The organism is Embleya sp. NPDC055664 (assembly GCF_053618075.1).
Genome location: NZ_JBSHGZ010000001.1, coordinates 705,954 through 763,624, shown reverse-complemented (window position 1 = coordinate 763,624; position 57,671 = coordinate 705,954). Strand labels below are relative to the sequence as shown.

Annotated in this window: 44 protein-coding genes and 1 tRNA gene (2 of these 45 cut by a window edge); 17 read left to right on the top strand and 28 right to left on the bottom strand. The window is 72.3% G+C overall.

What is annotated here, in order from left to right:
- Positions 1-1,510 carry the 5' portion of a GNAT family N-acetyltransferase gene (locus tag ACWGR4_RS03105; protein ID WP_379997194.1) on the bottom strand. It extends 62 nt beyond the left edge of the window, so 1,510 of the gene's 1,572 nt are visible here — the first part of the coding sequence; it begins with the start codon at positions 1,508-1,510; its stop codon lies beyond the left edge, outside the window.
- On the bottom strand, positions 1,510-3,231 hold the full coding sequence (locus ACWGR4_RS03100; RefSeq protein ID WP_452130331.1) for a GNAT family N-acetyltransferase: 1,722 nt from the start codon (positions 3,229-3,231) through the stop codon (positions 1,510-1,512). The genes ACWGR4_RS03105 and ACWGR4_RS03100 overlap by 1 nt, the downstream gene beginning before the upstream one ends.
- 343 nt (positions 3,232-3,574) lie before the next feature.
- Here ACWGR4_RS03100 and ACWGR4_RS03095 point away from each other — a divergent pair, with 343 nt between their 5' ends.
- Genes ACWGR4_RS03095 through ACWGR4_RS03085 form a run of 3 tightly spaced genes read left to right on the top strand, consistent with a single transcriptional unit; the run spans position 3,575 to position 6,804 of the window.
- A complete protein-coding gene (locus ACWGR4_RS03095) occupies positions 3,575-4,537 on the top strand; it encodes a polysaccharide deacetylase family protein (RefSeq protein WP_452130330.1) in 963 nt (320 codons plus the stop codon).
- A gap of 48 nt (positions 4,538-4,585) precedes the next feature.
- On the top strand, positions 4,586-5,662 hold the full coding sequence (locus tag ACWGR4_RS03090; protein ID WP_452130329.1) for a GNAT family N-acetyltransferase: 1,077 nt from the start codon (positions 4,586-4,588) through the stop codon (positions 5,660-5,662).
- Positions 5,659-6,804 (top strand): glycosyltransferase family 4 protein, encoded by a 1,146-nt coding sequence (locus ACWGR4_RS03085; RefSeq protein WP_452130328.1) that lies wholly within the window; start codon positions 5,659-5,661, stop codon positions 6,802-6,804. Before ACWGR4_RS03090 ends, ACWGR4_RS03085 begins: the two co-directional genes overlap by 4 nt.
- A gap of 59 nt (positions 6,805-6,863) precedes the next feature.
- Here ACWGR4_RS03085 and ACWGR4_RS03080 read toward each other — a convergent pair whose 3' ends face one another.
- The 6 genes from ACWGR4_RS03080 to ACWGR4_RS03055 form a co-directional block, all read right to left on the bottom strand.
- Positions 6,864-7,310 carry a group II truncated hemoglobin gene (locus ACWGR4_RS03080; RefSeq protein WP_452130327.1) on the bottom strand — a complete coding sequence of 149 codons (447 nt, stop codon included), beginning with the start codon at positions 7,308-7,310 and terminating at the stop codon, positions 6,864-6,866.
- Positions 7,311-7,375: 65 nt separating this feature from the next.
- Complete coding sequence (locus ACWGR4_RS03075) at positions 7,376-8,455, bottom strand: glycosyltransferase family 4 protein (RefSeq protein ID WP_452130326.1); 1,080 nt, start codon at positions 8,453-8,455, stop codon at positions 7,376-7,378.
- Positions 8,452-9,714 (bottom strand): glycosyltransferase family 4 protein, encoded by a 1,263-nt coding sequence (locus ACWGR4_RS03070; RefSeq protein ID WP_452130325.1) that lies wholly within the window; start codon positions 9,712-9,714, stop codon positions 8,452-8,454. Before ACWGR4_RS03070 ends, ACWGR4_RS03075 begins: the two co-directional genes overlap by 4 nt.
- Before the next feature lie 6 nt (positions 9,715-9,720).
- Complete coding sequence (locus ACWGR4_RS03065) at positions 9,721-10,944, bottom strand: ABC transporter ATP-binding protein (protein WP_452130324.1); 1,224 nt, start codon at positions 10,942-10,944, stop codon at positions 9,721-9,723.
- Positions 10,934-12,055 carry an ABC transporter permease gene (locus ACWGR4_RS03060; RefSeq protein ID WP_379997177.1) on the bottom strand — a complete coding sequence of 374 codons (1,122 nt, stop codon included), beginning with the start codon at positions 12,053-12,055 and terminating at the stop codon, positions 10,934-10,936. Before ACWGR4_RS03060 ends, ACWGR4_RS03065 begins: the two co-directional genes overlap by 11 nt.
- A 153-nt stretch (positions 12,056-12,208) precedes the next feature.
- Positions 12,209-13,342, bottom strand: coding sequence for a glycosyltransferase family 4 protein (locus ACWGR4_RS03055; protein ID WP_452130322.1), 1,134 nt, complete (start codon positions 13,340-13,342; stop codon positions 12,209-12,211).
- 122 nt (positions 13,343-13,464) lie between these two features.
- On the opposite strand from ACWGR4_RS03055, the gene ACWGR4_RS03050 reads away from it, so the two are divergent.
- The 7 genes from ACWGR4_RS03050 to ACWGR4_RS03020 all read left to right on the top strand — a co-directional run bounded on the left by ACWGR4_RS03050 (position 13,465) and on the right by ACWGR4_RS03020 (position 25,142).
- Entirely contained in the window at positions 13,465-14,664 is a 1,200-nt protein-coding gene (locus ACWGR4_RS03050; protein ID WP_452130321.1) for a glycosyltransferase family 4 protein, read from the top strand.
- Between the two features lie 147 nt (positions 14,665-14,811).
- Positions 14,812-16,716, top strand: a complete 1,905-nt coding sequence (locus tag ACWGR4_RS03045) for an AAA family ATPase (protein WP_452130320.1) — start codon at positions 14,812-14,814, stop codon at positions 16,714-16,716.
- A complete protein-coding gene (locus tag ACWGR4_RS03040) occupies positions 16,716-17,819 on the top strand; it encodes a glycosyltransferase (RefSeq protein ID WP_452130319.1) in 1,104 nt (367 codons plus the stop codon). Before ACWGR4_RS03045 ends, ACWGR4_RS03040 begins: the two co-directional genes overlap by 1 nt.
- Complete coding sequence (locus ACWGR4_RS03035) at positions 17,816-18,904, top strand: GNAT family N-acetyltransferase (protein WP_452130318.1); 1,089 nt, start codon at positions 17,816-17,818, stop codon at positions 18,902-18,904. Before ACWGR4_RS03040 ends, ACWGR4_RS03035 begins: the two co-directional genes overlap by 4 nt.
- A 97-nt stretch (positions 18,905-19,001) precedes the next feature.
- The gene (locus ACWGR4_RS03030) at positions 19,002-20,495 is read left to right on the top strand and encodes a hypothetical protein (RefSeq protein WP_452130317.1); all 1,494 of its coding nucleotides are present in this window, start codon (positions 19,002-19,004) and stop codon (positions 20,493-20,495) included.
- Positions 20,486-21,664, top strand: a complete 1,179-nt coding sequence (locus tag ACWGR4_RS03025; protein WP_452130316.1) for a DegT/DnrJ/EryC1/StrS family aminotransferase — start codon at positions 20,486-20,488, stop codon at positions 21,662-21,664. The genes ACWGR4_RS03030 and ACWGR4_RS03025 overlap by 10 nt, the downstream gene beginning before the upstream one ends.
- A 1,285-nt stretch (positions 21,665-22,949) precedes the next feature.
- Positions 22,950-25,142, top strand: a complete 2,193-nt coding sequence (locus ACWGR4_RS03020; RefSeq protein WP_452133419.1) for a hypothetical protein — start codon at positions 22,950-22,952, stop codon at positions 25,140-25,142.
- Positions 25,143-25,191: 49 nt separating this feature from the next.
- Here the strand turns inward: ACWGR4_RS03020 and ACWGR4_RS03015 are convergent, their stop codons facing one another.
- The gene (locus ACWGR4_RS03015; protein ID WP_452133418.1) at positions 25,192-25,857 is read right to left on the bottom strand and encodes a hypothetical protein; all 666 of its coding nucleotides are present in this window, start codon (positions 25,855-25,857) and stop codon (positions 25,192-25,194) included.
- 34 nt (positions 25,858-25,891) lie between these two features.
- Positions 25,892-26,641: a PIG-L deacetylase family protein gene (locus ACWGR4_RS03010; RefSeq protein WP_452133417.1), complete on the bottom strand. Its 750-nt coding sequence runs from the start codon at positions 26,639-26,641 to the stop codon at positions 25,892-25,894.
- A 116-nt stretch (positions 26,642-26,757) separates the two neighbouring features.
- On the opposite strand from ACWGR4_RS03010, the gene ACWGR4_RS03005 reads away from it, so the two are divergent.
- The 3 genes from ACWGR4_RS03005 (at position 26,758) to ACWGR4_RS02995 (ending at position 30,086) form a co-directional block, all read left to right on the top strand.
- Positions 26,758-28,395 (top strand): ABC-F family ATP-binding cassette domain-containing protein, encoded by a 1,638-nt coding sequence (locus ACWGR4_RS03005; RefSeq protein WP_379997155.1) that lies wholly within the window; start codon positions 26,758-26,760, stop codon positions 28,393-28,395.
- 116 nt (positions 28,396-28,511) lie between these two features.
- Positions 28,512-29,399, top strand: coding sequence for a CAP domain-containing protein (locus ACWGR4_RS03000; RefSeq protein ID WP_379997153.1), 888 nt, complete (start codon positions 28,512-28,514; stop codon positions 29,397-29,399).
- 195 nt (positions 29,400-29,594) lie between these two features.
- A complete protein-coding gene (locus ACWGR4_RS02995; RefSeq protein ID WP_143657831.1) occupies positions 29,595-30,086 on the top strand; it encodes a hypothetical protein in 492 nt (163 codons plus the stop codon).
- 273 nt (positions 30,087-30,359) lie between these two features.
- On the opposite strand, the gene ACWGR4_RS02990 is transcribed toward ACWGR4_RS02995, so the two are convergent.
- The 5 genes from ACWGR4_RS02990 to hppD form a co-directional block, all read right to left on the bottom strand.
- Positions 30,360-30,824 (bottom strand): hypothetical protein, encoded by a 465-nt coding sequence (locus ACWGR4_RS02990; RefSeq protein ID WP_379997151.1) that lies wholly within the window; start codon positions 30,822-30,824, stop codon positions 30,360-30,362.
- A gap of 84 nt (positions 30,825-30,908) precedes the next feature.
- On the bottom strand, positions 30,909-32,138 hold the full coding sequence (fahA, locus tag ACWGR4_RS02985) for a fumarylacetoacetase (protein WP_452133416.1): 1,230 nt from the start codon (positions 32,136-32,138) through the stop codon (positions 30,909-30,911).
- 40 nt (positions 32,139-32,178) lie between these two features.
- On the bottom strand, positions 32,179-33,051 hold the full coding sequence (locus ACWGR4_RS02980) for a hypothetical protein (RefSeq protein ID WP_379997147.1): 873 nt from the start codon (positions 33,049-33,051) through the stop codon (positions 32,179-32,181).
- Positions 33,048-34,250, bottom strand: coding sequence for a homogentisate 1,2-dioxygenase (locus ACWGR4_RS02975; RefSeq protein ID WP_379997145.1), 1,203 nt, complete (start codon positions 34,248-34,250; stop codon positions 33,048-33,050). Before ACWGR4_RS02975 ends, ACWGR4_RS02980 begins: the two co-directional genes overlap by 4 nt.
- Before the next feature lie 107 nt (positions 34,251-34,357).
- Positions 34,358-35,437, bottom strand: coding sequence for a 4-hydroxyphenylpyruvate dioxygenase (gene hppD / locus ACWGR4_RS02970; protein ID WP_379997334.1), 1,080 nt, complete (start codon positions 35,435-35,437; stop codon positions 34,358-34,360).
- Positions 35,438-35,637: 200 nt separating this feature from the next.
- On the opposite strand from hppD, the gene ACWGR4_RS02965 reads away from it, so the two are divergent.
- Both ACWGR4_RS02965 and ACWGR4_RS02960 read left to right on the top strand, forming a co-directional pair.
- Positions 35,638-36,216 carry an Lrp/AsnC ligand binding domain-containing protein gene (locus ACWGR4_RS02965; protein ID WP_439677381.1) on the top strand — a complete coding sequence of 193 codons (579 nt, stop codon included), beginning with the start codon at positions 35,638-35,640 and terminating at the stop codon, positions 36,214-36,216.
- 400 nt (positions 36,217-36,616) lie between these two features.
- Positions 36,617-39,082 carry a Tex family protein gene (locus ACWGR4_RS02960; RefSeq protein WP_452134164.1) on the top strand — a complete coding sequence of 822 codons (2,466 nt, stop codon included), beginning with the start codon at positions 36,617-36,619 and terminating at the stop codon, positions 39,080-39,082.
- A gap of 124 nt (positions 39,083-39,206) precedes the next feature.
- On the opposite strand, the gene ACWGR4_RS02955 is transcribed toward ACWGR4_RS02960, so the two are convergent.
- Together ACWGR4_RS02955 and ACWGR4_RS02950 are read right to left on the bottom strand one after the other, a co-directional pair.
- Positions 39,207-39,782 carry a Clp protease N-terminal domain-containing protein gene (locus tag ACWGR4_RS02955; RefSeq protein ID WP_379997139.1) on the bottom strand — a complete coding sequence of 192 codons (576 nt, stop codon included), beginning with the start codon at positions 39,780-39,782 and terminating at the stop codon, positions 39,207-39,209.
- On the bottom strand, positions 39,782-39,991 hold the full coding sequence (locus tag ACWGR4_RS02950; RefSeq protein ID WP_026218136.1) for a helix-turn-helix domain-containing protein: 210 nt from the start codon (positions 39,989-39,991) through the stop codon (positions 39,782-39,784). Before ACWGR4_RS02950 ends, ACWGR4_RS02955 begins: the two co-directional genes overlap by 1 nt.
- A 97-nt stretch (positions 39,992-40,088) precedes the next feature.
- Here ACWGR4_RS02950 and ACWGR4_RS02945 point away from each other — a divergent pair, with 97 nt between their 5' ends.
- Positions 40,089-41,045, top strand: a complete 957-nt coding sequence (locus ACWGR4_RS02945) for an NAD-dependent epimerase/dehydratase family protein (protein ID WP_452133496.1) — start codon at positions 40,089-40,091, stop codon at positions 41,043-41,045.
- A 68-nt stretch (positions 41,046-41,113) separates the two neighbouring features.
- Here the strand turns inward: ACWGR4_RS02945 and ACWGR4_RS02940 are convergent, their stop codons facing one another.
- From ACWGR4_RS02940 to ACWGR4_RS02925, 4 genes are read right to left on the bottom strand one after another with little or no spacing between them, the layout of a single operon-like run.
- On the bottom strand, positions 41,114-42,373 hold the full coding sequence (locus tag ACWGR4_RS02940) for a TIGR02679 family protein (protein ID WP_452133497.1): 1,260 nt from the start codon (positions 42,371-42,373) through the stop codon (positions 41,114-41,116).
- Positions 42,370-46,500 carry a TIGR02680 family protein gene (locus ACWGR4_RS02935; protein WP_452133498.1) on the bottom strand — a complete coding sequence of 1,377 codons (4,131 nt, stop codon included), beginning with the start codon at positions 46,498-46,500 and terminating at the stop codon, positions 42,370-42,372. Before ACWGR4_RS02935 ends, ACWGR4_RS02940 begins: the two co-directional genes overlap by 4 nt.
- Positions 46,497-47,852 (bottom strand): TIGR02678 family protein, encoded by a 1,356-nt coding sequence (locus tag ACWGR4_RS02930; protein WP_452133504.1) that lies wholly within the window; start codon positions 47,850-47,852, stop codon positions 46,497-46,499. Before ACWGR4_RS02930 ends, ACWGR4_RS02935 begins: the two co-directional genes overlap by 4 nt.
- A gap of 21 nt (positions 47,853-47,873) precedes the next feature.
- A complete protein-coding gene (locus ACWGR4_RS02925) occupies positions 47,874-49,385 on the bottom strand; it encodes a TIGR02677 family protein (protein WP_452133499.1) in 1,512 nt (503 codons plus the stop codon).
- A 340-nt stretch (positions 49,386-49,725) separates the two neighbouring features.
- On the opposite strand from ACWGR4_RS02925, the gene ACWGR4_RS02920 reads away from it, so the two are divergent.
- A tRNA-Leu gene (locus ACWGR4_RS02920) sits at positions 49,726-49,812 on the top strand.
- Between the two features lie 349 nt (positions 49,813-50,161).
- On the opposite strand, the gene ACWGR4_RS02915 is transcribed toward ACWGR4_RS02920, so the two are convergent.
- The 7 genes from ACWGR4_RS02915 to ACWGR4_RS02885 form a co-directional block, all read right to left on the bottom strand.
- On the bottom strand, positions 50,162-50,608 hold the full coding sequence (locus ACWGR4_RS02915; RefSeq protein ID WP_452133500.1) for a hypothetical protein: 447 nt from the start codon (positions 50,606-50,608) through the stop codon (positions 50,162-50,164).
- 117 nt (positions 50,609-50,725) lie between these two features.
- A complete protein-coding gene (locus ACWGR4_RS02910) occupies positions 50,726-52,273 on the bottom strand; it encodes an MFS transporter (protein WP_452133501.1) in 1,548 nt (515 codons plus the stop codon).
- Positions 52,274-52,444: 171 nt separating this feature from the next.
- Complete coding sequence (locus ACWGR4_RS02905) at positions 52,445-53,776, bottom strand: serine hydrolase domain-containing protein (RefSeq protein ID WP_452133502.1); 1,332 nt, start codon at positions 53,774-53,776, stop codon at positions 52,445-52,447.
- Positions 53,777-53,889: 113 nt separating this feature from the next.
- A complete protein-coding gene (locus ACWGR4_RS02900) occupies positions 53,890-55,404 on the bottom strand; it encodes a histidine kinase (RefSeq protein WP_452133503.1) in 1,515 nt (504 codons plus the stop codon).
- 179 nt (positions 55,405-55,583) lie between these two features.
- Positions 55,584-56,327: a maleate cis-trans isomerase family protein gene (locus ACWGR4_RS02895; protein WP_452130244.1), complete on the bottom strand. Its 744-nt coding sequence runs from the start codon at positions 56,325-56,327 to the stop codon at positions 55,584-55,586.
- 137 nt (positions 56,328-56,464) lie between these two features.
- Positions 56,465-57,370 carry a fumarylacetoacetate hydrolase family protein gene (locus ACWGR4_RS02890; RefSeq protein ID WP_379997117.1) on the bottom strand — a complete coding sequence of 302 codons (906 nt, stop codon included), beginning with the start codon at positions 57,368-57,370 and terminating at the stop codon, positions 56,465-56,467.
- 76 nt (positions 57,371-57,446) lie between these two features.
- On the bottom strand, positions 57,447-57,671 hold the end of the coding sequence (locus tag ACWGR4_RS02885; RefSeq protein WP_452130245.1) for a cupin domain-containing protein. The gene runs 891 nt beyond the window's last position; 225 of the gene's 1,116 nt are visible here — the last part of the coding sequence; the start codon falls outside the window, past its right edge — the gene reads right to left on this strand; it ends in the stop codon at positions 57,447-57,449.

The window sequence follows — 57,671 nt, the reverse complement described above, 5'->3', positions numbered from 1 at the left end:
CCGGTTCCGGTTCTCGGCGCAGGGGGGTTCCGGGGGCGCCGGCGGGGTCGGGCAGGTACAGGCGCAGCGTCTCGCCGAGGGCGGTGGCCACGCTGCGTGCGGCCTCGTGCAGTTGCCGGTCGCGCGGCAGGGTGCGGTCGGCGCCGAGGGCGGCGACGGTGTGCACGGTCCGGTCCGGGGCCAGGTGTACGAGGGTGTGCGGTTCCTCGCCGACCAGCCACCAGGTCTCGCCGCGGGAGCGGCCGGCGTCGACCGCGTCGGTGCCCCGGTAGCCGCAGGCGAGCGCGATCGCGCGGTTGTCGGCGAGGCCGGCCTCGTGTACCGGGTCCGGTTTGTCGCCGCCCTCGTGCGGATTGATCGCGGGTGGGATCACCGTCTCGGCGACCAGGGTCGGCTCGACCGGGGCGATCTTGGCTCGGCGCACCCGCAGGTGTTGCTCGACCGACATCCGGGTGGCCCGGGCGAAGCCGCGGGCGGGCAGGGTGACGGCGAGCAGGCGTCGGTCGCGGACGGCCTCGACGTCCCACAGGGCGGGGCGTTCGGGGGCGAGGCGCAACTTCTGCGGGGTGCGGGTGGGCATCAGGTCGACCAGGCGCGGCTCGGTTCCGGCGGGCCAGGGTTCGGCCAGGACGAGTTCCTGGGCCTGCCACTGCACCACGGTGCCGATGCCCAGGGCGGCGAATCGTTCGTCGTAGGCGGTGGAGTGCCAGGTGGCCACGTCGCCGAGGCGGAACCACAGGTGCATCGCGGCGGGCACGCCGTCCACGCGCAGGATGTACAGCCGGGCCCAGTCGTGGCGCGCGGCGCGGGCGATCAGGTCGCGCCGCGCGTCGGCGGCGGCGGGCTGGAGCGGGCCCTTCCAGCTGCGGGCGAACAGGTCGGTGTAGACGGCGAAGCCGGCGTCGAAGTCGTCTTCGCGGGTGCCGGGGCCGCCGATCCGGTCGACGGTCAGGTCCCACTGTGCGCGGACGCGGGTGGCGAAGCGGTGCGCGTACCGGTCGAAGCTGCGGAAGCGGGCCCGGTGGCCGGCCCAGCCGCCCTCGACGCCGGCGAGCATGTCGCAGGCCTTCTCCCGGGCGTCGACCGTGTAGCCGCAGGCGCGCAGCCCGGCGATCAGGCGGTGCGTCTCGGGGTCCCGGCTGGGCATGCGGTGCAGGCGCAGTTCGCGTACGCCGGTGCGGGCGAGGGCGTCGGCGATCGAGTCGGCGCCGTGCGGCTCGTCGGGGTGTACCACCACGTGGCTGCGGGGGCGGCGGTGTGCGGAGAAGACGCCCCAGCGGTCGGGGCCGATCCGCTCCAGCGGGAGCAGCGCGCGCGGTTGGTCGGCGTCGTCGAGCACGGAGACCACGCGGATGTCGTCCAGCGGGTCGTGGTGGCCGTGCAGGGTGGAGGCGAACCAGGCGTGCGTGTCGAACGGGTCGGCGTGTACGCCCCGCGCGGCGACCAGGCGGTCCCAGGAGCCGGCGAAGGCGCCGTCGATCTCCAGGGGGTGCATCGGGCGGGCCCGCATCAGGCCCCCTCGGCCCGGCTGAGCGCGCCGTGCGCTCCGGGTGTTCCGGGGGCCTCGCGTGCTTCGTGCGCTCCGGATGTTCCATGCGCTCCGGGTGCCTCGGCGGCCCCGTGTTCGTCGTGTTCCCGGCCGCCGGCGTCGGCTTCGCTGAGCGGGGCGGCGGCCGCGTGGTCGGTGGCATCGGGGTCGGCGACGGCGTGCGCGAGCGCGGCGTGGTCGGCGGCACCGGGATCGGGCCCGGTCCAGGTGCGCGGCCAGCGCAGGCGGGGGTCGCGCACGGGTACCTCGTCCAGGTAGCGGACGGGCGACGCGAGCAGGTCGGCGAGCATCAGCGCGATCGCCTCCAGGGTGTATGCCGGGTCGTAGCGCACGACCTCGCGCAGGGTGGGCACCGGCTCACCGGTGTCGACCCGGGCCACCGCGAGGGGGCCCGCGCCGATCCGGTACCAGCGGTCGTCGGGTCCCCAGTCGGCCCGCATCTCCTGCGGGCCCCGGCGCGCGCAGGCCACGGTGAGCAGGCGCAAGGTGGGCTGGTCCAAAGTCAGTTCGGGGCTGGGTCGGGCCGGTACCTCGGTCGCCGGTCGCGCCTCCAGCCGGCGGGCGGTGCCGGCGTGGCCGGGCGGGACGGCATCGACCCGGGCGCGCAGCCGGCCCATTCGGGCGCGGGTGGCGATCGGTACGGCACGCTGCACCTCGCGGGCCCCGCGCAGCAGCGGCAACACCCGGCGCGGCACCCGGGCCGCGCACACGTCGAGCAGCGCGGGTCGTTCGCTGCTGATCCGGTCCTTCAGCGGGCTCGCCCCCGGCAGCAGGTCGATCAGTGTCAACCCGCCCTCGGCGAAAGCGAGTTCCTGGGCGCGCCAGTGCACCACGTTGCCCGGCGACAGCAGCGCGGCGGCCGGGTCGTAGGCGACGGTGTGCCAGTGCATCACCGGGCCGATCCGCACGCCGAGGCAGGACGCGATGGCGCGGTCCTCGGCGTAGAGCACGTACAGCCGGGCCAGGCCACGCTCGTCGAGCGCGCGGGTGAGCAACCGGCGGCGTTCCGGCGCGGCGCCGAGTCGCCCCTTCCAGCTCAGGTCGAACAGCTCTTCGTGGTCTGCCAGTCCGCCCGCGAGCGGTGGGCCGCCTGGGGCGCCGTACGCGACGACCCGCAACGCCCACAACCGGCCGGCGCGGCGCGTGGCCTGTCCCACGGCGCTGTCGAAGCCGCGATGGCGGGCCCGGTAGCCGGACCAGCCGTCGGGGGTGGACTCGATCATGTCGGTCATCCGCTCGCGCACGTCCACCGCGTAGCCGGCCTCGCGCAGCGCGCCGAGCAGCGCGTGCGTGGCCGGGTCGCGGCTGGGCATGCGGTGCAGCGTCAACTCGCGGATGCCGAGCCGGCGCAGTTCGCCCGCGAGCGCGCCCAGCACGTCGGGGCGAGGTTCGGGGGTGCCGATGACGACACGTGTGCGTTCGCGCTGGCCGCGACCGAGTTCGTGGGCGCGACCGGTCGAGTCGAGTTCGAGCGGCAGCAGGGCCAGCGGGCGATCTCCGACGAACACGCCGGGTATGCGCACGTGTTCGGCACGTTGCGGTCGGGTCGCCAACCACGACGACGCCCATGCGTGGGTGTCGAAGACGTCTGCCTGAACCCCCCTCCCGACCACCAATTCGTCCCACGCGCGAGCGAGATCGCCATCGATCTCCTCTGCGCGCAGGGTCGATGCACGATTCATCGCCCGGCCCCCACCTCGCGGTCCCGATGTGAGCAGCATCGGAACGTTTGTGCCCGACCGGCGCCGCCGCCCCCACACGGTCGGGGCTCGGGTCGCCCGCCGACCAGATTAGGCCGGATGGGTCACGCGTGAAGGGTGTTTCGCGATCCGTCCACGAGTCGGGGGTGATGTTCCGCGATATCCGACGTTGACGACCTTGCCATGACCTGGAGGGAGTTCGGGCGGATGTGCGGTGTCGGCCGGGCGGACGTTCGGTGTCCGGCTGACGGGAGGTGACCCCGCTGTTACGGTTCCGGCAGCGGGAGCCGAGAGGCTGGGGAACCGCGGGACCGGGGAGGCGCGGGTGGGCGGTTCGAGGGTGGGGACGTTGCGGTCGTCGGTGGGGTCGTCGGTGCGGTCCTCGCTGCGGGGCGGTGGTGACGCGCTGTTGCGGCGGTCGCCGGCGCAGGTGTGGTTCGCCCGCCGGTCCCGACTGCGGCTGGCCGTGCTCGGGTATCACGGGATCTCCGATCCGGCCGTGTTCGCCGGTCAGTTGGACCGGCTCAAGCGGATCGCTCGGCCGGTGTCGCTGGACGAGGTGGAGGCGGCGCTGCGCGATCGACGCCCGCTGCCCGCCCGAGCGGTGTTGTTGACCTTCGACGACGGCGAGCGCAGCATCCTGGAGCACGGCCTGCCGCTGCTGCGCGAGCGCGGCATCCCGGGAGTGGCCTACGTGGTGGCTTCGGCGATCGACTCGCGCACGCCGTTCTGGTGGCACGAGGCGCACCGGTTGGTCGCCGCCGGAGCGCGGGTCGCGGGCGAGCCGGAGCGGTCACCGAGCGGGTGGGTCGCGTATCTCAAGACCGTGCCGCAGGAGCGCCGACTGCGCCTGCTCGCCGCGCTGCGCGAGGGGCACGAGCCGGTGCCGGCCGAGCAGTTGACCGGCGCGGACCTGCGCACCCTGGAGTCGGGTGGGATCCGGGTGGAGAACCACTCGCTCACCCATCCGCTGCTCGACCGCTGCTCCGACGCGGATGTGCGGGCCGAAGTGGTGGACGCGCACGAGCGGTTGACCAAGCTCTTGGGCCGGGCGCCGAGTTCGTTCGCGTATCCGAACGGGAACTGGGACGTGCGCGCCGAGCGGTTGCTCGACGAACTGGGCTACCGTTCGGGCTTCCTGTTCGACCACCGGCTCGGGCCCCGGTTGCCCGACCACCCGTTGCGGATCTCCCGCCTGCGGGTCGGCTCGAACACCCGCCCGGATCGGTTCGCCACCATCGTCTCCGGGCTGCATCCGGCCGTGCACGCGTTGCGCGGCGGGCGGTGAGGGGTCGGGTCCGGTTCGGCGTCGGTTTCGAGGTCCGGGGGGATCGTCGTGCTTGCTCTGCCCACGTTGTTGCGCTCGCCCGGGGAGTTGGCGGCGCTGGTGCCGTCCTGGCGCGCGCTGGTCGCCGCGACGCCCGGGACGTCGTACTTCGCCACGCCCGACTGGGTGCTGGGCTGGACCGAGTCGCTGGGCCGGGAGCAGGCCGGGCGGGTGCTGGTCGCGGTGTGGCGCGGGGACGACGGCGCCGCCGAGGCGGTCGTACCGCTGCTGCGCACCCGTGAGCGGCTGCACCCCCGACTGCCCGGCGGGGTGCCGGTCTGGACCGTGCTCGGCAGTGGGATCGGCGCCGCGGACCACTGCGGGTTCGCCGTCGCGCCGCACCGGCACGAGGACGTACGGGCCTGGCTGGCCACACTCGCCCGGCGGCGCAGCATGCTCTTCCCGCACCTGGATCCGGGCACGGGCGATCCGTATCTACCGCCCGGCGCACGGGAGATCGAGCGCACGGCCTGCCCGGTGATGCCCGCCGACCCGGACGCCCTGGGCTCGGCTCGGCACCGCCAGGGGGTGCGGCGCAAGGCGCGTCGGCTCGCGGCCGACGGGGTCGTCTTCACCTGGGCGGGGCCCGGCGAGCTGACGCCGGAGGTGTTCGACGACCTGCTGCGGCTGCATCGGCTGCGCCGGGACACGATGGGCGCGTCCAGCGCGTTCGACGCCTCTCGGCGTCCGCTGCACGCGGCGCTGGCGGCGCGGGCCGAACCCGGGCGCGGGCCGTGCGCGTTGGTGGCGCGGGATCCGGCGGGCGCGGTGGTGGGCGTGCTGTACGGGTTCCTGTGGCTGGACACGTTCGCGTACTACCAGTTGGGTTGGGATCCGGCCTACGCGAAGGCGAGCCTGGGCACGGTGTTGTTCCACGAGACGTTGACCGCGTTGGCCGAGCGCAAGGTGGCCACGTTCGACTTCCTGCGCGGCGCCGAGGAGTTCAAGCATCGGTTCGGCGCGACCGATCGATACGACACGACATGGTTGGTGGCCCGCGGTCCGGCCGGCGCGCTCCTCGGCGCGAAGGCCGCGGCCCGCCGGGCCCGGGATCGCCGGTGGCGACCGGCGCGGGGGGAATCGTGAAGGAGCGGATCAGGCTCGTCCACGTGGTGTGGCGGTTGAGTGTCGGCGGCGGCATCCCGCAGGTGAGCCGCCAGGTGCTGGCCGGGCTCGACCCGGAGCGCTTCGACTGCCATGCGATCAGCGCCCGACCCGCCTGGGAGGAGGACGAACTCGGCGAGCTGGGGCCGAATGTGACGGTGCATTCGCTCGACCACACCGGGCCCGCCGGCCCCCGGGACGAGGTGCGGTTGGGGCTGCGGATCGCGGCGAAGGTCCGGGAGTTGCGCCCGGACGTGCTGCACGCGCACAGCGGCACGGCCCGCCTCTCGCTGCCCGCCGCGCTGGCGTGCCCCCGGCTGCCCCGGGTGATGGAGGTGCACGAGCCGTTGAAGGACGGCCTGCACTCGCGGTTGACCAACGGCATCGAGGTCGCCATGGTCAAGGCGGCCGGGTTCCGGCCGTTCGCCCACTCGACCCACGTGCGCGACGCGACGGCGGCGATCGTGCGATGGCGGCCCGAGCGTATCCCGCTGGTCCCGCTCGGGGTGCCGGTCCACGAGCCGGATCCGGCCGCCGGGGCCGCGCTGCGCGCGGAGTTGGGCATCGCGCCCGAGGCGCTCGTGGTGGTCGGGGTGGGCCGGGCCGCGCAGAAGAACATCCCGCTGATGGTGCGGGTCGGCGCCGATGTGGTGCGCAAGCTCGGCGACTCCGGGCCGCCGGTGGTGTTCCTGATCATCGGCCGCCAGGAACCGGAGATCCCGGCGCTGATCGAGCGGTTGGGCGTGGGCAAGCACGTGCGGGTGGTGCCGCCGCTGCCTCGGCTGGGCGACGCGTTCGACGCGGCCGACCTGTTCCTGTCCACGTCCCACTACGAGGGCTTCGGCCTCGCGGTCGCCGAGGCGATGGTCGCGGGCGTCCCGGTGGTGGGCACGGCGGTGGGCGGGGTCACCGACATCGTCGCCGACGGTGTCACCGGGCGCCTGCTGCGCGCGGGCGATCGCGGCGGACTGGTGATGGCGTGCCGTGAGTTGCTCACCGACGCGGAGACCCGGGCCCGGATGGGCGCGGCGAGCCGGGAACGGGTCCTGGCCCGCTTCACCCGGCAACACATGCTCGACGGCTTCGCCCGGGTGTACGAACGCGCGGCGCTGCGCCGGGGTTAGGCCCCGCCCGGCGGATCGGACCGGGCCCGGCGGCGAGGGGAACGTCGCCGGGCCCGGCTTCACACGATCGGCGGCCAGTCCCAGTGCGGGACTTCGCGCAGCGGGTGCAGTTCGTCGTCGGTCTCGGCGTGCGAGTTCTGCTTGGCCACGTGGGTGCCGAACTCCACGTGCGAGCGCAGCGCCTCCCGAAACGGTTCGTCGGACGGCAGTTCGGCCCTGTCGGCCGCGGCGAGATACAGGTCGACGAAACGTTGGCGCTGTTCCTCGGAGATCTTCAGGCCGCGATGGACCTCGATCAGATGGGTGAAGCCGCCCATGGTCCGGGTGAAGTCATCCGGTCCGCCGAAGGTTTCGGCGGTGAAGGCGGTCAGATGGTCCACGTGCTCCGGGCGCCCCGCACCGAACAGGGGCTGCAGGAGCGGGTCGGCGAGCACGTCGCCGTAGAAGATGTCGATGAACCGGCGCAGGCCCTCGTGTCCGCCCGCGTGCTCGAAAAGCGTCTCCATACCGCCTCATCCCAGACCGGGACGAAGCGGCTGTCAACGGCCGGCGCCCGGCCGTCACCGAACCGCTATCCGCGCAGTTCCGCCAGAATGTGCGCGGCCACCGTCGGCCACGTCATGCTCGCCCGCAGCTCCTCGCCCCGGACCACGGCGCGTTTGCGGAACGAGGGGTAGTCGGCGGTCAGTTGACGCAGCGCCACGACCAGGGCGTCCTCGTTGTCCGGGGGTACGGTCAGGCCCGCGTCGCCGATGATCCAGGGCTGGTTGCCGACCGTGGTGGCCACGCACGGCAGCCCCCGGATCAGGCCCTCGATCAGGGCGATCCCGAACGCCTCCATGTGCGTGGGGATGACCACCGCGTCGGCGGCGGCGTACGCGGCGCCCATCGCGGTGTGCGGCACCCGGCCCAGCGCGGTCACCCCGACCGGCAACTCCCCCGCCGGACCGCTGCCGACCAGCGTCAACCGGTGGCGCGGGTCACGGGCGTGGAGCCGGGCGAAGGCGGCGAGCAGGAGCGGGCCGCCCTTGAGCTCCCACTGGGTGCCCACGAACAGCAGCCGGGGCGGATCCGCGGCGCCCGAACCGGGATCGCCCTCCGGCGCGGGTTCGGCGTTGGTCCCGGAGCCGACCACGTGCACCCGATCGGCGGCCAGGCCGTACTCGCGCACCAGCACGTCGGCCGTGCTGGGCCCCATCACGAACACCCGGTGCGCGCCCAGCAACAACCGCCGCTCCCGGGCCAACCACCCGTCGGAGTACCGGGATCGATGCACACCGCCGACCGCCGCGCCCTCCAGGCCGACCCGGTCGGTGTACACGCCGTAGCGCACGCCCGGTGGCGGGGTCAGCGCGGGCAGCGTCTGCACGATCAGCACCGGCCGCCCCGGGTCGAGCAGTCCGCGCGAGCGCACCCGGCGGTCCAGCGCCGCCGTCCACGCGCCGGTCTTGGTCCACGGCGTTCCGGGACCGGCCCGCCGCGCCTCCTGCACTGCCCGCAGCCGGGCGGCGGCCAGCCCCGGCGCGCGGGCCAGCGGCATCAGGTCGTGCGCGGCCACCTCTGTGCGCTCCGCGAGCGCCCGGCACAGCGCGGGCACCGACCCGGAGAAGGCCCCGACGTGCAGCAGGGTCAGCCCCGCCGGCCGGGTCATCGGGCCGAGGCTCCGCGCCCGCCCCGGGTGCGCCGGCGCAGTGCCTGACCGCGCTGCCCGGCCTTGAAGCCGACCAGGCGTCCGCCGACGCGCACCGCCTCGCCGACCCGACCGCGGGCGGGCGGGTGTTCGGCGCGGGCCTGTTCGTACCAGTCCACGAGCCGCAGCGCCTGGCTGTCCAGCGCGAAGCGCTCGCGGACCAGGTCGAGCGACCAGGCGCCGATGCGCTCGCGCTCGGCCCGGTCGTCCAACAGCGTGGTCAACTGGTCGACCAGTGCGTCCTGTTCGACGGGCACCCGGCCCGCGCCCAAGCCGTAGAAACCGAGGCCGTCGAATTCGCCGATCGTCTCGGGTGTGACCGGTTTGCTGAAGCCCTGCTCGCCGACCACCACGATGGGTTTGCCGAAGGCCATCCCGCGCAGCACCGAACTGCCCATCCCGACCACCACGTCGGCCAACGCGTACGCCGGTCGCGGATCGGCCATCTCGCCCGTCAGCACGATCGCGCGGCGGCCCAGTTCGGCGTTCGCCGCCGCGGCCCTGGCCTGGAGTTCGTTTTCGATCGAGCCCCCACCGACCAACACCAGCCGCAACCCGGGCAACTTCGGGGACAGCCGGGCCACCGCGTCGACGGTGCGTTCCAGATGTTCCTGCTTGAGGTGGCGGGCCAGGCGCGAGACCAGCACCACGGTGGGCGCGGGCCCCCGCAACCCGTGTTCCGCGGCGAAGGCGTCCACGTCGACCTCGGCGTCGTCCCCCTCCGTGATCGGGTGATCGATCGCCGTGTCCACCGGCGGTTCGAGAAGGTGCACGCGGGCACCCTCCAGGCCGCGCACCACCCCGGTCTCCTCGTAGAGGTCGCCGTAGCCGAGGGTGAGCGGCACGCCGGTACGCGGGAAGTACGGCGGCAGGCTGCCCATCGACATGATCGTGCCCAGCACGGGCGTGCCGCGCGGGACGAACGCGCCCAGGAACGCCTCGACCAGCGGCCAGTATTCGTAGGTGTGCACGACGTCGATGCGATGCCGGCGCACCGCCGCCGCGATGGCGCGCGAGACGGCGGGCGAGGGACGTACGTGCGCGCGCTCGGGCAGCGCGAGCAGCGGCAGGCCCGCGGCGGCGACCCGTTGTCGCAGCGGGCCCTGACGGCCCATCACCCACACCTCGTGGCCGAGGTCGCGCACCGCGCGGGCCAGGTCCACCGCGTTGATCGAACTGCCGCCCAGTTGCATGTCGTGCGGACACACCAGGATGCGCACGGTCGTTCACCCCTCCCAGGTGTGGTCGACGTAGACCGGCGCGGCGAGCACGACCGCGCGCGGCGGGGTGTCGAGTTCGGGACCGGCCACGTCGAACTGTTTGGCCGGATGCCAGGCGGTCAGGGGATGTCCGTCGCCGTCGTAGACGCCGATCCACAGCGCGTAGCGCCCCCGGGGCAGCGGCAGTCGGTCCAGGGTGCACTTGACCCGGGTGCCCGACGGGCCGAACCGCACGTCGCGGCGGGTGGTGAAGACCGGGCTCGCGGTGCCCTCGGTGACGCCGATGTGCACGGTGGCCGAGCCGCGGAAGTCGCCGACGAAGTCGGCCTCGACGACCATCGACCGGTTGGTGGTGGGACCGGCGGTGTCCACGCCGCGCACGTCGACGTAAGTGGTGCGGATCGCCTCGTCGGTGCGGGTGCGCGCCTCCGTCTCCTCCTCGACGCTGTCCCGATATCCGCGCAGCGCCTGCCGGATCGGGCCATCGGTGCGGATCTCGCCCTGCTCCAGCCAGATGCCGCGCGTGCAGATCGACTCGACCGACGCCAGGTCGTGCGAGACCAGGACCAGCGTGGTGCCCTGTTCGAGCACCACCCGCATCCGGTCCAGGCATTTTTGCTGGAACAGCGCGTCGCCGACGGCAAGTACCTCGTCGACGAGCAGCACGTCCGGCTCCAGGAACGCGGCGACCGCGAAGCCGAGGCGCATCTGCATTCCGGAGCTGTACCACTTCACCTGCCGGTCGATCGCCGTGCCCAGTTCGGCGAAGTCGACGATGTCGTCGAAGCGTTTGGCCACCTCGGCTCGCTTGAGGCCGAGCAACGAGCCGTACAGGAAGGCGTTCTCACGACCGGTCAGGTCCGGGTGGATGCCCGCGCGCACCTCGATCAGCGCACCGACCCGGCCGCGCACCTGGAGCCGGCCGGCGTAGGGGTACATCACGCCGGTGAGCATCTTGAGCAGCGTCGACTTGCCCGACCCGTTGGAGCCGATCAGGCCGACCGCCTCGCCGGGGTCGATGTGGATGTGGATGTCGCGCAACGCCCACCGCCAGTCGGCCTGGTCGCGGCCGGACAACTTGCGCGCGATGCGGCCCAGGTTGTCCCGGAGCAGCATGCGTTGGCTGTCCGCGCGAAAGCGTTTCCACAGGTGTTCGGCCTGGACAGTGCCCGGTGCGAGGGTGCCCGGCTTGGCCGGCGCAAGCGCGGTCGACGTGCGGTCAGGCGACATCGGCGATCCCCGCCTCGAGCTTCTTGAAGATCTTGTAGCCGACGACAAGCAGCACGGTCGCCGACGCACCGGCGGCACCGGTGAGTTCCCAGTCGGGTTGTTGTCCGTACAGGATCGAGCGCCGGTAGCCGTCGATCACCGCGGCGAGCGGGTTGCTGATCACGTAGGGCAGCAGCCAGTCCTTGGTGATCTGGTCCATGCCGTAGGCGACCGGGGTGGCGAACATGCCCATCTGCATGAGCAGCGGCAGCACATGTCGGATGTCGCGGAAGTAGACCACCGCCGCGGACAACACGAGCACCACGCCGAGGGTGACCTCGAATTGGATGAGCAGCAGGATCGGCAGCGCCCACATGGTCGCGGCGGGCGGCGTGGTGTAGGCCGCGAACAGCACCACCAGCACGCTCGACGCGATCAGCATGTCGACGGTGGCCACGATCACGGTGGCGAACGGGAAGACCTCGCGCGGGCAGTAGACCTTGTTCAGCAGCGGCCCGTTGGACACCAGCGAGGACGAGCCCTGGGTGACCGAGGACATGAAGAACGTCCACGGGAGCAGGCCCAGGTAGCTGAACAGCGGATAGGGCACGTCGTATTTGTGCGCGGTCTCGCTGAGGTTGCCCACCCGCTGGAAGACGATGGTGAACACCAGCATCAGCAGGACGGGCGTGATGATCGCCCAGGCGAAGCCGAGAACGGCTTGTTTGTAGCGGGCCTTGAGGTCGCGCTCGGCCAGGGTGCGCACGAGTTCGCGCGAGTGCCACAACTCCCGGATGCCGCGGAACAGGCTGGTGCGCCGCTTGAAGCGCAGTTCCGGCGGTGGTCCCTTGACCTCGGGATCGGGTGCCTGGGCGGCGGCGATGCGGCCGGTGCCGCTGCCGACGCCGGCCGTGGGCGCTGCGTGTCGTCCGGTGCCGGTGCGACTGTCGATGGTCGGCGTGGTCGCTCCCCCGTGGCCCGCGAGGGGCGCTCCGTTGACGTGTGTTCGGTGATCGGCGGGTTCGTCGACGCTGCCGCCGGGTCGGGCATGCCGGGCCGCGCGGCCGAGATCGCCGATTCTGCTCATGCCGTCGCCGGGCATGCCGACGGCACCCCCCACAGACTCCCCCACGGACTCCCCCTCCCTGGTTCGACAACAACCTTGGCACATGCGATCTCCCCACGAGTCGCATTCGGCCGTACGGGAATCGGGGCTCACGCCCCGTCCCGAGTCCTGCGTTCGACGCCGAGGCGTCGTCCCGATCCTTCCCTCGACGCCGCGGTGTCAGCGCGTGTGTTCGTCGAGCAACGCGGTCCACGCGTCCACCACGGTCTCCATCGCGTGTCGTTCCAGGCAACGGGCTCTGGCCGCACGCCCCATCGCGTCGCGGTCGGCCAACACCCGGCGGATCGCAGCGACCAGCGGGGCCGGATCCCCGGCGCCGGGGCCCACCTCGGCGAGCGCCCCGGTGACCCCGTCCACCACCACGTCGCGGACGAATCCGACGTCGGTCGCGGCGGCCGGGATCGCGGTCATGCCCGCCTCGACCAGGACTCCCGGCACGCCCTCGCTGGTGCTGGAGAGCACCAGCACGTCGCCGGCGTGGTACACCGGGCCCGGATCGGCGAGGTTGCCGGTGAAGGTGACCCGCCCCGGGGCGCGGCGCGCGGCCAGCGCCTCCAGGGCCGCACGCTCGGGGCCCTCGCCGGCCACGAGCAGGTGGTAGACCGGGAGTTCGGCACGGTCCGGCGCCGCCCCGACACGCTCCGAAGCCCCTTCCACAAGCTGTGCGAACGCCTCGATGGCCAGCGCGACCCGCTTCTCCACGGCCAGCGCGCCGACCACGACGAGCACCGTCGCGCCCGGCGGCACCCCCAACTCGGCGCGCGCCTCGGACCGATCGGTCGAGTCCGGTGGCGGGAACCGCTCCGGACGCCGCCCGTTGGGGATCGCCCGTACCCGACCGGGCGCCAACCGGTAGGTGCGCAGCAGGATTTCCCGACCCGTCGGCGACACCGAGGCGATCGCCGCCGCCCGGCGCAGCAACAGCCCCACCCGGGCCCGGCGCAGCGCGTCGCGCGCCCAGTGTCGGGGGTCGCCGATGTTCACGTAGACGAACGGCGTCCCGGTGCCCGCGAGGGCGATCCCGCACGCGTCCAGCGTGGTCGAGCCGTGGGCGATCACCACGCCCGCGCCCGCCGCCCGTCGGCGCAGTTCGCGCAGCGTGCTCGGGTGCAGTCGCCCCGGTCCGAGCACGGGGAAGTCCATCTCCCCGGTGCCGGCCAGCGCGACGACCGCCGATGACCGCCCTCGATCGCGCAGCGCCGCGTCCAGATCGTGGGCGAACGCCTGTGAACCCCGTCGTCGGGGGTCGGTCACGACGTGCAGGACCCCACGCCGATCGGTCGTTGTCCCCATGGGGTGACAGGTTGTCACGAATCCGGCCCCGCCGGGGGCGTATCGATGACATGCTCGGCGGTGCGGGGTGGGGGCGTCCCGTGACCGACGGCCGCGTCGGGAGAGCGCGGGGGATGGCAGGGGTGAGGCGAGTGCACGTGCTCCAGGTGATCGACAGCGTGGATCGGGTCGGCGGCGCCGAACGCGCGGCGGCGGCGATGGCTCCGGGACTGATCCGGCGCGGCATCACCCTCGATATCGCGTATCTCCTGGATCTGGACGGTTTTCAACCGGAGTTGGTGGAGGCGGGCGCGTCGCTGTTCGGGGTGCATCGTGGCTCGCGCGCGGGTTCGGTGCGCGGGTTGGCGCGGGTGATCCGCGATCGCCGACCGGACCTGGTGCACACGACCCTGTACGAGGCGGACATCGCCGGGCGAATCGCCGCGCTGGCGAACGGTGTTCCGGTCGTGTCGAGCCTGGTCAACACCTCCTACGGGGCGGAGATGCGCACCCAGCCCGGGATTCGGCCGTGGAAGCTGCGCGCCGCTCAGGGTCTGGACGCGGCCAGCGGGCAGGGGGTGCGCCGGTTCCACGCGTTGACCGAGCATGTGGCCGAGGTGATGTCGCGCCGGTTGCGCGTGCGCCGGTCGCGGATCGAGGTGGTGCCGCGCGGACGCGATCCCGAGGCGCTGGCCGCCGCACGGGAGCGACGGGCGTACACCCGGGTCGAGTTGGGCCTGGGCGCCGACGTGCCGGTGCTGGTCACCGCGGCCCGGCAGGAATACCAGAAGGGCTTGGACGTGCTGCTCGCGGCGTTCGCGTCGGTGCGCCGCGAGGTGCCGGACGCGGTGCTGCTGTTGGCCGGTCCGCCCGGTGGGCAGACCGCGTCGTTGCGGAAGGCTGCGGCCGGCCTGGCCGGGGATTCCCCGGACGGGGTGGAACCCGTACGGTTCCTGGGATATCGCGACGACGTGCCCGATCTGATGGGCGCGGCCGATGTGTTCGTACTGCCCTCGCGTTGGGAGGGCCTGGGCAGCGTGCTGATCGAGGCGATGGGGGTGGGGACGCCGATCGTCACCAGCGACCTGCCCCCGGTGCGCGAGATCACCGGGGCGGGTGACTGTGCGGCCCTGGTGCCGCCGGATTCGCCCGAGGCGCTGGCGACGGCACTGGTCTCGGCCCTGACGGAGCGGGAGAAAACCGCGATGCGCGCGGAAGCGGCGTATCGACGTTTCGGCGAGGAGTACACGATCGACAGCGTTTGCGACCGGATGGTCGCGTTCTATGCCCGGGCACTCGGTCCCGGAGCGGGCCGTGACGGGTTGTCAGGTCCGGTGCGGTGACGGCCGCGCGAACACGGCGGGTCGGATCTCGACGGAATCTCCACACTTCCGGCACAGTCGAGGGGTCGTTCGGCACCCCGCGTGCTCTACGTTTGGCCTGCCCCGCGGTCCCATCGCGCGGTGGCACCTCGAACCGGAGGGGGACCGGTGGAAACCTCTAGCTACTTCTCCGTTCTCCAGCGTCGTTGGCCGCTGGTGCTCGCCTGTCTGGCGATCGGACTGCTCGCGGGGCTGATCCTGACCCCATCGGACCCCAAGGGCACGGGCAACCAGTGGACCGCCTCGGTCAACGTGCTGCCCGCGCCGAACTCGGCGAAGGAGTTCAATCTCGCGCCGGTGCAACTGATGACCGACGGCGGCGAGGTGGCCCGCCGGGTGGCGAAGCGGCTGAACAACCCGGATCCGGCGGTGCTCGCGGCCAAGGTCACCTCGCAACTGAACCCGAATCTGGGCCTGGTGACCATCTCCGCGAAGGCGCCAGGCCGCAAGGCCGCCGAGGACCTGGCGAGCGCGTGGGCCCAGGAGACGGTGGCCGCGTTCGCCGACTCGCAGCGCAAGACCCGGCAGGGTCAGGCCGACAGCATGACCGCCCAGTTGGACAAGCTCAAGGCCGACATCGACGCGCTGGACAAGAACACCACCAAACGCGCCACCCTCCAGGCCGAGTTCGACGCGAAGCGGACCCAGTACACCACCCTCGTTGGGCAGCAGCAGGAGTTGGTCAACCCGCTGAACGACCCGAAGATCGAGGTGATGGACGGCCTCAAGAGCACGGCCGACTCCACCACCAGCATCCTGGCGCCGACTTCGCGGCCGTTGCGGATCGCGCTCGCCGCGGCTCTGGGCCTCGCGCTCGGGTTGATCGCCGCGCTCATGGTCGACCGGATGGACGTGCGGCTGCGCGGGCGGATCCAGTTGGAGGACGCGTTCGGCCTCCCGGTGATCGCCGAGGTGCCCAGGGCCCCGCGCCGGCAGCGCGCCGGGCACGCGGTGCTGGTCGCGGGGCGCCCGGACAGCCCGGTCGCGGAGGCGTATCGCACGCTGCGTTCGGCGCTGTTGCTCACCGGCCCGCCCGGGCTCGCCTATCGGCTCGGCGGCGCCGACCCGCGGCAGACCCGGGCCACCGCGATGCCGGTACGCCGGGTCAGCGATCCGGCGCCGGTGATCCTGGTGGTGTCCTCGAAGCCGGGCGACGGGCGTACCAGCACGGTGGCCAACCTGGCCGCGGCACTGGCCGAGGCGGGCCGCTCGGTGCTGGTCCTGGACTGCGACTTCCGCAACCCGGCCACCCATCTGTACCTGGGCGCCAAGCCGGGCAAGGGCATGTCGGAAGTCCTGCTGGCCGAGCAGGAGATCGACCTCGGCGACGTGGTGCGCGGGACGAACATCCCGAATGTGCGGCTGATCACCGCCGGGGCGCCGGCCGCCTACCCGGCCGCACTGCTGCTGCGCGCCGGCGAGGTGGTCCAGCGCGCCCGGCACCACGCGGACGTGGTGCTGGTGGACAGCGCGCCGCTGATGTACGCGAACGACACCAACGACCTGGTACAACACGCCGACGCGATGCTGGTGGTGGCCCGCAGCGGCAACCTGACGGCCGATCAGGCGTCCCGGGTGGGCGAGCTGTTGACCCGGACCGGGGTACCGATCGCCGGCGTCGCCCTGCTGGGCGTGGATCCGACCGGGGCGATGGGCGGCGGCCTGGGGCGCGGGTCGCGGATCGGCTCGGTGGGCCGTACAGGCGCGGCCGGCGGCCTGGTGCTGCGCGGTCGCTCCGGCGGGACGCCGACCGAGCCGGAGGAGGACGCCGAGCGGCCCACGCCGAGTTGGGCCAAACGCAACCAACTCACCGACGGTGAGCCGGAGTCGAACGAGCACGGTCACGGCTCGCAACGCACCGGGCCGCCCGCCTCGACCGAGGACGGCGCCGCCGGCTTCCGGGTGCAGTCGGCCGCCGAGCGGGCGCTGCACAACGGCGCCGGTGACGGTGCGCGGTTGGGTCCGCACTTCGACACGTGGTCCACCGTCGAACTCGGCTCGGAGGATCGCTGATGGGAGAGCGCGTTCGTGTCCTGTGGCTCGCCAAGGGCCTGGGGCGCGGTGGTGCCGAGCAGTTGCTGGTCAACTGCGCCCGTCACCTGGACGACGAACGCTACGAGGTCGAGGTCGCCTACGTGTTGCCGTGGAAGGACGCGCTGGTGCCGACGCTGCGCGGGCTCGGCATCACGGTGCACTGCCTGGGCGGCGGGCGGCGTTGGCCGCTGCGGCTGCGCACGCTGGTGCGGGCGCGCGGCTACGGGCTGATCCACACGCACATGCCGGTTCCGGCGGTCGCCGCCCGCGTGGTGGCGGCCGGCGTGCCGATCGTGCACACCGAGCACAACATGTGGCCGCGCTATCGGCGGCCCACCCGGCTCGCCAACGCGTGGACGTACCGGCGCAACAGCGGCGTGATCGCGGTCTCGTCGGCGGTGGCCGACAGCATCGTCCCGGGCCGGCTGCGCCCCGGGGTCAGCCCGACGGTGATCCATCACGGCCCGGACCTCGGCGACGCGTTCGCCGGTCCCGGCGCCCGGGAGCGGGCCCGCCGGATGCTGGACCTGGACCAGGACGCCTTCATCGTCGGCACGGTGGCCAACTTCACGCCCAAGAAAGACCAGTTGGGCCTGCTGGACGCGCATGCCCGGGTCCGCGAGCGGCATGTGGGCGCGCTCCTGGTGCTGATCGGCTCGGGGCCGCTGGAGGCGACCCTGCGCGAGCGGGCCAACCGGCCCGACCTCAAGGGGTCGGTGGTCTTCACCGGCTCGCGCGGCGACGTGCCGACGCTGCTGTCCGCCTTCGACGTGTTCGCGCTGAGTTCGCGTCAGGAGGGGCTGCCGGTCTCGTTGATGGAGGCGATGACGGTGGGCCTGCCGTCGGTGGTGACCGCCGTCGGGGGGATGCCCGAGATCGTCACGGACGGGATCGAGGGCGTGGTGGTGCCGCCGGGTGATCCCCGGGCGTTCGGCGACGCGCTGGCGGCGTTCGCCGCGGATCCGGCGCGCCGGCGGGCGTGCGGCGAGGCGGCGCACAAGCGTTCCGCCGAGTTCGACGTCGCGGGCGCCCAGCGGCGGATCGAGGATGTGTACGCGAGAGTGTTGGAGGGGTCGCGGTGAGTGGGCAGGAACGCGGGAATTCGCCTTTCACCGTCCGGGAGTTGGGCAAACACGACGAGCCCCGGGTGTTGGACCTGCTGGGCACGGCGCTGTCCGGCGGGCCGACCGGAGAGCGCACCTCGGAGTTCTTCCGCTGGAAGCATCGGGACAACCCGTTCGGCGCCAGCCCGGGCCTGGTCGCGGAGAGCGCCGACGGTCGGGTGGTGGCCGTACGGCTCTTCCTGCGCTGGGAGTTCGTCCTCGGCGGCGAGGTGATCCGGGCGGTGCGCGCGGTGGACACCGCCACCCATCCCGACGTGCAGGGCCGCGGCCTGTTCCGCCGGCTGACCACGGATCTGCTGGAGCGGATCGAGGCGGACACCGCGCTGGTGTTCAACACCCCCAACGGCAACAGCCTGCCCGGTTATCTGAAGATGGGCTGGCAGGAGGTCGGGAAGGTACCGATCTCGCTGCACCCGATCCGGCCGCTCGCCTTCGCGCGCGGGCTCAAGGAGTTGCGGGCCTCGGGTGACCTGACCGGCACTTCGAAGACCTGGAACTCGGTGGATCCGGCGGCCCGTTGCCGCTTCCCCAGCGCCCGTCAGTTCTTCTCCGATCCCCGGGCCGCGATCGGCTTCGACGAGCTGGTCGCCGAGGCCGACGCGGGCGACGCGGCGATCGGGCACGACAAGCTGCGCACCGCGCTCACCGGCGACTTCCTGCGCTGGCGCTACGGGGATGCACCGGGCCTGGACTACCGGATCGTCGCCTCCTACAAGAACGGCGAGTTGACCGGCGTGGTGTTCGGTCGGCCGCGCCTGCGCGGGCCGTTGGTCGAGTTCACGCTGTCCCAGATGGTGGTCCGTCCGGGCGATCGGGACACCGCGCGCACCCTGTTCTCCGGGGTGGCCATGTCCGGGTGCGATCACGTCGCGACGCACCTGGCGCGCGGCTCGGAGGCGGCCCGCGCGGCCCGCTACGCGGGCTACGCCACACCGCCGCGCACCGGCATGCTCCTGGTCGCGCGAGCCGTGCACCCGCATCCGATCGACGTCCACGACCTGCGCTCGTGGCAGCTCTCCCTGGGGGACTTGGAGGTGTTCTGACCCCGCGGCCGATGCCGCGCCCGACCGGTCCGAGCCGGTTCCGCGCGCCACCGCCGTCCCGCGTCGCGCCGGTTCGCCGTTCCTGCAAGGAGTTCCGTTGTCGTCCCGACTTGCGTGGTTCACCCGGTGGACGGGTCGTTCGCCGCGGCTGCCGTGGGGTTCGCTGCTCGCGCTCGCCGCCGTGGGTGTCTACGTCTCGGTGTTCGCGTGGGCGATGGAGTATCGCCCCTACGACACCTGGGGCGCGCTGATCGTCTTTCCGCTGCTGCTGACCGTCAGCGTGCCGTTGCTGTCCCGGTTCTCCCGCGACGAGCCGCCGTGGGTACGGCGGTTGGTGATCGGCGCGCTGGTCGCCAAGCTGCTCGCGTGCTTCGCCCGCTACTGGATGTCCTTCGTGCTCTACGAGGGTCGTGCCGACGCGGCGACCTACGACCTGGTCGGGCGGGCCATCGCGCCGCACTTCCGGGACGGCGACTTCACCGTGGACATCGGCCGCAAGGTGATCGGCACCGGCTTCATCATGATCGTCACCGGGATCGTGTACGCGATCGTCGGCCAGTCCCTGCTCGCGGGCTACCTGGTCTACTCGTGGCTCGGGTTCTGGGGGCTGTACCTGTTCTGGCGCGCGTTCAACGTGGCATACCCGGACGGCGATCGACGCCGCTACGGCAAGCTGCTGTTCTTCCTGCCGTCCCTGCTGTTCTGGCCGTCGGGGATCGGCAAGGACACGTGGATGATGTTCACGCTGGGGATGGCCGCCTACGGCGTGGCGCTGCTTCTGGTGCGCAAGCGCGGGGCGTTCGTGTTCCTGATCCTGGGCGCGGTGGGCACCACGATGGTGCGACCGCACGTGACGGTGCTGCTCCTGTGCGGGTTGTGCGTGGGGTATCTGCTGCGCAACCGGCCGCAACAGGCGTCCGCGCTGGGCCCGTTGCGCGCCGCCTTCGGCATCGTGGTGCTCGGGGTGGGCTGCGTGCTCGCGCTCCAGCAGGTGGGCACCTTCTTCGGTACGCCCGGCATCGGCGCCGCACAGGCCAACCAGGTGATCGCCAAGACCCAGACGCAGACCGCGCAGGGCGGTTCGGCCCAGGCGGTGGACGACCAGGCGGCGCTGGCGATCTCGCCGGCCGCGTTGCCGCAGTCGTTGGTGACCGTGCTGTTCCGGCCGTTCCCGTTCGAGGCGCACAACATCCAGGCCCTGGTCGCGTCGCTGGAAGGCGTGGTGTTGATGGGCCTGTTCGTGGTGGCGCTGCCCCGGTTGAAACGTATTCCGGGTCTGCTGATCCGAAGACCCTACGTGGCCTTCGTGATCGTCTACACACTGGTGTTCGCGCTGGCGTTCGCGAACATCCGCAACTTCGGCATCCTCACCCGCGAACGGGTCCAGGTGTTCCCGTTCGTGCTGGTGTTGCTCGCGGTGTCGAAACCGGAACGGACCGAGACCGCGAAGGGCGGCGGTTCGGAGCGGAGACGGCGGCGTGTGCCCGTGCGGCAGACGATGCCGGTCGCGGCCGATTCCGAGTCGGTGGGGACAGGTTCGACGGATCCGGGGTATCCCGGGGAATTCAGGGGGGATGGGACATGGCGATGACCGGCAAGCCGGCGGTGCTCGGCGGAACGGCGCTGTTCGCGGAGGGCCTGCCGCTGACGCGGGTACGGGTGCCCGAGCGGGAGGAGTTGGCGCGGCGCCTGGACACAATTTTGACGGGCGGTCAGCTGACCGACGGGTCCACGGTCCGCGAGTTGGAGGAGGCCGCGGCGGCGCACCTCGAAGTGCCGTATGTGGTGGCGGTGTCCAACTGCACGAGCGGGCTGATGCTCGCGCTCCAGGCGATGGGGGTCAACGGCTCGGTGGCGATGCCGGGCTTCACCTTCTCGGCCACGGCGCATGCGGCGCACTGGGCCGGGGCGGTGCCGGTGTTCGCCGAGGTCGACCCGGACACGCTGACCCTGGACCCGGCCGACGCAGCGAAGTTGCTGGCCGAGTCCGGGGCTTCGGCGCTGATGGCCACGCACGTGTACGGAACCCCGTGTCGGGTCGAGGAGCTGGCCCAGGTCGCCGACGACGCGGGCGTACCGCTCCTCTACGACGCGGCACACGCACTGGGCAGCCGGCGCGCCGGGACCCCGATCGGCGGCTTCGGCGCGGCGGAGGTCTTCTCGCTCAGCCCGACGAAGGTGGTCGTCGCGGGCGAGGGCGGCCTGATCGCGACCCGCGACGAGGGCCTGGCCCAGGCGTGCCGACTGGGGCGCGGGTACGGCAACCCGGGCGACTACGACTGCGTCTTCCCGGGCCTGAACGCCCGGATGTCCGAACTCCACGCGGCGTTGGCCCTGGTCTCCCTGCGGGGCCTGCCGGAGCGGGTACGCACGCGCACCGACCTGGTCGCGACATTCGCGACGGCGATCCGGGACGTCCCGGGTGTGCGGTTGCCGGTACTCGCCGAGGGCGACGTATCGACGTGGAAGGACCTGACGCTGGTGATCGACCCGGAGCCGTTCGGCCTCGACGTCCCCACGCTGGCGCGGGCGCTGAAGGCGGAGGGCATCGACTCCCGCCGCTACTTCCACCCCCCGGTACACCGCCAAAAGGCCTACGCCCACCTGCCGGCGCGGAGTCTGCCGGTAACGGACGACATCGCCGACCGGGTCCTGACACTGCCGTTGTGGTCGCACATGGACACGGCCACGGTCGACACGGTGGCGGAGGCGGTGATCCGTTTGCACGAGCATGCGGCGGAGGTGCGGGCGGTCGGGTAGGGGGTGGGCGGCGGAGGCGAGGTGGAGCGAGGCGGGCGGGGTCGGGTCGGCGGCATTCGCCGGCCGGCCCGGCCCGCCCCCGGCGCGGGCCGGGCCGGGGGGCCGGGGTCGTATCCGACTCGGCTCCGCCGAATCCACCGCCCGGCACCCCGGATCGGGCTCGAACACCGGCTGCGACGCACGCGGGATCACGCGTCGGGCAGAGGGTCTGCCCGATTGGCTCGGCCGCTCCCGGCATCCGTTGCGCTTCTGGTTGCCGGGTGCCGGTGCGGGGTTGGTCCGGCTCGTGGGTGGGCCGCCGCCGGCGTTCGGGGCTCCGAGACTGGGGGCCCGGTGAGGCGGGTGTTTTGCTCGGCGAAAACCGGCCGGCAGCGGCGGGGAGGGTGGGGGGTTGGGTCGGGTCTGCCGGGCGCCTTCCCGAGTGGGCCGGGTGATTTCGGGTGCAGCGGGCGCGTGGTGGGCGTGTGGTGGCGTTGGTTCACGAAACCGGATCCCGTGGGGTTCCGCAGCCTTTGCGTGAAGGAAACCCGCAGTTCAGCGCTACTGGGAGCTGTTTCGGGTGGCTCGGGATCCGGTTTCGAAGCCCACAGGGCACTTTCGGTCTCCTCGTTGGCCTCTGTGACGTCGCAGCACTGCAGTCGATTTCCGCTGCACGAATTCGGTCTCCACGCGGCCGTAAGGGGGTCGAAGGACACGAAACCGGAACTCGACGCCCGACTTCGCCCCCTGCCCCCGCAAAAACTGCAGGTCACCGAAGCTCGAAGCCCAAAACCACCCACCGTGATCCGGTTCCGAACCCCAACTCCCTTCCAAACGCCCCGAACGGCGCCGACCCACTCAGGAAGGCTCCTCGGCGAACCCGACCCGGCCACCCGCCCTCCCGCTGCTGCCGGCCGGTTTCCACCGAGCACCACACCCCCCTCGCCAGGCACCCCGCGTCTCGAAGCCCCGCACGCCGGCGGCGGCCCACCCGACGACTCTGACCAGCCCCGGACCAACCCTCCGCAGCCACAAGCGCGACGCCCGCCGGAAACCACCCGACCCACCCGAGAAACCCCCGGCAGACTCGACCCGACCGCCCACCCGCTGCCGGCCGCCCTTCCGCCGAGCAACGCACCCGCTTCGTCGGAAACCCCACGCCTCTGAGCCCCGCATGTCGGCGGGGCGCGGCCTGCCCCACGACCCACGCCCCGCCCCTCCCCCGAGGGCCTCCCCACCCCCGCGCCGCTCCCCCGGATGGGTCGCCGGGATCGCGGGGGTGCGGTGGGCGGGTGAGCGTGGGGGGATGGGTGTCGGTCGGTGGGTGGTGGTGCTTCGGGGGGTTGCCGCGCTGGTTTTGACCCTGGCCGTGGTCGTGTTGGGCTTGGCCGGGATTGCTCGGAGTACCGTGCTCAATCGGGCCTTCTATCAGGGGGCGCTCGACGACGAGCGGGCCTACAACCGGATGTACGACGAGGTCCTGGTCGATCCGGCCGCCGCCCAGGTCACCCGGGACCTGTTGGCGCGGATGCCCGTGCCGCCGTCGGTGGTGACCGCCAACCTCAAGACCGTGTTGCCGCCCGCGACCCTGCGCGGCATCGTCGACACGCAGATCGCCAACACGATCGGCTACCTGCGCGGCGAGCAGCCCAAGTTGCGGCTGGTCCTGGATCTGCGGCCGATCCTGGCCAACGTCGGCGGCGTCGCCGAGTTGTACCTCGGGGACCTGATCGCCAACGTGCAGGGCCACCCCTCCGCCGACTTCGCCGCGTTTCGCGAGGGCCTGGACGCCGCCCTCGACGACCTCGCCGCGGGCCGCCGGCCGGCCGACTTCCCCACCTTCGTGCTGGATGCCCCGAGCATGGCCGCCACCACCGACGCCCTGGTCGCGGTGGTGCCGGCCGACGCCCGGCCCGGGGTGCGCGTCCAGGTGACCGCGGCGCTGGCCACCGGCGACATCGCGGGAGCGCTCGCCGTGGTCGGGCCGTACGTGCTGGGCGGCGGCGCCGGTTCGGCCTCCTCCGACCTGGCCGCGCGCACCGACGACGGGCAATGGGACGTGCTCCCGGACCTGCGCCACGCCGGCCTGAACCTGAGCGGCGTCTCCACCGCCCGCGGCTTCACCAAACCGGCCCTCGGCCCGATCCAGACGCTGACCACCGTGCTCGGCATCGCCGCCGTGGCCCTGCTGTGGCTCACCGGGCCCCGTTCATGGACCCGCCGCGTGCCCGTGATCGGCTGGTCCCTGGCCGTCGGCGGAGTGCTGACCGGCGCGCTGGTCCTGCTCGTCCGCGACCGGCTGCCGGACGTACTGGCCCACCCGTCGCCCACCTGGCCGCATTCGGTGAACACGCTGGTCACCGACGTCCAGCGGTCCGCAATCTCCTCGCTCACCCGCGTCGGCCTGTTCGTCGCGCTGGTCCCCCTCGTACTCGGCCTGCTCCTGGTCGCCGGCGCCTGGAGCTGGCGTCGCGCCGCCGCTCGCCGGGCCCTGGCCCTGCCCCCGCGCCACCGCATCGCGCTCGCCGCGACCGTGGCCGCGTTCACCGTCGCGGCCCTGGCCCTGGGCGCCACCGTGGTCCCCGTCGCGGCGGGCAAGAAGGAGGAGCCGCACTGCCTGGGGTCGATCGAACTGTGCGAGCTGCGCTACGACGAGGTCGCCTACCTGACCACGCACAACGCCATGGCGAGCACCGCCGACCGGTTCATCGGCCCGCTCCAGGACCCGGACATCACCGCGCAGCTCAACGCGGGCGCGCGCGGCCTGCAACTGGACACCTACACCTGGGAGCAGCCCGACCAAGTGCAGCCCCGGCTCAGCGTCTCCAGCTTCGCGCCGGACATGCAGGCCGAGGTGTTGCGGCTGATCGACCTGGCCAACCCGCCGCGCCCGGGCCTGTGGTTGTGCCACGCGCTGTGTCGCGCGGGCGCGATCCCGCTGGCCCCGACCCTGCGCGAGATCGGCGCCTGGCTGGACGACAACCCGGGTGAGGTGGTGACGCTGATCCTGCAGGACGACATCACCGGGGAGCAGACCGAACAGGCGTTCCGTGAGGCGGGCGTGGAGCGGCTGCTGTTCACGCCGTCCACGGACCCGGCGGCGAAGTGGCCGAAGCTGGGCGACATGGTCCGCGACGGGAAACGCCTGGTGGTGTTCGCCGAGCGGGCCAGTGGTCCGGCGCCGTGGTACCGCAACTTCTACCAGTACGGCATGGAGACCCCGTTCACCTTCCTCACCCCCGCCGACATGTCCTGTGTGCCCAACCGGGGCGGCACCGACAAGCGGCTGTTCCTGATGAACCACTTCATCACCAACCTGGGCGGCAGCCGGTTGGACGCCGGGCAGGTCAACGCGCGCCAATACGTGCTCGACCGGGCCCGCGCGTGCGAGGCGCAGCGCGGGCGACCGGTGAACTTCGTCGCGGTGGACTACGCGACGATCGGCGACGCGGCGGGGGCGGTCGAGGAGATGAACGCCACCCGCGCCCGGTCGCGATGACCCACTCCCGGGGTCCCGCGCGACCCGACGAAGTCCCGCGGGACACGCGTCAGTCGAGTTGCCCGGCAAGTAGCTCGGCGAGGTCGGCGACGCGCTCCGGTGTCAGCGTCTCCGACGAGACGTACATCGCCGCCGCGCCCGGCCCGCTCACCCGCAGCCGTACAGCCGCGACGTGCCCGTTGCCGACCGGGATCACCCGCTGCGGCTCGCCCGTCCCGATGTCGTCGGAGAACGGACCCAGGATCGCCGCCTTCGCATCGGAGTCGCGCTGGATCACCGGCAGCGCCATGCTCAGCGGGAAGCCGCGCCGGGAGCCGTACGTGCCCACGTCGATCTTGTCGGCGCCAATGCGGTAGGAGCAGGTCAGCGCGACGCCGTTGACCCGCTGGACCGGGGTGAGGTTCGACTGCGGGTCGCGGGCCGCCGCCTCGTCGTCGGACCACCCCTCGGCGCCGGACGCGGCCGGTTCGCCGGGGGCGACCGCGCCGTCGATGTGGGCCTTGCGGGCCGCGGCGGCGACGTCGTACCGGACCGGGCACACGGTGCCGTGCTCTCCGATCGGCCGGACCTGCTGTCGGAACTTCTCCACGTTCAGGCGTTTGCCGGACCCGCCGGGACCGTCGTCGCCGCCGCACGCGCTCGTCGCGGTGATGACCAGTGCCCCCGTCGCGAGCACGGCGAGGGTACGACCTCGGATGTGCTGCCAATCGATCATGCGGGCAGCGTACCGACGCCGGGGGCGCCCGGGGTCAGCTCATCGGATAGACCTCGAAGGCGGCGCCGAACCGGGTGCCCAGGCGCGCGCCGGCTGCCCGGCCCATGCCCTCCAGGAACTCCGCCGCGTCGGCCATCTGATGGTCCTGCCCCAGGCCGGCGAGGTAGGCCGTGTGCGCCTCCAGCGAGGCCACGCCCGCGGCGAAGTCCTCGGTGGTGTCCACCGCGTGGCCGGACTCCGGCGACCCGTTCGCCCACACCGCACGCACGCCGCCCCACGGCTGGTGTCCCTCGTCGATCAGTTCGCGGAAGACCCAGCGGTTGCCCGCGTCGCGCACCGCGTCCACCACGGCACGGCCGACCGCGATGTGGTCCGCCTGGTTGAGGAACGCGCCTCCCCAGGTGTCCCGGAAGTTGCCGGTGATCACGATCTCCGGGCGGTGCCGGCGGATCACCCGGGACAGGTCGCGGCGCAGCGGCAGCCCGTACTCGACCACGCCGTCGGGGTGGCCGAGGAATTCGACCGTGTCCACGCCGACGATCCGCGCGGATTCGACCTGTTCGGCCTCGCGCAGCGGGCGACACTTGTCCGGCTCCAGGCCGTCGATGCCGGCCTCGCCGCTGGTGACCATGACGTACGTGATCCGCTTGCCCTGACGGGCCCAGCGGGCGATCGCGGCGGCGGCGCCGTATTCGAGGTCGTCGGGGTGCGCGACGATGGCCAGCGCGCGCTCCCAGTCCTCGGGCAGCTTCTCGTACGGTTCGGGCCGGGACTCGGTGGTCATTCGGATGGTCCTTCCGGGGTGGCCGTTTCGGCCGGGTGGTACGCGGACTCGGCCATCTTCACATCGGGCGGCCTGCCACGGCCCGCTTCGCGGCGGCCGATAGGATTCGTATCCTCATGAGCGCCACGATCGTCGTCAAAGAGCTTGCCGCCGGACACGGTGACCGTGTCCTGTTCTCCGGACTGGACCTGGTGATCGCCCCCGGCGACGTCGTGGGCCTGGTCGGGGTCAACGGCGCGGGCAAGTCCACCCTGTTGCGGCTGCTGGCCGGCCTGGCCGCGCCGGAGGCGGGTTCGGTACAGCTGTCGCCGCCGACCGCGTCGGTGGGCCACCTGCCGCAGGAGCCGGAGCGGCGGCCGGGCGAGACGGTGCGCGCGTTCCTGGCCCGCCGCACCGGCGTCGCCGCCGCCCAGGCCGCGCTCGACGCCGCGACCGAGGGGCTGGTCGAGGGTCGCGCGGGGGCGGACGACGAGTACAGCGTGGCGCTGGATCGTTGGCTGGACCTGGGTGGCGCGGACCTGGAGGAGCGGGCCGAGGAGGTCGCAGCGGAACTGGGCCTGGCGGTGGACCTCGATCGGGAGATGACCGCGCTGTCCGGCGGCCAGGCGGCCCGCGCGGGGCTGATGTCGCTGCTGCTCAGCCGCTACGACGTGTTCCTGCTCGACGAGCCGACGAACGACCTGGACCTGGACGGTCTGGACCGGTTGGAGAAGTTCGTCACCGGGCTGCGTGCGGGCACCGTGGTGATCAGCCACGACCGCGAGTTCCTGGCCCGCACGGTGGACCGGGTGGTCGAGCTGGATCTGGCCCAGCAGCAGGTGCGCAGCTTCGGCGGCGGCTACGACGCCTATCTGGCCGAGCGCGAGGTGGCCCGCCGGCACGCCCGCGAGGACTACGAGGAATACGCCGACAAGCGCGGCGACCTCGAGGCCCGGGCCCGGATGCAGCGCGGGTGGATGGACAAGGGCACCCGCAACGCACGGCGCAAGTCCACGGACAACGACAAGATCAGCCGCAAGACCCGGGCCGAGGCGAGCGAGAAGCAGGCGTCCAAGGCCCGGCAGACCGAGCGCATGATCGAACGCCTCGACGTGGTCGAGGAGCCGCGCAAGGAGTGGGAGCTGCGGATGGAGATCGCCGCCGCCCCACGCGCGGGCGCGGTGGTGGCCACGCTGAACGGCGCGGTGGTCGAGCGCGGCGGGTTCACACTGGGTCCGGTGACGCTGCAGATCGACTGGGCGGACCGGGTCGCGATCACCGGCGCGAACGGCGCGGGCAAGTCGACGCTGCTCGCGGCGCTGCTCGGGCGCACCGAGTTGACGGCGGGTCAGGGCTCGCTCGGCTCGGGGGTGGTGGTGGGCGAGGTGGACCAGGCGCGCGGGTTGTTCCTGGGCGACCGGCCGCTCCTGGACGCGTTCTGCGCGCTGGTCCCGGATCTGTTGCCGGCCGATGTCCGCACGCTGCTGGCCAAGTTCGGGCTCAAGGCGGCGCATGTGCTGCGCCCGGCCGCGACGTTGTCCCCGGGTGAGCGCACCCGGGCGGCGTTGGCGCTGCTCCAGGCCGAGGGGGTCAACCTGCTGGTCCTGGACGAGCCGACGAACCACCTGGACCTGCCCGCGATCGAGCAGTTGGAGTCGGCGTTGGAGTCGTACGCCGGAACCCTGCTCCTGGTCACCCACGACCGCCGGATGCTGGACGCGGTCCGCACCACCCGCCGGTTGCGGGTGGCCGACGGCCGGGTCACCGAGGTCTGATCCGGCATCGGGGCGGGGCACCGCCTCCGGGTCGGTCCGCGGCTCGACGCGGTCGTGGACCCGGTATCGACCGTGGCCCGCCAACCGCCCATGATCCATCGTTAGAATCAGCAGCCATGAGCGAACTGCCGCCGGGCGCGAACCAATCCTTGCCGGTCGGCGTCGTGCGGGTACGGGTGCCCGGGCCGTTCGACATCTCCGCGCTGATCACGGGTGAGGACCGACGGGTGTCCGGCGACGCCGACTTCGTCTTCTTCAACCAGGTGTCCGCGCCCGGGGTACGGCTCGGCGGCGACACCGTCACCGTGGATCCCACCGGCCTGCGGGCGGGCGCGACGCGGGTGACCGTGGTGGTCAGTCCGGCCGACACCACGCACACCCTCGGCGAGCTGCCGCCGCCGGCGATGACGCTCACCGGTGCGAGCGGCACGCTGCTCGCGCGGTTCACCCCGCCGCGACCACGCACCGAGACGGTGTTGTTGCTCGCCGAGATCTATCGGCGCGGCGCGCAGTGGAAGGTGCGCGCGCTCGGTCAGGGCTACGCGGACGGCCTCGCGGGCATCGCCCGGGACTTCGGCGTCGACGTCGAGGAGGAGACGCAAACCCCGTCCGGCCTCTCCGAGTTCCAGCGCGGCGTGGTCGAGCTGACCAACGTCGAGCGGGCCCGACACGGTCTGCGTCCGCTCGCGCCGCAGCCGCAACTGACCTCGTGCGCTCAGGCGTTCAGCGCGGACATGATCACCCGGGCGTTCTTCTCGCACACCGATCCGGACGGCCGCGAGCCGTGGGACCGGGCGATCGCGGCGGGTTACCTGTACAGCCGGATAGGGGAGAACATCGCCTGCGGCCAGCGCAGCCCGGCCGAGGTGGTGCAGGGGTGGATGGACAGCCCCGGGCATCGCAAGAACATCCTCACCGCGGAGTTCACCGAAATCGGTGTCGGATATGTCACCGGCGGCACCTACGGCACGTCCTGGACCCAGGTCTTCGGCACCCCGCGCTGACCCGTTCCGGGATGGGCCGGCGGTCTCCCCGTTGACCCGAATGGGTATAAAGACGATGCCGGGATCGACGTCGGCGGGAGTGGTGCGCTCCGTGTGCGGGCACCGGGGCACCCTCTCGGGTCGAACCGGCAACCGGGTGCGAGGAGGCCCGATGACGGTGCGTCATACTCGGTTGTTCGAGGCGAGGGAGATCACGTGCAGCTTGAGTTGGATCCGCCGTACGGCGTAGGGCCGATCAAGATCGGCATGTCCATGGACGAGGCAGAGACCGCTCTGCGCGAACTCGGAGGAGATCTGTCGGGGCGCACTCGTGGGTTCGCCCACTTCGGTGCGGACCTCTCGATTCATGTGGTGAGCGACAAGGACGGACTGGTCGAGGCGATCGAGGTACACCGGTCCGAGGACGATTTCGCCGACACTGTGCTGTGTCTGGGTATCGACGTCTTCGGCACACCGGCCGTCGACGTCACCCGACTGCTCGGCGAACTGACACCCGTCCGGGTGGAGACCGAAGGCGCGTCGCTGGTGGCCCCGGAACTGCTGGTGGCCCTGTGGCAGCCGTTCGTGCCCGGACACGGCAACAACAACGGCGTGGTCGGCGAGGGCCTGTACTTCCGCACCGCCCTGGTCGCCGGCCCCGGGTACTACGACAAGAGCGGGCAACACCGGGCGATCCACGCCGGGTGAGCCCGACCCCCTGAGCGATCGGCTCGCAAGACGGGAACACGACGAGCCGAAGTCGTGGATCTTCGCCGAGAAGTGGCTCGGCGGGGTCCACGACCTCGTCGGCCGACGCTACGGCCGCCCGAACTCCGCCGCCCGGTGTGTGAACTCGCCACCCGGGCCGACAGGGCGGCCGTGACGCGGTGGACAGGGGTCTGCGACGGTAGGCGGGGCCACGGCCCTTCCGGGCCCGCGCCGCAACCCCGGGACCCTTCGTGGACCCGGGGGCCGCCTCGCTCAGACCCGGTTGCCCAGCAGGCCGTTCAGGACCGCGGCACCCTGGGGCGCGTCGGACACGGTGACCACGAACTCGCGTCCGGAGACGAGGGTGAGCGTCAGGGCCTCGCCGGAGCGCTGCACGACCCCGGTCGCCCTCGACTTGATCCGGTATCCCCAGCCGCCGAACTCGCGCAGCGCCCGGACCTCGCGGTGTCCGGCCCTGCGGATCTCGCTCAGCGGTACCCGCTTGCGCGGCCACGGCAGCAACCCGAACTCGACGGTCAGCCCGCGTTGGTCGGCGTGCACCCGCACTACCGACAGGAACGCGCACAACACCGCTCCGCCCAGGAGCCCGATGCCCGAGCCGATGAAGCCGTACATGACGCTGACCACGGCAGAGGCCACCACGAAGGCCCCGGTCAGGCCCACCATGACGGGTGAAACGGCGGTTTTGCTCCAGGACGAATGTACGAACGACGACATGGGATCCCTCTGCTGCCCGGTATCGCTGCCCTTGCCGTCCCGACGATATGCCGGCTCCCGCAAGCTGCGGGAGCCGGCATCAAGTCAGCGCGCCGCCAAGATCCGGCCGCTGACCTCACCGAATCCGAGACGCGTGCCGTTCGGGCCGGGGGCGGTGGCGGTGATCGTGACCTCGTCGCCGTCCTCCAGATAGGTCCGGCTCGATCCGTCCGGGAGCTTGAGGGGGTTCTCGCCGTTCCAGGTGATCTCGATCAGCGCGCCGCGCTCACCGACCTCGGGCCCGCTGACCGTGCCGGAGGCGAACAGGTCGCCCGGGCGCAGCGAGGCGCCGTTGACGGTCATGTGCGCCAGTTGCTGCGCGGCGGTCCAGTACATCGACGCGAACGGCGGCCGGGAGATCACGTGTCCGTTGAGCCGGACCTCCATGCTCAGGTCGAGCCCCCACGGCTCGGCAGCGCGGTCGTCCAGGTAGGGCAGTGGCTCGACGTCGCGCGCGGGGGGTGCCACGCGCGCGGCGTCGAGTGCTTCGAGCGGCACGATCCACGGCGACACCGAGGTGGCGAACGACTTGCCCAGGAAAGGGCCCAGCGGGACGTACTCCCACGCCTGGATGTCGCGTGCGGACCAGTCGTTGAGCAGGCACACGCCGAACACGTGGTCGGCGAAGTCGCCGAGGCCGACCGGGGTGCCCAGCTCGGAGCCCGCGCCGACGACGAAGCCGACCTCGGCCTCGATGTCGAGGCGCCGGGTGGGCCCGAAGGACGGCACCGCGTCGGTCGGCGCCTTGCGCTGTCCGCTGGGGCGCACGATCGGGGTGTGCGAGACCACGACGGTGCCCGCGCGGCCGTGGTAGCCGATCGGCAGGTGCTTCCAGTTCGGGCTCAGCGGCTCGGTGCCGGGTCGGAAGATCCGGCCGAGGTTGCTCGCGTGGTGTTCGGAGGCGTAGAAGTCCACGTAGTCGGCCGGCTCGAAGGGCAGCCGCAGCACCACGTCCCGGCGCGGAATCAGGTGCGGTTCGACGCTCGCCCGCAGGCTCGGGTCGGTCAGCCAGGTGGTGATCGCGGCCCGTACGCCGCGCCAGGTCGCTCGCCCGGCGGCCATCAGCGCGGTCAGGCTCGGCGCGTCCAGCACGGCCGACACCTCGGCGCTCGCGCCGACCGCGTGCGCGGCGGCACCGGCGTCGAGCACGAAGTCGCCGATGGCCACCCCGACGCGCGGCCGGTCCGGCTCGTGGTCGGTGGTGAACACGCCGTAGGGCAGGTTGTCGATGCCGTAGCCCGAGTCGGTCGGCAGCGGGACCCAGGTGCTGGGCATGAGGTGCGGCTCCTCGTGGGATCGGTCGCGGTGGTGCGGGCTAGCGCGTGTGCGGGGGTTGGCCGAGCAGGCCGAGCGTGAGCGCGTCCTGGAGCGGCTCGGCGACGCTACAGGTTCCGTACGAGGTCAGGTAGCCGCGCAGGCGGGTGCGCTCGGGCACGGTGAGTCCGTGCGCCATGCGGGTGAGTTCGGCGCTGTCGCGGATGGCCAGCAGGTCCGCGAGCGCGTCCGGTTCGGCGCCGGCGACGGCGTGGTGGGTGGCGAGCATCAGGTTGAGGTAACCGTGGTGCTCGAAACCCGTGGTCGGGTCGGTGTGCCGCACGGCGTTGTGCAGCCCGGCCGTGACCTTGAACGGCATTTCGCGGACTCGGCACGCGTGTACGAACGCGGCCAGTTCGGCCTCGTTCGGGAACGCGTGCGCGGCGGTGCCGCCGGTGCGGAACTTGGGCCGCCCGTACGTGCCGGCGAGATTGTCCAGGTCTGCGTCGAGGCCCGCGCCTTTGAGAACCTCGACGTAGCCCGCCGTCATCTCCGGCAGGTGTTCGTGCAGCGCTGCGACCGCCTTGCCGATCTCGCCGTCGCCGGCGACCTCGATGCCCTCCAGGAGCAACCCGGGGGTGTCCAGGATGGTGCGTACCGCGGGCCCCACCGTGGCCGGCCCGCCGGGCGCCACGAGCACCACGCGCAGCGGCGCCTCGGGATCGGCGAGCGCGATCAGGTCGGGCAGGTGCGCGACGCCGACCAGGAAGTGCCGGACGAAGTCGGCGAACCATTCGGTGCGGTAGACGCGGTGTGCGGGTACCGCCTCGGCCATCGGGGCGTTTCCGGGCGGGAACAGCGCCGCGTCGTCCCACAACCCCGCGAACAGCGGCACTTCGGGCCCTGCGGCGTCCGTGTTCGTGCCCGTGCTCATGTCCGCGGCGCCTTTCCGGCCCAGGTCCACGCGTAGGCCGGGTCCTCGCTCGCGAGGCCCCCCTCGCCGACGCCCAGGGGCCGGAACGTGTCCACCATGACCGCCAGTTCGTCGAAGAACTCGATGCCGATGCTGCGCTCGTAGGCGCCGGGCTGCGGCCCGTGCGCGTGTCCGCCCGGGTGCAGCGAGATCGACCCCTGGCCGATCCCGGAGCCCTTGCGGGCCTCGTAGTTGCCTCCGCAGTAGAACATGACCTCGTCCGAGTCCACGTTGGAGTGGTAGTACGGCACCGGGATCGACAGCGGGTGGTAGTCCACCTTGCGCGGCACGAAGTTGCAGATCACGAACCCCTGGCCCTCGAACACCTGGTGCGCGGGCGGTGGTTGGTGGATCCGGCCGGTGATCGGCTCGAAGTCGGAGATGTTGAACACGTACGGGTACAGGCACCCGTCCCAGCCCACCACGTCGAACGGGTGCGTGGGGTACACGTAGCGGGTGCCGGCGATCTCGCCGCCCAGGCCGCGGTGCTTGACCAGTACCTCGACGTCGGTGCCCTCGGCAAGGAGCGGCTGTACGGGCCCGCACAGGTCGCGCTCGCAGAACGGCGCGTGCTCCAGGAGCTGGCCGAACCGGGAGAGGTAGCGCTTGGCGGGCGCGATGTGCGAGTTGGCCTCGATGCAGTACGCGCGCAGCGGCTCGTCGCCGCTCGGCACCCACCGGTGGGTGGTGGCGCGCGGCAGGATCACGTAGTCGCCGGGGCCGACGGTCAGCGCGCCGAAGACGGTCTCCACCGTCCCCGAGCCCGACTCGACGTAAACGCACTCGTCGCCGAGCGCGTTGCGGTACAGCGGGGAGGTGCTGCCGGCGACCACGTAGGAGATCCGCACGTCGGCGTTGCCGAGTACGAGCCGGCGGCCGGTGACCGCGTCGACGGCCTTCCACTCGTTGTCCGCGAACAGGTCGTGCAGCTTGAGGTGGCGGGGCTTGAGCGGGTGGTTGGCGGTGACCGTCTGGTCCGGGACCTCCCACACCGTCGCGTCGGCGATGGCCGAGGGGATCGCGCGGTGGTAGAGCAGCGAGGAGTCGGACGTGAAGCCCTCCTCGCCCATCAGCTCCTCGTAGTACAAGCCGCCGTCCGGGCGGCGGTGCTGGGTGTGCCGCTTGGGCGGCACCTCGCCCACGCTGCGGTAGTACGCCATGACTGCCCGACTCCTCCGTCCGCTCCCCGCGCCCTGTGCGCGGCGCCGCCGTCCCCGCCCGTGTATCGGTCCGCCCGGCCGTGCCGGCCGGGCGGACGCGTCGCGGCCTAGAGGTTGCCGCGGCGCTCCTGCTCGCGCTCGATCGCCTCGAACAGCGCCTTGAAGTTCCCCTTGCCGAAGCCGAGCGAACCGTGCCGCTCGATCAGCTCGAAGAACACGGTGGGCCGGTCCTGGACGGGCTTGGTGAAGATCTGGAGCAGGTAGCCGTCCTCGTCGCGGTCGACCAGGATCTTGAGTTCGCGCAGCGTCTCGACCGGTACCCGGGTCTCGCCCGCCCACTCCCCCAGGGTGTCGTAGTAGCTGTCCGGGGTGGACAGGAACTCGACGCCCATCTCGCTCATCGCGCGCACCGAGGCCACGATGTCGTTGGTGGCGAGCGCGATGTGCTGTACGCCGGGGCCGCCGTAGAACTCGAGGTATTCGTCGATCTGCGACTTCTTGCGGCTGATCGCGGGCTCGTTGAGCGGGAACTTCACCCGGTGGTTGCCGCTGGTGACGACCTTGGACATGAGCGCGGAGTATTCGGTGGCGATGTCGTCGCCGATGAACTCCTTCATGTTGGTGAAGCCCATGACGCGGTTGTAGAAGGACACCCACTCGTCCATCTTGCCCAGCTCGACGTTGCCCACGCAGTGGTCGATGGCCTGGAAGTAGCGCTTGGGGTGCGCGGCGGGCTTGCCGCGGAACAGCGGCTCGGCGGCGACGAAGCCGGGCAGGAACGGGCCCTTGTAGGCGGAGCGGTCCACCAGCGTGTGCCGGGTCTGGCCGTAGGTGGCCAGGACCGCGCTGCGCACGGTGCCGTGCTCGTCGCTGTCGTCGTGCGGCTCGACCAGGACGGTGGCGCCGTGCTCGCGGGCGTAGGCGATCGCCTTGTCCACGTCCGGGACCTCGATGGCCAGGTCGGCGACGCCGTCGCCGTGGGCGTGGGTGGCGGCGCCGATCTCGGTGCCGGCGTGTACCTCGCCGGTGATCACGAAGCGGGCCTTGCCGGAGACGAGGACGTACTCGGCGGCGTCGCGGGAGCCGGTCTCGGGACCGCGGTAGGCGACGCAGGTCATCCCGAACGCGGTGGAGTAGTAGTGCGCGGCCTGTTTGGCGTTGCCCACGAAGAACCGGACGTGGTCCATCGCGATGACGGGGAAGGGGTCGCCCGCCGGGTCGTGCTCGACGGCGCCGACGAGGACGTCGGTGTCTTCCAGGGTGTTGAAGGTGCTCATGACGGGCGATCCCCTCGGGAAGGAACGGATGCCGGAAGTACACTTCCGCTGGCAACATCTGACAACATCTCGGCCGGGAGCTATACAGATTGCTTAGGTGAGAGAGCCATATGCGAGACGATCTTCAGGATTCGCGCATCACACTGGACGAGTTGGACGTACGTCTCATTCGGGCGGGCCGGCAACATCCGCGCGCCGGCATGCTGGAGCTGTCCCGGTTGATCGGGGTCTCCCGCGCCACCGTCCAGGCCCGGCTGGACCGGATGGAGGCGGCCGGAGTGATCACCGGCTACGGCCCCGAGGTGGATCTGGTCGCCGCCGGATACCCGGTCCTGGCCTTCGTCACACTGGAGATCGCCCAGGGCGGCCTGTCGGGCGTGGCCACCGCACTGGCCGCGGTCCCCCAGGTGCTGGAGGCGTACGGCACCACCGGCATCGGCGACGTGCACTGCCGCATCGCCGCCACGTCGAATCAGGACCTGCAACAAATCCTGATCGACATCAACCGCATCCCCGAGGTGGTCCGCACCACGAGCGTCATCGCCCTGTCGGAGGTGGTCCCCATGCGCACCCTCCCCTTGCTAGAAGCCCAAAACCGCCCCCGCCCCAGCCGAGTCCCCGCCTTCCGCGACCACTCGGCGCAGCCGGCGATCGGTGGCCGGGATCAGCGGCCGGAACGCGGGGAGTGATCCTCGGGCTGTGCACCGCCGTACGTCGGAGGGGCGGCTCGATACGGGGGAAAATCGCTCTCGCCCCCGGGCACCGGATCGCTTGTGCCCGAACCGGTCGCGACCGGCCGAGCCGCGCCGGAAATGCCCCGAAACCGGATGGTCCCGCCATCGCTCGCCCGGACCGCTTCTGAGGACAGGCGCACCGCCGTCGACCGGAAACACCACGACCGCGTCACGAGGCCACGTCACGTGGAGGTCGGATGACTCGGCATGACCGAGAGGCGATGCAGACGGTAGTCGTCGCACGCGCGTGCGTGAGGACGACCTCGCCTTCCCGGTGGGGCTGCGCGACAGCGGGGTGGGTGGGACGGGAGAATGGCGGGGGATGGTTGGTGATGATGTGGATCGGGACGTGACGATGTCGGTGTCTGGGCAGCAGGGTTCGGAGCAGGGTGCGCAGGAGGATGTGCATCGGCTGATCGCCGAGGAGCTCGGGGTTCGGGAGGGGCAGGTCAGGGCGGCCGTCGAGTTGCTCGACGGGGGTGCGACCGTGCCGTTCATCGCCCGCTACCGCAAGGAGGTGACCGGGACCCTCGACGACACGCAGTTGCGTACGCTCGAGGAACGGCTGCGCTACCTGCGGGAGTTGGCCGAGCGTCGGGTAGCCGTGCTCGCCGCGATCGAGGCGCAGGGCAAGTTGGACGACGCGCTGCGGGCGCAGATCATGGCGGCCGATTCGAAGGCTCGCCTCGAGGACATCTACCTCCCGTACAAGACCAAGCGCCGGACCAAGGCGCAGATCGCCCGCGAGGCCGGCCTCGAACCGCTGGCGCTCGGGTTGCTGGGCGACCCGTCGCGTGATCCGGTCGCCGCGGCCGGGGCGTTCGTCGACCCGGACAAGGGTGTCGCCGACGCGCAGGCGGCGTTGGACGGTGCCCGCGCGATCCTGGTCGAGCGGTTCGCCGAGGACGCCGACCTGATCGGCGCGCTGCGCGAGAAGATGTGGACGCGCGGGCGCGTGGTGGCCAAGGTGCGCGAGGGCAAGGAGGAGGCGGGCGCCAAGTTCGCCGACTACTTCGACTTCGCCGAGCCGTTCACCCGGCTGCCGTCGCACCGGATCCTGGCGATGTTCCGGGGCGAGAAGGAGGACGTCCTCGATCTGACGCTGGCCCCCACCGCGGACGCGGCCGAGGAGGGTGACGGTCCGACCGAATACGAGCGGGCGATCGCGCACACCTTCGGGATCACCAACCGCGACCGCCCCGCCGACAAGTGGCTCGCGGACACCGTGCGCTGGGCGTGGCGCACCCGGATCCTGGTGCACCTGGGCATCGACCTGCGCGGTCGGCTGCGCCAGGAGGCCGAGGACGAGGCGGTCCGGGTGTTCGCCGCCAACCTGCGCGACCTGCTGCTGGCCGCGCCGGCCGGCACCCGCGCCACGATGGGCCTCGACCCGGGCCTGCGTACCGGGGTCAAGGTCGCGGTGACCGACGACACCGGCAAGGTGGTGGCGACCGAGACGATCTATCCGCACGAGCCGCGCCGCCGCTGGGACGAGTCGATCGCCACGCTCGCGCGCCTTGCCGCCGCCCACCGGGTGGACCTGATCGCGATCGGCAACGGCACCGCCTCGCGCGAGACCGACAAGCTGGCCGCCGAACTGATCGCCAAGCACCCCGAGTTGGGCCTGACCAAGGTGATGGTCTCCGAGGCCGGCGCCTCGGTGTACAGCGCCTCGGCCTTCGCCTCGCAGGAACTCCCGGACCTGGACGTGTCGTTGCGCGGCGCGGTGTCGATCGCCCGGCGGCTCCAGGACCCGCTGGCCGAGTTGGTCAAGATCGACCCCAAGTCGATCGGCGTGGGCCAGTACCAACACGACCTGTCCGAGCTGAAGTTGTCGAGGTCGCTCGACGCGGTGGTCGAGGACTGCGTGAACGCGGTCGGCGTGGACGTCAACACCGCCTCGGCGCCGCTGCTCACCCGGGTATCCGGGATCGGCGCGACGCTGGCCGAGAACATCGTGCAACACCGGGACGCGAACGGGCCGTTCAAGACCCGGCGCGACCTGAAGAACGTGGCGCGGCTCGGCCCGAAGGCGTTCGAGCAGGCGGCAGGCTTCCTGCGGATCCCGGCCGGCGACGACCCGCTGGACGCCTCCTCCGTGCACCCCGAGGCCTATCCGGTGGTGCGCCGGATCGTGGCGGCGGCCGGTGGCGACGTCCGCACCCTGATCGGCGCGGCGCCGAAGTTGCGCGCGCTGGACCCGAAGGCGTTCACCGACGAGAAGTTCGGGCTGCCGACGGTCACCGACATCCTGCGCGAGTTGGAGAAGCCGGGGCGCGACCCGCGGCCGGCGTTCAAGACGGCCACCTTCAAGGAGGGCGTCGAGAAGTTGTCCGACCTGCGGCCCGGGATGCTCCTGGAGGGCGTGGTCACGAACGTGGCCGCGTTCGGCGCGTTCGTGGACGTCGGCGTGCACCAGGACGGCCTGGTGCACGTGTCGGCGATGTCGAAGACGTTCGTGAGCGACCCGCACGACGTGGTCAAGTCGGGGGACGTGGTGCGGGTCAAGGTGCTCGACGTGGACATCCCGCGCAAGCGCATCTCGTTGACGCTGCGGCTGGAGGACGAGGCGGCCGAGCGCGGGGGGCGCGACGGGCGGTCGTCCGGGGACGGGCGCCAAGGGGGTTCGCGACAGGGGCAGGGGGGTTCGCGGCAGGGCCAGGGTCAGGGCGGCTCCCGGCAGGGGCAGGGCGGCGGTGGGGGCGGCGGCGGCCAGGGGCGCCGCGGCGCGCCGCCGAAGCAGAGCCGTGGGTCGCAGCCGCCCGCCGCCGGTGGCGGCGCCATCGCGGACGCGCTGCGGCGGGCCGGACTGGTCGAGTAGGCGCGGTTGTTCGGCTGACCGTGCGTGCGCGCCGGGTGGGCCTTCGGGCCTGCCCGGCGCGCACGCGGTTCGCCGGTCCCCGGCCCGCGCACGGTACCCGCGCCGCGTACGGGCGCGTCGGGCGTCAACCCGCCTGGGCCGCCGGCGGCACCAGCGCCCGGAGTACCGACACGCGGGTCACCCCGTATTCGGCCAGCAGGTCGGCCACCACGCCCGGGCCGGACGTGAGCGCGAGCAGGATGTGCTCGTCGCCGATGTGCTTGTCCCCGCGCTCCAGCGCCTCCCGCAGCGACTTCTCCAGCACCCGCTTGGCCCCCTCCGTGAACGGCCCGGGTGCCGAGCGACCGCCGAACGGCCACACCCGCCGGCGTCGCGGCCCCATCGCCAACGCGCCCTCGCCGTGCACCTGTTCGACCCTGGCCACGATCTCGTCCACGTCGATCCCGAGGTCGGCGAGCGCGGCCTGGTCGGCGGACGACACCCCGCCGCGCCGGCGCGCCCGGGCCAGCGCCTCCATCACCTCGTCGCGATGGGCGACGAATCCGATCGTCGCCAGCGCGACGGCCGCCGGCGTACCCTGCCCGTCCAGCAACGCCGCGAGCATGTGCTCCTCCCCCACCTCGCCGGCCTCGGCCCGTCGCGCGTGTTCGCCCGCACCACGCACAACGGCGCGGGCGTCGCCGGTGAACCTCTCGAACATCAGTTCCTCCCGTGCTTCTTGTGCACTGCCTGACGGCTTACTCCCAACTCGGCGGCGATCTCCTGCCACGACCAGCCCTGCACACGTGCGCTGCGCACCTGCACGGCTTCGAGCTGTTCGAGCAGCCGCCGCAGCGCGGCCACGGCCCGCAGGCCCACGCGCGGATCACGGTCCCCCGCCCTACTGGCGAGGTCGGTTGCTTCGGTCATGTCTGTCAACGTACGTTGACGCGCATCGCATGTCAACCACAGTTGACACTCGAATATTCGGCACACGACGTCGCCCGAGCCGATAGCGTCGCCGACCATGCGCATTCTTGTATTGGGCGGCACCGCGTTCGTGGGTCGGGCGATCGTCGAGGACGCACTGCGCGAAGGCGCCGACGTGACCGTTTTCGGGCGGGGACGAACGGGATCGCACCTGTTCCCGGACCTGCCCCGGCTGATCGGCGACCGCGACACCGGCGACTACGCGGCGCTGCGCGACGGCGAATGGGACGCGGTGGTCGACGTCAGCGGCTACGTCCCGCGCCATGTGAACCAGGCGATGGACGCACTCGGCGACCGGGTCGGCCGCTACCTGTTCGTCTCCAGCCACGCCGTATACGTCCAGACCGGCGTCGGCCCCGGCTCGGACGAGGACACCCCGCGCCGGCCGCCCCGGCGCGACACCGAGGAGCTCGACAACGACACATACGGCCCGTGCAAGGTCGCCTGCGAGGACGACGTCCTGGCCCGGTACGGCGACCGCGCCACGATCGTGCGCCCCGGCAAGGTCGTCGGCCCCCACGACGTCCAGGAAACCTTCACCTACTGGGTCCGCCGAGCCGCCCGCGGCGGCCGAGTGGCCGTCCCGGGCGACCCCGACCAGCCGGTACAGGTGGTCGACTCCCGCGACCTGGCCCACCTGGTCACCCGCCTGCTGACCGACAACCGTCCGGGCGCCTTCCACGCGGTCGGCCCGGCCGAAGCCACCACGCTGGGCACCCTGATCGAAACCTGCGCCGAGGCGGCCGGCACCGACATCGAACTCGTCCCGATCCCCATCGACGCGGCCCCGGCCCACTTCCCCTTGGTCACGCCACAAGCCCAATGGCCCACCCGCCAACGCAGTGCCGCCCGGGCCCGAGCCGCCGGCATGCCCGCCACCCCCCTCCCGGTCACGGTGGCCGACGTCCGCGCCTGGGACCGACAACGCGGCGAACCCCCTCTCTCACACGGCCTGTCGGCGCGGGAGGAGGCCGATCTGCTCGCCGGCGCGTAGCCCGAGGGGTCGGGCGGCGCGGTCCCGACCCGGCCGGCACCGACCACCCCGGCGTACGCGGTCGCCGATCAGCTCGGCAAACCCTTTCGCCCCGTCGCCCGAAGGTCGGCGAGCAGATCGTCCAGCACGGCCTCCTCCTCGACCCGGCGGCCCATTTCCCGCATCGCGTCGGCCAGTTCGGGGTCCCAGGCCGCAGTCGTCGGCGCGCCCGTCAGCGGGGTACCGGGCCGCGCGCCGACGGCCGTGAGGTAGTCCGACGCCCGGTATCGCCACGGCTCGACCCGGACGCGTCCGGCCAGACCGGACACGATCCGCAGACCACCCCAGTCGAAATCGCCATGCGCCCGCACCACCGCGCCATCGGCCGTCAGCGCCGCCAACAACCGCACCGCGGCCGTTCCGGGCTGACCCGATACGCACACCAGCGGTGGGCAATCGGCGCCGATCCCGTGCGCCGCCGCCGCGACCACGGCCGGGTTCTCACACACGAACACCGCGGCCGTCGCGGGCAACGCCGCGGGCGGGTCACCGGCGAGCTGACGCAAGGTCAACACCGCCGGCTGTCCGGCCGCGCTCAGGATGGCGAGCGCCCGCCCGGTGGGCGAGGCGTCGTCGCCGGGCAGCCCGAGGGTGAGCACCGTGTTGGACAGATCGTCCTTGAGCAGCCCGACCGCCGCCCAGACCGCCCGCCGCCACTCGGCGCCGCTGCCGGCCGGAATCCCGCCGAGGACTCGCGCCGTGCCGAACACCAAAGTGGTCAACGGACGGTCCTCGTCGAGCGCGTGCGCGTCGGCACGGACCCGGGCCGCGAAGACACCGATCGGCTCGCCCTCGACCGGCAACTCGCCGAGTACCGCGGCGACATCCGTCAACGTGCGGTGAGCCGCCTCGGGCCCGCCACACACGCGCCGCACCAACCCGGACGCCCGGATGTCCGCCGTCCAGACCGCCAACTCGGGCCGACGGCCCACCAGTTCGTCCAGCGGCCCGAAGGCGTGCGCCCAGGCGCCGCGCTCCGCCGAGGCGACCTCGTGGCGCGGCACCACCGGGCCGGCCAGGATCTCGACGGCCGCCGCGAGGCCCGCAGGGCATGCGCCCGATGCGCGCAGGATTCGATCGACCGCCGGCAGCGCGACCGACAACGACCCACCGGAACGCGCCGGTCGACCCAACAACCGTTCCACCGCAGCCCGTTGCCCGGCGGTAGGCATCTTGAGGGTGACCGATCCGTCGAGATCACGGGCGTGTTCGAGGCGGTGGCGCGCCCGGTCCACCAGCCAGGCGAGGTCCGGCCCGCCGAGCAGACGCTCCAGGTGTGTTCCGCTCACGTCCACAGCTCGTCCTGGGTGGCGCCGTCCGAGCCGCCGGACTGCGGCGCGGGCACCGTCGCGGACAATCCCATCGGCTCGGGATCGACGGCGCGGAACCGGTGTTCCCCGTTCCATTCCCAGCGCGTCACCAGCACCGCCGCGATGTCGTCCACGCGGGACAACTGGGCGATGGCCAGACCCGGCACCTCGGGATAGCAACCCCATTCGCGTTCGCTGGTCATGACCACGTCCAGGTCGAAGGCCGCGAGCAGGCCCAGACATTTGGCCCGCGAGTCGTCGTCCACCCCCGCGAACGCCTCGTCCAGCGTGACCAATCGGGGCGCGTACGGGTTGGCCGCAGAGGCGTAGTGCGAGGACGCCGCCGCGAACAGCGGGACCGAGGCGGCGAGCACCCGTTCGCCGCCGGAGGCCGGGCCGGTCGCGGTGCTCCACTGGCCGTGCTGATGCCGCTCGATGCCGAACTCGTGCCACGAACGGTAGTCGAGGGCCGTGGTCAGCTGTTCGACCCAGGTACCGCCGGCGTCCCGGCTGCGCACCCGCGCGATCTCGGCCTGGAGGAACTCGCCGACCGCCGCGCGGTCCTCGGCCGTCCAGGCATCCGCGGTCTGGCGCAGCAGCCGGGCGCGGGCGGCGGCCAGGCCGGTCGGCGCCTCCTTGGCCGCGCGCCACACCAGCCGCAGTTTCATCCCGGTGCTGGTCGGGCGGGCCGCCAGTTCGCCGTTCATCACGCCCACCCGGTGCTCCGCCGCGCCGATCAACTCCTGGAGGGTGCCGGCCACTTCGGAGATCAGGTGGTTCTCCAGGATCTCTCGCTCCCGGGCCGAGAGCAGCCGCCGCCGCGCCTCCACCTCGGCGGCCAGCGAGGTGGCGAGCCCGGCCACGGTCGAGGTGCGACCCTGGAAGACGACGTCGACGACGACGCCGTCCTCCAGCATGTGTCCGGAGGCGGTGTGGCCGTGCCGGCCGAGGGCGTCCTGGAGGTTCTTCAACTCCTCGGCGACCCGCCGCTGCACCCGCTCCCATGCCTGGTCCGAGTCCTCGATCTGCTCCAACTCGCGCTCGATCCGGCGCGCGAAGCGCACCGACGGGTCGGCGGCCCACGCGGAGTCCGGTGCGGGCAGCTCCAGTTCCGGCAACGCCACGGTGAGCAGGCCGGTGCTCGCGAACCGGCGCAGCGCGGCCACCGCTTCGTCCCGGGTGCGCGCGGACTCGGCCACGTCGCGCTCCAGTTGTTCCCGACGGCCCTGGGCGACGCCGCCGGCCTTGACCGCGTCGGTGTGCTCGCGGTGGGCGCGTCGGGTCGCGTCCTCGCACCCTCGCAGGGCCAGGCGGGTCGCGGTCAGTTCGCGTTGGAGTTCGGCGACGGCCGCGCCGACGGTGGCGGCGAGGGTTTCGTGGCCGCTCTCGGCGGCGAGGGCCCGACGCTCTGCCACCGCGGCGCGTTCGCGCAGGTCGCCCGCGTGTACGGCGACCCGTTCGGCCTCCACACGTTCGCTCGCGGCGGCGGCCGAAGCGGCGGTGTGCTCGCGCAACGCGGGCCACAGCGCGGCCAATACCTCGCGATACCGGGCCAGGCCGGCGGATACCGAGGCGAGTTCCTCCGGGGCGGTGGGCAGGCCGGTGTCGACGGCGGCGCGGCGGGCCTCGTCGGCGGCCTCGTCGGCGCGGGTCGCCGCGGCCACCACGTGCCGCTCCTGTTCGGCGCGGCGGGTGTCGAGGGCGGCCAGTCGGGTGCCGGCGGCGGCGACCTGTGCGTGGGCCCGGCGCAACGCCTCGTCGCCCGGTCGGCCCGCCAGTTCGTCGTCGAGTCGGCGCTGACGCGTGGTCACCGCGGCGGTTCGGTCCACGATGTCCGCGCGCCGGACGTCGAGTTCGGCCAGTTCGGCGGCGACGGCCTCGATCCTGGCCCGACGCGCGCGCTCGCGTGCGCCCGCACCCAGGTATTCGGCGTTCGGCTTGGTCCAGCGGCCGGTCAGCACGCCGAGGGTGAAGGTGCCGTCCGCGGCGACCCGGGTGGCCGCGGCGCTGTCCGGCCCCCAGCCGATGGCGGCCAGCAGGCGGCCCACCATCGCGTCGGGTACCGCGGCGGCCCGCTCGTCGGCACGGTCCACGGCCGGGCTCAGCACATCGCCGAGGGTGGGTCCGGCAACGGGCGGCCCGGGTCGGACCAGCAGCTCGCCGGTGCCCACCGAGGTGGCCGTACCGTCCGGATCCACCCACGCGTCGAGGAGGCCGGATGCCTCGAGGGCCGCCTCGAGGCCGGCCCGGTCCGCGCCGTCGGGCACCGCGTCGGTGAAGTCGACGAGGCGCCACAGGGGGGCGCCCGGGCGCGCCGTGCGCGTGGTGTCGTCGCGGGTGTACGGCGGGCGCGGCGGCCGGGTCCCGCCCGCGCGCAGGTCGGCCAGTTCGGCCCGGAGCCGCCCGGCCTGCCCGTCGACGTCGCGCAGTTCGCCGGCCACGGCGGCGGCCTGCGCCGCGAGCACGGCGTGTCGCTCGCGCGCCGCCGCGTCGGTGGCCACACGGACCGGGTCGGGACCGGCCAACGTGTCCGCCCACACCGTGAGTTCGTCCAGCAGGCCGAGCGGATCCGCCGGTCGCAGTTCGGCGCACTCGGCCAGGTAAGCCTGCACGGCCGCGACGAAGGACCGCTTCGCGGCCCGCGTCACGTCGGCGCAGCGCTCGTGCTCCTCGGCCTGGGCCGCGAGTTCGGCCTCGATGTCGGCCAGTCGCTGCCGGGCGGCGGTGCGTACGCCGGCGAGCCGCTCGGCGTCGCGATGCAGTCCGGCCAGGAGTTCGACGGTGCGCCGGCGCCGGTCCACCAGATCGTCGGCGGCCCGACGCACCCGGGGTTCGTCGGCCGGCGCGGCGGCCACGTGTTCGGCGTGTGCGGCGGTCAGTATCGCCTGCGCCGCCGCGTCGGCGGCCTCGCGGCGCACGGCGGCGACTTCGCGGACGGCGACGGTCAGTCGCGCGCCGGCGCCGTCCGCGCGCTCGCTCGCGCGCCGTTCGTCCTCGCTCGCGCGCCGCGCGTCCTCCTCGGCCTGGGTCGCTTCCGCCCGGGCGGCACGCGCGGCTTCGGCGGCCCGGTCGAGTTCGCGGGCGCTGCGCATCTCCGGTCCCGCGCGCAGTGCCTCGTCCTTGGCCTGGAGCCGGGCGGCCTCGGCGGTGCACTCGGAGATCAGTTCCTCGGCCGCCGCCACCCGTAGTTCGGCTGCGGCCTCCTCGTCGCCGGCCCGGGTGAATTCGGCGCGCAGCGCGTCGTGGCGGGCGTGTTCGCTGCGCGGTGCGCGGGCCCGCCGACGCGAGGCGACCTTGGCGTAGCGCTGATAGTGCGTCAAGAACGTGGTCGCCGCCTGTTCGGTCTCGGCCATCGCGGCGAGCCGGGCCTGATCCTCGTCGAGACTGCGGAACGCCTCGGCGACGTCGGCGACCACTGCCTGGTCCATCGGCGCGAGGGCTTCGGTGAGTGCCTTGGACAGGGCCTTCTCGCTGGGCCGCTTGGACAGTTGCGGTTGGCGCAGTTGGATGAGCAGGTCCACCAGCGCGGCGTAGCGCTGTTCCCCGAGGCCGAACAGCGCGTCGTCCACGGCCCGGCGGTAGCCGGCCGCCTGGTCGTGGACCAGCCCGTGGCCGGCCAGTGCCTCGGTGAGGCGGTCACGGGTCAGCGCGGTGCGGGTGCCGTCGATCAACGACAGGTTCTCGCCGACGCGTTGTGTGGTCACGAAGTACCAGTGCCGGACCACCCCTCGGCCCGCCACCGCCTTGAGCCCGCAGCCGAGGGTGCGGAATTCGACGGTGCCGTCGTCGGCGCGCCTGCCGAATTCGATCCAGGTGTAGCCGAGCCGTTCGCTGTGCGGGTGCTCGCCGCCCAGGAGCAGATTCCATTCCATCCGCTTGCGGGGATCACCGTCGGGTTCGACCCGATGCGCGGACAGGTCGCCGTCGAGCAGGAACGGCAGGGTCAGGGCGAGCACCTTGGACTTGCCGGTGCCGTTGTTTCCGCGCAGCAGCAGCCGTCCGTCACGGAAGTGGAACTCCTCGACGTCGTAGTGGAACAGGTCCACCAGGCCGGTGCGCAGCGGTTGCCACCGCTCGCGGGTGGGGTGCGGCAGGATCGGGCTCATCGGCGGCTGCCCTTCGGTGCGGTTCGCCGGGTACGCGGGCCGGGTGCCCTGGCTCCTGGTTCGAGGAGGACGGTCTCGCCGACGGCGTAGCGGGCGAGGGCCGGCAGCGCGACGACGGCGGGTGCGCCCTCGTGGTCGTGGGTTCGGGCGAGCAGTCCGAGGGCGGTCAATCGGCCCACGGCCTGTTCGACCAGTTCGTGCTCCGCGCCCGGTTCGGTCGCGGCCTTGCGCCAGTAGCCGCCGTGTTCGCGGGCGAACTCTCGTACCAGTGCGTGGAGTTGGGCGAGGGTGACGATCCGGGCGGATGCGGTGTCGGCCGCGGTGTCGGTGTCGGTGTCGGTGTCGGTGTCGGTGTCGGTGTCGGCTCCGGCATTGGCACCGGCACCGGCACCGGCACCGGCTCCGGCTCCGGCGGCCAGGCGTTCGGCGAGCAGTAGGGTCACGTGCCCGTCGGTGCCGGTGTCGGGCATCTTGACGTCGGTCAGTTCGTCGTCGGGGTCGACCATGGCGATGCCCTCGGCGCGTACTTCGGCGACGAGGCCGGTCAACTCCGTGATGGCGCCGGTGATGTGCGGACGCTGCTTTTGGAGATAGGCGAGTTCGGCGTCGGGCAGGTCCGCGTAGTACAGGACCGGGTCGTCCAGGAGCGTACGGGTGAGGTGATGGCGGATACGTTGGTTGCGCAGGTCGTCGTTGTCGAGCACGGAGTCGTCGGCGAGCGCCGCGAGTCGGTCCTCGAAGGCGGTGGCGAAAATCGTGGAGGGGCCTTGCCGGGAGCTGAGCAGCCCGGCCAACACGCGGCGTTCGACGTCGTACAACGCGTCCCCCGTGGCTTTGAGATACGCCTCCTCGTCACCGGCCACCAGGGTCAGCACGCCGAGGCGAATCAGCAGCCGGACGACGGCCACGAGGTCGGCGCGTTCCTCGCGATTTTCCAGCGTGAACTCCACACCGGCCGCGCCCAGTGCCGGATCGGCGGCGCCGATCACGATCTGTCCGGCCAACCGCCCGAGTGCGATCTGGTGATCCGATCGCTCCAACGCGGCCAGCGCGAGGCACACGAGCACGTACCTGCGGGCCCCGAAGGGCAGTTTCGTGCGTGGATCGCGCGCCGGATGGGTGGCCGAGCGGGAATCGGCGGGGATTTTGTACAGGCGCGCCACCTCGGCGTCCACGTACAGCCGCCAGCCGGTATTGCGTTCGAACCAGGGCCGCAGCTCGGCGGCGAACTGCTGCACGAGCCGGAACTCCTCGCCGCCATCGCCCCGAGCACGCAGCAGGGGTGTGCGCAGCAGGGCTCGTGCGGCCCGGCGCCGCTTGACCCGGCGGTCCTCGTCGAGAGCCGATCCCAGCGCGGTCTCCGGGTGGCCTGCTCATGCGCCGATCTCTTCCGTATCGGGGTCGGTCATACCGGGTTCGCCGACCGTGCCGAGGTCGCCGCGCTCGCCGGGCTCGCCGGGCTCGCCGAGGTCGATGATCTCGATCAGGAAGTCGGGGCCGCTGAACACCCCGACGGTGGTGTGTACTTCGGCCCGCGCGTCGTCGTCGGGCAGGGTGAGGTGGATCTCCATCGAGCCGTCGTGGCCGGTGGCGACCACATGTGTGGTCTCGGGGCGCCAGAGCGCGAGCGCGTCACCGAGGAGGTGCAGGAACAGGCCGAAGGTGACGGGATCCAGTTCGGGCAGCCGACCGAGCCGGGTCACCCCGTGGGTGGCGAGCAGGGTCCGCGCCGCCGCGAGTTGCACGCGTTCGCGGTGCGCGTGTTCGGCGAGAAATCGGCGTGCGTCGGATCGGTCCGCGACGCGGTTGGGCTTGCCGCGCCGCTCGTACGATCCGGTCTTGCGCAACTGCGGACTGATGTGGATCGGCGGGGCATCGTGCCACGGGGTGCCGGCGGCGGGCGGATCCTGTTCCCGGGCCGCCAGGGTCTGCGCGTCCACCGTCAGGTGCCGGGCGGCGTGCAATCCGAAGGCCGAGCGCCACAGTCGATGCCGGGACGCGTCGTCGGGAGCCTGGGCGAACCAGAGCGCGAGGGCCCGAAAGTCGGCCGACCGATCGGAACGGCCCGCGCGGCGCTCGTTGAGGACGCCGACCACGGTGAGCAACTGCGGCACCGCGCTGCGCGCACGACTGCGCAACAGTCGTGCCTGCGACTCGTGCCCGCCTTCGGCGATGAACCACGCCCGCAGGCCGAGCCGGCGCCGGACCCACGTCTCGTACAGCGCGAGGCGCGCGGCGGCCTCCGCACCCTCCGGTTCCGCGTCCACGACGGTCGGATCCGGCGCGGCGTCCCCCGCCTCGCGCTCGGCGGCACCGACCAGGAGTCGCCGCAGCGGCCCGTCGTCCCGGCGCGGGTCGCCCAACTCGTCCAGCAGGCCGGCGATCTGCGCACCACGCGTGACCAGATCGGCGATGAAGCGCTCCAGGTAGTCGATCAGGCGATCCTTGTAGGCCAGGAACACCTCGACATCGGCGTCGTGCAGGTCGATCGTGCGCTGGAGCGACCCCATGAAGGCCCGCGCGTTGTCCGCGAGGTCGTTGAACCGGTGCGTCAGGGTGATCAGCGCGAGGTGAACCTTGCCCTCGTCGAGCCGCTCCGCCGCACCGAACCCGATCAGCGCCCGCAACTGCGTCGCGATGTCCGCCAGCGCCACCGCCTGGAGCGCCCCACGCCGTCCGAGCGCCGCGTCGTACGCGCTCAGCGCCTCCTCGACCGCCTCACCCTCGCGCGTGAGCTGATACAGGTACCGATGCCGATAGAAGTCCTCCACGGACGTCACCCGCCCGGTATCGGCGTCCGCCCGCAGATTCCCCCACCCGGCAAGACTGTCCAGCGCCGCGGCCACCGCCGAAAGCTCCACCCGATCCACGAGCGCGGCCTGCACATCCTCGGGTCACAGATGCACCAGGAACCGCTGCTTGGCCTCGACGAAGACCCCCATGATCGCCCGATACAACGCACTGTGCTGCTGCGCGGTCAGGTAGGTGAAGGGCCTTCGACTCACGACCTCGTTGTCACTCGACATCGCCAACCATTGTCCCGCACGCCATCCCCCGAACGGCCCCTGGCGCACCCTGACGAACCCGCCCCACCCACCCCCAGGCCCACCCCACCCGCCCGCCCCCAAGCCCCAGGTCAGCCCCACATCCGCCCCGGTCCGGCCCCCCTGCGGATCTTTGATATGGTTCTCCACGTCGCCGCGCAAACCACAAGGCGACCACCCGGTCCGGGTGGCGGAATTGGCAGACGCGCTAGCTTGAGGTGCTAGTGCCCGAAAGGGCTTGGGGGTTCAAGTCCCCCCTCGGACACCACGAGAGACCCCTGTTGATCAGGGGTTTTTCTGCTTTCCGCCCCATGGTGTGACCAACCGTGTGACCAACCGGGCCGAGACTTCCCAGGTCGGATGAGCGACCCGAGGATAAGCCGGTTCCCCCTCGAAGCGGCAAGTACCTCGGTGCCTTCGGAGCGACGCCTGCCGTAGCGGCTCATGGGTGTAGCCGGGCGAGTCTCGCCTACGCCGACGATTGCGCGTGTGGACACGCGTCGATGGGGTCCGCTGAACCCCGCGCAACACGGACCAGGGGCGTGGCACAAGCCGCTGCACGGGATTCTGATCGACCGATGGAGCGCCGGGCGGGACACCGGCCCGGGGCCGGTTGGTCAGGGTTGGGGTGGTGGGGGGTTTTCGGAGGGGGGTGGGGTTTGCGCGTGGAAAGTTACGCCGGAGAAGTTGTGGCCCTGGAGGACCGGGCCGTGTTGGGTGCCGCCGGTGATGGTGTTGGTCACCTGGGTGGTGGTGGGTGTCCCGATGAGTGGGGTCAGTTCGTCGAGTAGGGCTTGTAGGTCGGCTGCCGCTGTCGGGTCGGACTGGAGGGCTCGGCGCAGGCGGGTTCGCCATTCGGCTTCGATGTCGGCTGCCACGATGTCGTTGCCCTCTGCGCGGGCCGTGGTCAACTCGCCCTGGGCGGCGTCGAGTTCGTGTTCCGTGGTGGATGGTTCGGAGCCGGTTCTGGTGAAGAAGGCGGTCAGGCGGTTGCGGGCCTGGGTCCAGGATTCGGAGACCATCAGGCCCACCATCGTGGTTGCTCCGGATGCTGCCAGCGTCATCAGTTCGGCTTCCATCGGGCCCCCGTCGTCGTTGCCGCTACGTGAGTGATACGCCGTGTACGCATTGTCGCGCAGCGGCGGGCCGGTGCGCGGCCGGTCGGGCGAATACGTCGTCGGTCAGCCGGGAGGGGGTTGGCCGGAGCCCTGGAGGCGTTCCAGGTCGGAGGCGCGGACCTGGATGACGAACAGGGCGATCACCGCGGCGACCACCGCGAAGATCGCGGCCACGATGAAGGCCGCGGAGACGCCGCTCGTGAGCACCTGGTCGCTCCACGGCGCGGGCAGCACACCGGTGCGGTCGAACTCGGCCCGCTGCGCCGGGGTGGCCTGGGCGAGGAAGGCCGGGACCTGGTCCTTGGCCTCGTTGCGGTTGGCCGTGCCGAACACGGTGACCAGGATCGACAACCCGAGCGAACCGCCCACCTGCTGCATCGCGTTGAGCAGCCCGGAGGCCGCGCCCGAGTCGCGGGCCCGCACACCGGAGACCGCCATCAGCGTCAGGGACACGAACTGCATGCCCATGCCCACGCCGAACACCAGCGTCGGCCCGAGGATGCTGCCCAGGTAGGTGCTGTGCACATCGGTCCGGGTGAGCCAGCCCAGCCCCGCCGCCGCGAGCAGCGCGCCGACGACCATGAACGGCTTGGGTCCGTAGCGCGGCAGCAGCTGCGAGGCGAATCCCGCGCCGAGCGCGATCACCGCGCTGATCGGCAGGAACGCGAGCCCGGTCCGGAGCGGGCTGAAGCCCAGCACGTCCTGGACCCACAGGGTCAGGAAGAAGAACATCCCGAAGATCGCGGCCGCCAGGCACAACATGATGCCGTACGTACCGGCCCGGTTACGGTCGGCGAACATCTTCAGCGGGGTGATCGGCTGCCGCGAGTTGCGCTCGATCGAGATGAAGAGCGCGAGCAGCACCACGGCCGCCGCGAACGCGCCCAGGGTGAACGCGTCGCGCCACCCCTCCTGCGCGGCCCGGATGAAGCCGTAGACGAGCGAGCTGATGCCCAGCGTGGAGGTGAGCGCGCCGAGCAGGTCGAAGTGCCCCGGATGGCGCTCGGATTCCCGGATGTAGCGCGGCGTGGCCAGCGCCAGCAGCACCCCGATCGGCACGTTGACGAAGAACACCCACCGCCAGTTCAGCCACTCGACCAGGACCCCGCCCGCGAGCAGCCCGATCGCGCCACCACCGGCGGAGACCGCCGCGAACACCCCGAAGGCCCGGTTGCGGGCCGGGCCTTCGGGAAACGTGGTGGTGATCAGGGCGAGCGCGGTGGGCGACGCGATGGCGCCGCCGACGCCCTGGAGCGCGCGGGCGGCGAGCAACTCCGGGGCGCTTTGCGCGAGTCCGCCGAGCAACGAGGCGACCGCAAACAACAACACGCCGAAGATGAACACCCTGCGCCTGCCCAGGATGTCGCCCGCGCGCCCGCCGAGCAGCAGCAGCCCGCCGAAGGTCAGCGTGTACGCGTTGAGCACCCAGGACAGGCCGGTGGTGGAGAAGTCCAACGACCGCTGGATGTGCGGCAGGGCGATGTTCACGATGGTGATGTCCAGGACCACCATCAACTGGCAGGAGGCGATCACCGCGAGCGCCGCGCCGTTGCCGCCGCTTCGCTTCGGTGCGGCGGCGGTCTGCGAGGGTGTCGCGTTCGGATGCGCCATGGTGTGTCCTGCGAGGCGAGGGGCTTGCCGGCCGAGGCGTCGAGGCGACGCCCGCCTGCGGTGCGGGCCGTACGGAACGGACCCACTCGTTCGACCGTAAACCCGCACCGGCCGGCCCACCACCGGGCACCGCGCGGGGTCGGGGTGGCGAACCCGCGCGGTGGAATGGGGTCAGGACGTCCTGGGGGTGGCGCGCACGCCCATGTGCAGGTACTGGCTGCCGTCGGCGAGACGGTAGAAGACCACGTTGTCCCACAACGTGGCGCCCTCGCGCTGCCCGACGAACGTGGTCTCGTCGACCGGGGTGAGCGTCAATTCCATGTCCGGCGAGATGTCGGCCAGCTCGCCGGTGGTCTGGATGAGCATGTGCAGCCGACCGTCCCGGACCGAGATGGTGGTGCGGTTGCCCACCCGCTCGTAGATGCCGGCGTACTGCTCGACGTCCACCTCGACCGGGGTCTGCGGCGGGCCCAGCTGCGGCGACATGGTGATGCCGGCCAGCGTGGCGAACAGCTCGCCGCCGAGCGCGCGTTGCAGTGCCGAGGTCTCGCCGCCGTTGGCCAGCAGGCACACCACGGTGCCGGTGTCGGGTACCACCCACAACATCGCCGACTGGCCGATGGTGTTGCCCGCGTGCATGATCACCCGGTGGCCGGACCACTCGTCGAGGATCCACCCGATCCCCCACTGCGGCGCCAGCGTGTACGGGTTCGGCAGGTCCACCTGCGGCTCGGTCATCCCCGTCGGCTCGGCCAGCAGCTCGGTACCCAGGTGCGCGCGGCCGAAGGCGACGACGTCGCTCGCCCGCGCGCAGATCAGGCCGGCCGGCCCCATCGCCCGTGGCAGGCCCCATACGGAGGTCGGCTTGCCGTCCTCCACGTGCCCCGTCGCCGCGCCGAAGCGCAGCACGTCCTCGGGCAGCGTCCAGGTGTGGGTCAGGCCCAGGGGCTCGCAGATCTGCTCGCGCAGCGCCGCGTCCCAGGTCTTGCCGGTCAGCCGCTCGACGATCCGGCCGGCGATCACGAAGCCCGTGTTGCAGTAGGAGAAGCTCTCCCCGATCGGGTGGTTCTGGGTCAGGTCCGCGCAGGCCGCGACGTACTTCTCCAGACAGTCGTCGCCGCGCCCGGTGTCCAGGAACAGGTCGCCGTCTATGCCGGAGGTGTGCGTCAGCAGCTGCCGCACCGTCACCGACTTCGTCACCTCGGCGTCGGCGACCTTGAACTCGGGGAGCAGGTCGACGACCGGGGTGTCCAGGGTGAGCCGGCCCTGCTCGGCGAGGAGCATCAGCTGGGTGGCGGTCCAGACCTTGCTCACCGAGCCGATCTGGAACAGCGAGTCGATCGAGACGGGCGTACCGGTGTCCCGGTTGAGCACACCGGCGGCGAAGCTGTGCACCTCGCCGCCATGCCAGAACGCGAGGCTCGCACCCGGCACGTCGTATTCGGCGATGAGCTCGGCGAGGCGGGCGTTCCAGTGCGCGGTGTCGACGACGGTTCCGGTCATGGGGCCTTCTTTCACGGGAGTCCGGAGGCGTACGGGCACGCTACGCGGACGGCGCCCCGCTGCTGATGGCCGCGACGACGAACCCGAGCGCCGGTGTTCGTGCGAACGCACAATCAGCGGGCGCGGTCGCCCTGCCCCGCCCGAACCAGGCCGGATTCGTACGCCACGACCACCGCCTGGGCCCGGTCCCGCACATCGAGCTTGGTCAGCAGGTCTGCCTCCCGCCGCTCCAGACCGGCCGGCTCCACCCGCATCGCCGCGGCGATCTCGCCATCGGCCTTGCCGGTCGCGAACAGGCGCAGCAGCGCCACCTCGGCCGGACTGAGCCGGGCCAGCCGCTCGGGCTCGGACGCGGGGCCGACACCCGCCGGCGGCGTCGGCACCGGCTCCGGCTCCGGCCCCTCCCCCGCCAGCGGCAACATCGCCGCGACCCGGAATCCGCCGTCGGCGACTCGCCCCGCCTCGAACGACCCGCCGTGCACGGCCACCCGCTCACGCATCCCGACCAGCCCGTGCCCACCACCGGTCATCGCATAGTCCCCGACGACCACCTCGCCGCCCCCGTCGTCGCGGATCTCCACGGCCACCGCCCCCGGCAGGTACTCCAACCGCACCGTCGCCGTCGCCCCGTCCCCCGCGTGCTTGCGGGCGTTGGTCAGCGCCTCCTGGGTGATCCGGTACACCGCCAGCCCCACCGGCAACGGCAGCACGCGCGGCGCGCCCAGCACGCGCAGCTCGGTGGGCAGCCCGGCCAGGCAGGATTCGGCGATCAGCCGGGCCAGGTCGTCCACGCCGGGCTGCGGCGCCACCGAGGCCGCCTGGTCCGGGTCGTGGTCGCTGCGCAGTACCCCGAGCAGCTGCCGCATCTCGCCGAGCGCGACCCGGCCGGACGCCTCCAGGGTGAGCAGCGCGGCGCGGGCCGCCTCCGGGTCGCGGTCCAGGCTGGCCCGGGCACCGCCGGACATCAGGTGCATCGTGGTGATGTGGTGCGCCACGATGTCGTGCAGTTCGCGGGCGATCCGGCGGCGTTCGTCGGACAGCGCCCGGTCGGCCAGCAGCGCGCGGTTGACCTCGACCTGCCCCTGCCAGTGCCGTACCGCGGCGCTGACCCCGAGCACGAGGAGCACCGCCACGAGGTCGCCGCTGAACAGCCAGAGGAAGGACTCCGACGCGTGTCGATACCCCGACGCCGCAGCCGCCAGCGTGGCCAGGGCCGCGAGCGCCACCGTCCGGGGCCGACCGACCAGACCGACCGTGTACAACGCGACGGCCAGCGCGATACCGAAACGTTGCGGCACCGCCATCAGCACGTTGAGCACCACCACCAGCGCGAGTACGAACGACAACACGCCGATCGGCGACCGACGGCGCGCGAGCAGACTCGCGGCCGACGCGAGCATGAACAGCGTGCCGACGACCTTCTCCCCCGGTCCGATGGCGGGGAGGGTGATAAAGAACCCGAAGGTGTCCACGGCCGCCGCCACCAGGCAGATCACCAGGTCGGCCCGGGTGACGCCGAGAAATGCCCACCGGCCGCGGGTCGACCCCGGGGTCGACGTCGTGCCTGCGAGGTCACGCCCGGTCACGGCCCTGCCGAGCGCGGCCCAGGAGTCGGGGCCGAAGCCCATCCGGGGTCTCCTTCCATGGGGAACGGCGTGCCAGTATTCCATCGTGGTGGAATAGGCACGAATCGCCGCAATAAACGCCTATCGCGTGCAGCGCTCGCATCCCCATGGATATGCCCTCGTCGGCCCGGTCCCGCGAGATGCGGGTCCGGGCCGACGAGGGGTCGCGGAAGGCTCGCGGATCAGGCCCCCGTCGCCGCGCTGCCGGCTCCCAGGGGCGCGTCGGCGAACGCCCCCGACAGCAGGTGTCCGGCGCCCGGCGCGAAGGCCGGCAGGTCGAGGGCGCGGAGCATCTGGTGCACCGTGCACACCGCCGCCGAGACGACCGGCTTGCCCAGCCGCTGTTCGGCGTCCTCGATCGCGGCCAGCGACGGCATCTGTACGCACGCCGACAACACCACCGCGTCCGCGTCGGCATGTTCGAGCCGGTCCGCGATGTCCGGCAGGCGCAGCGGGTCGTGCGCGGCCACGTCGAGGTTGTCGGGGATCTCCAGCGCCTCGAAGTCCAGCACCTCGATCCCCTCGTGCCCGAGGTACTCCACCACCGTGCGGGTCAGCGGCAGCATGTACGGCGCGACCAGCGCGACCTTGCGCGCGCCGATGGTGTGCAGCCCGTGCACGAGGGCGCCGGCGCTGGTGACCACGGGCGCGGGCGCGCCGTTCTCGACGGTACGGCCGTGCAGGCGCTCCTCGGAGACCCGGTGGTAGCCGAGTCCCATGCTCATGATCGCCACCAGGCACGCGTAGCCGAGCACGTCCACCCGCGCGTCGGACAGTTCGACGGCGCACCGGTCGGAGTCGGCGTCCATCGCGGCCAGTTGCTCGGGGGTGACGTGGGTCATCCGCATCCGGCTGGAGTGGAACGTGAAGCGCTCCGGGGCGACCGTCTCGCGGGCCCGCAGGATCGCGGGCACCTCGGTTTCCATCGTGACATTGGAACTCGGCACGATCTGGCCGACGCGGTAGGGGTGTTGACGCACGGGAAGGGCCTCCTGCTGGTGCCGGGAAAGCCGGTGCCGGGCGTTCCGGCGCCGAAAAAAGGAGCGGGCTGGGCGGGTTCGCGTCAGCGGGCGTCGATCACCGGGTTGGTCAGCGTGCCGATGCGCTCGACGGTCGCCTCGACCACGTCGCCCGGCCGCAGGTATTGCGGCGGGACCTGTGCCGCGCCGACCCCGGACGGCGAGCCGGTGGAGATCACGTCGCCGGGCTCCAGGGTCATCCCGGACGAGATGTCGGCGATCAGCCGGGGGATGTCGAACAACATGTGCCGGGTGTTGGACTTCTGCTTGACGTCGCCGTTGACCCGCAGCGACAGGTCGAGGTTCTGTGCGTCGGGGATCTCGTCGGCGGTGACCACGGCCGGGCCGAACGGGGCGTAGGAGTCCTGACCCTTGGAGAAGAACCACTGCCCGGAGCGGCGCTGGTCCCGGGCGCTGATGTCGTTCATGATGCTGTAGCCGAACACGTGGTCCCACGCGTCGGCTTCGCTCACCTTGTAGGCGGTTCGACCGATCACCACGGCGAGTTCGCATTCCCAGTCGAGCTGTGCGGTCAGGTCCGCGTTGTGCAGGATCGGCGCGCCGGGGCCGGTGACCGCGGTGGCGGGCTTGCCGAACAGCACCGGACGGTCCGGGAGTTCCTTCGCGGTGTCGAGGGTGCGACTGGACTCGGCCACGTGTTCGACGTAGTTGAGTCCGATGCCGATGATCTTCCCGGGGCGCAGCGGCGCGAGCAGCCGCACCTCGCCGCCGGCGTGCACGGTGCCGGCCGGGCGGTCGGCGGGCGCGCCGGCGAGCAGTTCGCGCGCGGTGTCGAGCGCGTCGGCGCCCGCCCGGACGAACGACAGCAGGTCGCCGGGGAGTTCGACGCCCGCGGCGGCGGCCAGGGCGGCCAGGTCCGTCACGTGCGCGCCGTCCTCGGCGCCCAGGCGGGGCGACGAGTCGCCGACGGTGTAGGTGACCAGGCGCATGGGGTGTCCTCACTGTCTTGCGTCCGGGCGGCGCGGTCGCGGCGCCTCGGGTGGTGGGTTTGCGGGATGAACCGGCTCAGCCGGCCGGCGTCGGCTGGTGGCCGTCGTTGTCGACGTAGGCCTCTTCGCGGAAGAAGCCCAGCGAGCGCATCACGGGGAAGTCGTTGAACGAGAACAACACCGCGTCCTCGCCCCGGTCGAGGTTGGCGTGCTCGTGCCAGGCCCACGCGGGCACCGCGAACACGTCGCCCTCGTGCCATTCGAACCGCTGCCCGGCCACGATCGAGACGCCGTGGCCCTT

Coding starts and splice junctions, on each gene's coding strand:
- ACWGR4_RS03055 (WP_452130322.1), bottom strand. CDS start 13,342: ATGGGGACAACGACCGATCGGCGTGGGGTCCTGCACGTCGTGACCGAC.
- ACWGR4_RS02965 (WP_439677381.1), top strand. CDS start 35,638: ATGCGAGACGATCTTCAGGATTCGCGCATCACACTGGACGAGTTGGAC.
- ACWGR4_RS02980 (WP_379997147.1), bottom strand. CDS start 33,051: ATGAGCACGGGCACGAACACGGACGCCGCAGGGCCCGAAGTGCCGCTG.
- ACWGR4_RS03075 (WP_452130326.1), bottom strand. CDS start 8,455: ATGACCCGGCCGGCGGGGCTGACCCTGCTGCACGTCGGGGCCTTCTCC.
- ACWGR4_RS03000 (WP_379997153.1), top strand. CDS start 28,512: ATGAGCGAACTGCCGCCGGGCGCGAACCAATCCTTGCCGGTCGGCGTC.
- ACWGR4_RS02950 (WP_026218136.1), bottom strand. CDS start 39,991: ATGACCGAAGCAACCGACCTCGCCAGTAGGGCGGGGGACCGTGATCCG.
- ACWGR4_RS02895 (WP_452130244.1), bottom strand. CDS start 56,327: ATGGAAACCGAGGTGCCCGCGATCCTGCGGGCCCGCGAGACGGTCGCC.
- ACWGR4_RS02975 (WP_379997145.1), bottom strand. CDS start 34,250: ATGGCGTACTACCGCAGCGTGGGCGAGGTGCCGCCCAAGCGGCACACC.
- ACWGR4_RS03015 (WP_452133418.1), bottom strand. CDS start 25,857: ATGATCGATTGGCAGCACATCCGAGGTCGTACCCTCGCCGTGCTCGCG.
- ACWGR4_RS02990 (WP_379997151.1), bottom strand. CDS start 30,824: ATGTCGTCGTTCGTACATTCGTCCTGGAGCAAAACCGCCGTTTCACCC.
- ACWGR4_RS03010 (WP_452133417.1), bottom strand. CDS start 26,641: ATGACCACCGAGTCCCGGCCCGAACCGTACGAGAAGCTGCCCGAGGAC.
- ACWGR4_RS02960 (WP_452134164.1), top strand. CDS start 36,617: ATGTCGGTGTCTGGGCAGCAGGGTTCGGAGCAGGGTGCGCAGGAGGAT.
- ACWGR4_RS02915 (WP_452133500.1), bottom strand. CDS start 50,608: ATGACGCTGGCAGCATCCGGAGCAACCACGATGGTGGGCCTGATGGTC.
- ACWGR4_RS03040 (WP_452130319.1), top strand. CDS start 16,716: ATGGGAGAGCGCGTTCGTGTCCTGTGGCTCGCCAAGGGCCTGGGGCGC.
- ACWGR4_RS03025 (WP_452130316.1), top strand. CDS start 20,486: ATGGCGATGACCGGCAAGCCGGCGGTGCTCGGCGGAACGGCGCTGTTC.
- ACWGR4_RS03005 (WP_379997155.1), top strand. CDS start 26,758: ATGAGCGCCACGATCGTCGTCAAAGAGCTTGCCGCCGGACACGGTGAC.
- ACWGR4_RS02890 (WP_379997117.1), bottom strand. CDS start 57,370: ATGCGCCTGGTCACCTACACCGTCGGCGACTCGTCGCCCCGCCTGGGC.
- ACWGR4_RS02910 (WP_452133501.1), bottom strand. CDS start 52,273: ATGGCGCATCCGAACGCGACACCCTCGCAGACCGCCGCCGCACCGAAG.
- ACWGR4_RS03080 (WP_452130327.1), bottom strand. CDS start 7,310: ATGGAGACGCTTTTCGAGCACGCGGGCGGACACGAGGGCCTGCGCCGG.
- ACWGR4_RS02935 (WP_452133498.1), bottom strand. CDS start 46,500: ATGAGCCCGATCCTGCCGCACCCCACCCGCGAGCGGTGGCAACCGCTG.
- hppD (WP_379997334.1), bottom strand. CDS start 35,437: ATGGACCACGTCCGGTTCTTCGTGGGCAACGCCAAACAGGCCGCGCAC.
- ACWGR4_RS02905 (WP_452133502.1), bottom strand. CDS start 53,776: ATGACCGGAACCGTCGTCGACACCGCGCACTGGAACGCCCGCCTCGCC.
- ACWGR4_RS02955 (WP_379997139.1), bottom strand. CDS start 39,782: ATGTTCGAGAGGTTCACCGGCGACGCCCGCGCCGTTGTGCGTGGTGCG.
- ACWGR4_RS03020 (WP_452133419.1), top strand. CDS start 22,950: ATGGGTGTCGGTCGGTGGGTGGTGGTGCTTCGGGGGGTTGCCGCGCTG.
- fahA (WP_452133416.1), bottom strand. CDS start 32,138: ATGCCCAGCACCTGGGTCCCGCTGCCGACCGACTCGGGCTACGGCATC.
- ACWGR4_RS02900 (WP_452133503.1), bottom strand. CDS start 55,404: ATGGGCTTCGGCCCCGACTCCTGGGCCGCGCTCGGCAGGGCCGTGACC.
- ACWGR4_RS02945 (WP_452133496.1), top strand. CDS start 40,089: ATGCGCATTCTTGTATTGGGCGGCACCGCGTTCGTGGGTCGGGCGATC.
- ACWGR4_RS03100 (WP_452130331.1), bottom strand. CDS start 3,231: ATGAATCGTGCATCGACCCTGCGCGCAGAGGAGATCGATGGCGATCTC.
- ACWGR4_RS03065 (WP_452130324.1), bottom strand. CDS start 10,944: ATGTCGCCTGACCGCACGTCGACCGCGCTTGCGCCGGCCAAGCCGGGC.